Annotated in this window: 52 protein-coding genes (1 of these 52 running past the window's edge); 20 read left to right on the top strand and 32 right to left on the bottom strand. The window is 73.5% G+C overall.

Translation table 11 applies throughout. The features are described from left to right. Positions 1 to 1370, top strand: the 3' portion of a protein-coding gene (locus tag ACFU97_RS10450) for an MFS transporter (protein WP_384253605.1). The gene continues 82 nt to the left of window position 1, outside the view; 1370 of the gene's 1452 nt are visible here — the last part of the coding sequence; its start codon lies off the left edge, out of view; it ends in the stop codon at positions 1368 to 1370. Positions 1371 to 1445: 75 nt separating this feature from the next. Here the strand turns inward: ACFU97_RS10450 and ACFU97_RS10445 are convergent, their stop codons facing one another. Further along, positions 1446 to 1853 (bottom strand): nuclear transport factor 2 family protein, encoded by a 408-nt coding sequence (locus ACFU97_RS10445; RefSeq protein ID WP_384253602.1) that lies wholly within the window; start codon positions 1851 to 1853, stop codon positions 1446 to 1448. Between the two features lie 105 nt (positions 1854 to 1958). Between ACFU97_RS10445 and ACFU97_RS10440 the strand changes: the two genes are divergently transcribed. Continuing rightward, positions 1959 to 2705, top strand: coding sequence for a class I SAM-dependent methyltransferase (locus tag ACFU97_RS10440; RefSeq protein ID WP_384253600.1), 747 nt, complete (start codon positions 1959 to 1961; stop codon positions 2703 to 2705). 64 nt (positions 2706 to 2769) lie between these two features. Here the strand turns inward: ACFU97_RS10440 and ACFU97_RS10435 are convergent, their stop codons facing one another. Continuing rightward, positions 2770 to 4845, bottom strand: coding sequence for an ATP-binding protein (locus ACFU97_RS10435; protein ID WP_384253597.1), 2076 nt, complete (start codon positions 4843 to 4845; stop codon positions 2770 to 2772). Positions 4846 to 4985: 140 nt separating this feature from the next. On the opposite strand from ACFU97_RS10435, the gene ACFU97_RS10430 reads away from it, so the two are divergent. Together ACFU97_RS10430 and ACFU97_RS10425 are read left to right on the top strand one after the other, a co-directional pair. Further along, positions 4986 to 5855 carry an MEDS domain-containing protein gene (locus ACFU97_RS10430; RefSeq protein WP_384253595.1) on the top strand — a complete coding sequence of 290 codons (870 nt, stop codon included), beginning with the start codon at positions 4986 to 4988 and terminating at the stop codon, positions 5853 to 5855. Then, a complete protein-coding gene (locus ACFU97_RS10425; protein ID WP_384253591.1) occupies positions 5852 to 6817 on the top strand; it encodes an anti-sigma factor RsbA family regulatory protein in 966 nt (321 codons plus the stop codon). Before ACFU97_RS10430 ends, ACFU97_RS10425 begins: the two co-directional genes overlap by 4 nt. On the opposite strand, the gene ACFU97_RS10420 is transcribed toward ACFU97_RS10425, so the two are convergent. The 7 genes from ACFU97_RS10420 to ACFU97_RS10390 form a co-directional block, all read right to left on the bottom strand. Next, the gene (locus ACFU97_RS10420) at positions 6787 to 7530 is read right to left on the bottom strand and encodes a GntR family transcriptional regulator (protein WP_384253588.1); all 744 of its coding nucleotides are present in this window, start codon (positions 7528 to 7530) and stop codon (positions 6787 to 6789) included. The two genes, ACFU97_RS10425 and ACFU97_RS10420, sit on opposite strands and share 31 nt — an antisense overlap. Positions 7531 to 7660: 130 nt before the next feature. Beyond that, positions 7661 to 8827, bottom strand: a complete 1167-nt coding sequence (locus ACFU97_RS10415) for a serine hydrolase domain-containing protein (protein WP_384253586.1) — start codon at positions 8825 to 8827, stop codon at positions 7661 to 7663. 91 nt (positions 8828 to 8918) lie between these two features. Further along, positions 8919 to 9323, bottom strand: a complete 405-nt coding sequence (locus ACFU97_RS10410; protein WP_384253584.1) for a nuclear transport factor 2 family protein — start codon at positions 9321 to 9323, stop codon at positions 8919 to 8921. Positions 9324 to 9332: 9 nt separating this feature from the next. Beyond that, the gene (locus ACFU97_RS10405) at positions 9333 to 10301 is read right to left on the bottom strand and encodes an acetylxylan esterase (RefSeq protein ID WP_384253582.1); all 969 of its coding nucleotides are present in this window, start codon (positions 10299 to 10301) and stop codon (positions 9333 to 9335) included. A gap of 104 nt (positions 10302 to 10405) precedes the next feature. Further along, entirely contained in the window at positions 10406 to 10990 is a 585-nt protein-coding gene (locus ACFU97_RS10400; RefSeq protein ID WP_384253580.1) for a hypothetical protein, read from the bottom strand. Positions 10991 to 11154: 164 nt separating this feature from the next. Then, positions 11155 to 11910 carry a ferredoxin reductase gene (locus ACFU97_RS10395; RefSeq protein WP_384254127.1) on the bottom strand — a complete coding sequence of 252 codons (756 nt, stop codon included), beginning with the start codon at positions 11908 to 11910 and terminating at the stop codon, positions 11155 to 11157. Between the two features lie 7 nt (positions 11911 to 11917). Then, positions 11918 to 12523 (bottom strand): sulfite oxidase-like oxidoreductase, encoded by a 606-nt coding sequence (locus ACFU97_RS10390; protein ID WP_384253578.1) that lies wholly within the window; start codon positions 12521 to 12523, stop codon positions 11918 to 11920. A gap of 182 nt (positions 12524 to 12705) precedes the next feature. Here ACFU97_RS10390 and ACFU97_RS10385 point away from each other — a divergent pair, with 182 nt between their 5' ends. Continuing rightward, a complete protein-coding gene (locus tag ACFU97_RS10385; protein WP_384253575.1) occupies positions 12706 to 13626 on the top strand; it encodes an NADP-dependent oxidoreductase in 921 nt (306 codons plus the stop codon). Beyond that, positions 13623 to 14333 (top strand): GNAT family N-acetyltransferase, encoded by a 711-nt coding sequence (locus ACFU97_RS10380; protein WP_384253573.1) that lies wholly within the window; start codon positions 13623 to 13625, stop codon positions 14331 to 14333. Before ACFU97_RS10385 ends, ACFU97_RS10380 begins: the two co-directional genes overlap by 4 nt. Positions 14334 to 14340: 7 nt before the next feature. Here the strand turns inward: ACFU97_RS10380 and ACFU97_RS10375 are convergent, their stop codons facing one another. Beyond that, positions 14341 to 14739 (bottom strand): MarR family winged helix-turn-helix transcriptional regulator, encoded by a 399-nt coding sequence (locus tag ACFU97_RS10375; protein WP_384254125.1) that lies wholly within the window; start codon positions 14737 to 14739, stop codon positions 14341 to 14343. 154 nt (positions 14740 to 14893) lie between these two features. Here ACFU97_RS10375 and ACFU97_RS10370 point away from each other — a divergent pair, with 154 nt between their 5' ends. Both ACFU97_RS10370 and ACFU97_RS10365 read left to right on the top strand, forming a co-directional pair. Continuing rightward, the gene (locus tag ACFU97_RS10370) at positions 14894 to 15952 is read left to right on the top strand and encodes a hypothetical protein (protein ID WP_384253571.1); all 1059 of its coding nucleotides are present in this window, start codon (positions 14894 to 14896) and stop codon (positions 15950 to 15952) included. 175 nt (positions 15953 to 16127) lie between these two features. Then, positions 16128 to 16922, top strand: coding sequence for a putative protein N(5)-glutamine methyltransferase (locus ACFU97_RS10365; protein ID WP_384253568.1), 795 nt, complete (start codon positions 16128 to 16130; stop codon positions 16920 to 16922). Between the two features lie 26 nt (positions 16923 to 16948). Here the strand turns inward: ACFU97_RS10365 and ACFU97_RS10360 are convergent, their stop codons facing one another. Both ACFU97_RS10360 and ACFU97_RS10355 read right to left on the bottom strand, forming a co-directional pair. Continuing rightward, positions 16949 to 17647 (bottom strand): hypothetical protein, encoded by a 699-nt coding sequence (locus ACFU97_RS10360; protein WP_384254123.1) that lies wholly within the window; start codon positions 17645 to 17647, stop codon positions 16949 to 16951. Positions 17648 to 17793: 146 nt separating this feature from the next. Further along, positions 17794 to 19860: a SpoIIE family protein phosphatase gene (locus ACFU97_RS10355; RefSeq protein ID WP_384253566.1), complete on the bottom strand. Its 2067-nt coding sequence runs from the start codon at positions 19858 to 19860 to the stop codon at positions 17794 to 17796. Positions 19861 to 20137: 277 nt separating this feature from the next. Between ACFU97_RS10355 and ACFU97_RS10350 the strand changes: the two genes are divergently transcribed. Both ACFU97_RS10350 and ACFU97_RS10345 read left to right on the top strand, forming a co-directional pair. After that, positions 20138 to 21013 (top strand): hypothetical protein, encoded by an 876-nt coding sequence (locus tag ACFU97_RS10350; protein WP_384253563.1) that lies wholly within the window; start codon positions 20138 to 20140, stop codon positions 21011 to 21013. A 104-nt stretch (positions 21014 to 21117) separates the two neighbouring features. Continuing rightward, positions 21118 to 21486: a hypothetical protein gene (locus ACFU97_RS10345; RefSeq protein ID WP_384253561.1), complete on the top strand. Its 369-nt coding sequence runs from the start codon at positions 21118 to 21120 to the stop codon at positions 21484 to 21486. A gap of 422 nt (positions 21487 to 21908) precedes the next feature. Here ACFU97_RS10345 and ACFU97_RS10340 read toward each other — a convergent pair whose 3' ends face one another. After that, the gene (locus ACFU97_RS10340) at positions 21909 to 23066 is read right to left on the bottom strand and encodes a M20 family metallopeptidase (protein ID WP_384253559.1); all 1158 of its coding nucleotides are present in this window, start codon (positions 23064 to 23066) and stop codon (positions 21909 to 21911) included. A 116-nt stretch (positions 23067 to 23182) separates the two neighbouring features. Here ACFU97_RS10340 and ACFU97_RS10335 point away from each other — a divergent pair, with 116 nt between their 5' ends. After that, positions 23183 to 25198, top strand: coding sequence for an FAD-dependent oxidoreductase (locus ACFU97_RS10335; protein WP_384253557.1), 2016 nt, complete (start codon positions 23183 to 23185; stop codon positions 25196 to 25198). Positions 25199 to 25229: 31 nt separating this feature from the next. Continuing rightward, on the top strand, positions 25230 to 25793 hold the full coding sequence (locus ACFU97_RS10330) for a PadR family transcriptional regulator (protein ID WP_384253555.1): 564 nt from the start codon (positions 25230 to 25232) through the stop codon (positions 25791 to 25793). Between the two features lie 12 nt (positions 25794 to 25805). Here ACFU97_RS10330 and ACFU97_RS10325 read toward each other — a convergent pair whose 3' ends face one another. Both ACFU97_RS10325 and ACFU97_RS10320 read right to left on the bottom strand, forming a co-directional pair. Continuing rightward, on the bottom strand, positions 25806 to 26372 hold the full coding sequence (locus ACFU97_RS10325) for a hypothetical protein (protein WP_384253553.1): 567 nt from the start codon (positions 26370 to 26372) through the stop codon (positions 25806 to 25808). Positions 26373 to 26541: 169 nt separating this feature from the next. Further along, positions 26542 to 27540: a fibronectin type III domain-containing protein gene (locus ACFU97_RS10320; protein WP_384253551.1), complete on the bottom strand. Its 999-nt coding sequence runs from the start codon at positions 27538 to 27540 to the stop codon at positions 26542 to 26544. Between the two features lie 440 nt (positions 27541 to 27980). Between ACFU97_RS10320 and ACFU97_RS10315 the strand changes: the two genes are divergently transcribed. Continuing rightward, on the top strand, positions 27981 to 28676 hold the full coding sequence (locus tag ACFU97_RS10315) for a glycoside hydrolase family 75 protein (RefSeq protein ID WP_384253549.1): 696 nt from the start codon (positions 27981 to 27983) through the stop codon (positions 28674 to 28676). A gap of 132 nt (positions 28677 to 28808) precedes the next feature. On the opposite strand, the gene ACFU97_RS10310 is transcribed toward ACFU97_RS10315, so the two are convergent. The 4 genes from ACFU97_RS10310 to ACFU97_RS10295 all read right to left on the bottom strand — a co-directional run bounded on the left by ACFU97_RS10310 (position 28809) and on the right by ACFU97_RS10295 (position 31603). Next, positions 28809 to 29219 carry a PTS-dependent dihydroxyacetone kinase phosphotransferase subunit DhaM gene (locus ACFU97_RS10310; RefSeq protein ID WP_384253547.1) on the bottom strand — a complete coding sequence of 137 codons (411 nt, stop codon included), beginning with the start codon at positions 29217 to 29219 and terminating at the stop codon, positions 28809 to 28811. Continuing rightward, the gene (gene dhaL / locus ACFU97_RS10305) at positions 29212 to 29814 is read right to left on the bottom strand and encodes a dihydroxyacetone kinase subunit DhaL (protein ID WP_384253545.1); all 603 of its coding nucleotides are present in this window, start codon (positions 29812 to 29814) and stop codon (positions 29212 to 29214) included. The genes ACFU97_RS10310 and dhaL overlap by 8 nt, the downstream gene beginning before the upstream one ends. 46 nt (positions 29815 to 29860) lie before the next feature. Continuing rightward, positions 29861 to 30853 carry a dihydroxyacetone kinase subunit DhaK gene (gene dhaK, locus ACFU97_RS10300; protein WP_384253542.1) on the bottom strand — a complete coding sequence of 331 codons (993 nt, stop codon included), beginning with the start codon at positions 30851 to 30853 and terminating at the stop codon, positions 29861 to 29863. Between the two features lie 177 nt (positions 30854 to 31030). Then, positions 31031 to 31603 (bottom strand): hypothetical protein, encoded by a 573-nt coding sequence (locus ACFU97_RS10295; protein ID WP_384253540.1) that lies wholly within the window; start codon positions 31601 to 31603, stop codon positions 31031 to 31033. A gap of 289 nt (positions 31604 to 31892) precedes the next feature. On the opposite strand from ACFU97_RS10295, the gene ACFU97_RS10290 reads away from it, so the two are divergent. Beyond that, entirely contained in the window at positions 31893 to 32894 is a 1002-nt protein-coding gene (locus ACFU97_RS10290; RefSeq protein ID WP_384253537.1) for an Acg family FMN-binding oxidoreductase, read from the top strand. An 84-nt stretch (positions 32895 to 32978) separates the two neighbouring features. Here the strand turns inward: ACFU97_RS10290 and ACFU97_RS10285 are convergent, their stop codons facing one another. After that, entirely contained in the window at positions 32979 to 33371 is a 393-nt protein-coding gene (locus ACFU97_RS10285) for an STAS domain-containing protein (RefSeq protein ID WP_384253535.1), read from the bottom strand. A gap of 241 nt (positions 33372 to 33612) precedes the next feature. Between ACFU97_RS10285 and ACFU97_RS10280 the strand changes: the two genes are divergently transcribed. The 4 genes from ACFU97_RS10280 to ACFU97_RS10265 all read left to right on the top strand — a co-directional run bounded on the left by ACFU97_RS10280 (position 33613) and on the right by ACFU97_RS10265 (position 36677). Beyond that, the gene (locus tag ACFU97_RS10280; RefSeq protein WP_384253533.1) at positions 33613 to 34458 is read left to right on the top strand and encodes a universal stress protein; all 846 of its coding nucleotides are present in this window, start codon (positions 33613 to 33615) and stop codon (positions 34456 to 34458) included. Positions 34459 to 34599: 141 nt separating this feature from the next. After that, positions 34600 to 35226, top strand: coding sequence for a hypothetical protein (locus ACFU97_RS10275; protein WP_384253530.1), 627 nt, complete (start codon positions 34600 to 34602; stop codon positions 35224 to 35226). Between the two features lie 220 nt (positions 35227 to 35446). Then, positions 35447 to 36121, top strand: a complete 675-nt coding sequence (locus ACFU97_RS10270; protein WP_384253527.1) for a helix-turn-helix domain-containing protein — start codon at positions 35447 to 35449, stop codon at positions 36119 to 36121. Positions 36122 to 36236: 115 nt separating this feature from the next. Then, positions 36237 to 36677, top strand: coding sequence for a pyridoxamine 5'-phosphate oxidase family protein (locus tag ACFU97_RS10265; protein ID WP_384253525.1), 441 nt, complete (start codon positions 36237 to 36239; stop codon positions 36675 to 36677). Between the two features lie 103 nt (positions 36678 to 36780). Here the strand turns inward: ACFU97_RS10265 and ACFU97_RS10260 are convergent, their stop codons facing one another. The 6 genes from ACFU97_RS10260 to ACFU97_RS10235 are packed head-to-tail and all read right to left on the bottom strand — an operon-like array spanning position 36781 to position 44374. After that, positions 36781 to 37116 carry a hypothetical protein gene (locus ACFU97_RS10260; RefSeq protein ID WP_384253522.1) on the bottom strand — a complete coding sequence of 112 codons (336 nt, stop codon included), beginning with the start codon at positions 37114 to 37116 and terminating at the stop codon, positions 36781 to 36783. Positions 37117 to 37120: 4 nt separating this feature from the next. Further along, on the bottom strand, positions 37121 to 37606 hold the full coding sequence (locus tag ACFU97_RS10255; RefSeq protein WP_384253520.1) for a nitroreductase family deazaflavin-dependent oxidoreductase: 486 nt from the start codon (positions 37604 to 37606) through the stop codon (positions 37121 to 37123). Between the two features lie 49 nt (positions 37607 to 37655). Continuing rightward, positions 37656 to 38387 (bottom strand): respiratory nitrate reductase subunit gamma, encoded by a 732-nt coding sequence (gene narI / locus ACFU97_RS10250; RefSeq protein WP_384253518.1) that lies wholly within the window; start codon positions 38385 to 38387, stop codon positions 37656 to 37658. Further along, on the bottom strand, positions 38384 to 39157 hold the full coding sequence (gene narJ, locus ACFU97_RS10245; RefSeq protein ID WP_384253516.1) for a nitrate reductase molybdenum cofactor assembly chaperone: 774 nt from the start codon (positions 39155 to 39157) through the stop codon (positions 38384 to 38386). Before narJ ends, narI begins: the two co-directional genes overlap by 4 nt. Beyond that, positions 39154 to 40677 carry a nitrate reductase subunit beta gene (gene narH, locus ACFU97_RS10240; RefSeq protein WP_384253514.1) on the bottom strand — a complete coding sequence of 508 codons (1524 nt, stop codon included), beginning with the start codon at positions 40675 to 40677 and terminating at the stop codon, positions 39154 to 39156. The genes narJ and narH overlap by 4 nt, the downstream gene beginning before the upstream one ends. Position 40678: 1 nt before the next feature. Next, a complete protein-coding gene (locus tag ACFU97_RS10235) occupies positions 40679 to 44374 on the bottom strand; it encodes a nitrate reductase subunit alpha (RefSeq protein WP_384253511.1) in 3696 nt (1231 codons plus the stop codon). Between the two features lie 263 nt (positions 44375 to 44637). Here ACFU97_RS10235 and ACFU97_RS10230 point away from each other — a divergent pair, with 263 nt between their 5' ends. After that, positions 44638 to 45729: a universal stress protein gene (locus ACFU97_RS10230; protein WP_384253509.1), complete on the top strand. Its 1092-nt coding sequence runs from the start codon at positions 44638 to 44640 to the stop codon at positions 45727 to 45729. A gap of 92 nt (positions 45730 to 45821) precedes the next feature. On the opposite strand, the gene ACFU97_RS10225 is transcribed toward ACFU97_RS10230, so the two are convergent. From ACFU97_RS10225 to ACFU97_RS10205, 5 genes are all read right to left on the bottom strand, one after another. Further along, a complete protein-coding gene (locus ACFU97_RS10225; protein ID WP_384253507.1) occupies positions 45822 to 46805 on the bottom strand; it encodes an Acg family FMN-binding oxidoreductase in 984 nt (327 codons plus the stop codon). Positions 46806 to 46870: 65 nt separating this feature from the next. Next, positions 46871 to 47773 carry a universal stress protein gene (locus ACFU97_RS10220; protein WP_384253505.1) on the bottom strand — a complete coding sequence of 301 codons (903 nt, stop codon included), beginning with the start codon at positions 47771 to 47773 and terminating at the stop codon, positions 46871 to 46873. A gap of 446 nt (positions 47774 to 48219) precedes the next feature. Then, positions 48220 to 49815, bottom strand: a complete 1596-nt coding sequence (locus tag ACFU97_RS10215) for an ABC transporter permease (RefSeq protein ID WP_384253502.1) — start codon at positions 49813 to 49815, stop codon at positions 48220 to 48222. Further along, entirely contained in the window at positions 49812 to 50807 is a 996-nt protein-coding gene (locus tag ACFU97_RS10210) for an ATP-binding cassette domain-containing protein (protein WP_384253500.1), read from the bottom strand. Before ACFU97_RS10210 ends, ACFU97_RS10215 begins: the two co-directional genes overlap by 4 nt. Then, positions 50804 to 51319, bottom strand: a complete 516-nt coding sequence (locus ACFU97_RS10205) for a nitroreductase family deazaflavin-dependent oxidoreductase (RefSeq protein ID WP_384253498.1) — start codon at positions 51317 to 51319, stop codon at positions 50804 to 50806. The genes ACFU97_RS10210 and ACFU97_RS10205 overlap by 4 nt, the downstream gene beginning before the upstream one ends. A gap of 386 nt (positions 51320 to 51705) precedes the next feature. On the opposite strand from ACFU97_RS10205, the gene ACFU97_RS10200 reads away from it, so the two are divergent. Next, on the top strand, positions 51706 to 52953 hold the full coding sequence (locus tag ACFU97_RS10200) for an MFS transporter (RefSeq protein ID WP_384253496.1): 1248 nt from the start codon (positions 51706 to 51708) through the stop codon (positions 52951 to 52953). A 190-nt stretch (positions 52954 to 53143) separates the two neighbouring features. On the opposite strand, the gene ACFU97_RS10195 is transcribed toward ACFU97_RS10200, so the two are convergent. Continuing rightward, positions 53144 to 54715, bottom strand: coding sequence for an oleate hydratase (locus ACFU97_RS10195; RefSeq protein ID WP_384253493.1), 1572 nt, complete (start codon positions 54713 to 54715; stop codon positions 53144 to 53146). Between the last annotated feature and the right edge of the window lie 103 nt (positions 54716 to 54818).

Genomic DNA, 54818 nt, shown 5'->3' with positions numbered 1-54818 from the left:
TCGTCCTGCTCGCCCTGCCCTCCGTCGCGGACGGCCTCGGCCTGTCCGCGGACGGCGCCCAATGGGTCATGAGCGCCTATCTGTTGAGCTTCGGCGGGCTGCTGCTCCTCGGCGGCCGGACGGCCGACCTGCTGGGCCGCCGCCGCGTCTTCATGGCCGGCACGCTGTTGTTCGGGCTGTCCTCGCTGCTGTGCGGACTCGCCTGGACGGCCGGTGTGCTGGTCGCGGCCCGCGCCGTGCAGGGCCTGTCGGCCGCGCTCATGGCGCCGAGCGCGCTCTCGCTGCTGGTGAGCACCTTCGAGGAGGACCACGAACGCAACAAGGCCCTCGCCATCTGGTCCGGCAGCGGCGGCTTCGGCGCCACCGCCGCCCTCCTGATCGGCGGGCCCCTCACCGGCGCGTTCGGCTGGGAGTGGGTCTTCTTCCTCAACGTCCCCGTCGCCGCGGCCCTGCTGGCCCTCACCCCGGTCCTGCTGGGCGAGAGCCGCACCAAGAGCCGGGCCCGCTCCTACGACCCGGCCGGCGCCCTCGCCGTCACGGTCGCACTGGTCGCCTGCGTGTACGGCGTCGTCGACGCGCCCCGCGCGGGCTGGCTGTCGCCGCGCACGACCGGGCTCCTGGTGGCGTCCGTGCTGCTCGCGGCGGTCTTCGTCCGCATCGAGTCCCGCGCCGCGGCCCCTCTCGTGCCGCTGCGGCTGCTGCGCGCGCGGAGCGTGAGCGGCGGCAACCTGGTCGTGTTCCTGCTCGGCGCGAGCGCCTTCGGGATGTCGTACACGCTGTCCCAGTACGGGCAGGGCGTCCTCGGCTACTCGCCGCTGCGCTTCGGCCTCTGCAACGTCGTCATGCCCATGGGCGCCGTCGTCGGCTCCTCCGTCGGCCAGGCCCTGGTGACCCGGCTCGGCGCGCGCCCGGTCGCCGCGGGCGGACTCGCACTGGTCGGCGCGGGCAGCGCGCTGCTGGCCCGGGTCCCGGTCGACGGCGGATTCCTCCGCGACCTCCTGCCCGGTCTGCTGCTCTTCGGCCCGGGCCTGGGCGCCTGCGCCGTCGCCGGTGCCATCGCCGCCCTGACCGGCGTACGCGAGGAGGACTCGGGCGTCGCCTCCGGCATCAACACCGCGGCCTTCCAGATCGGCGGGGCCTTCGGCGTCGCGGTCGTCACCTCCGTCGCGCTCTCCAGGACCCACGGCCCGGACCCCCTGACCGCCCTGACGACGGGCTACCGCGCCGGCTTCACCGCCTGCGTCGCCCTCGCCGTGACGGGTCTGGCCTGCGCGCTGCTCCTGCTGCGCCCGGCCAGGAATCAAGGGCCGGGACACCGGGGGCAGACTCTCGACGACCGTCTGCCGCAGGAGTTCCGCGCCGCCAAGTGAGCTGTCCCCTGGCCGCGGGGTTCGGCGCGGGCGTCGTGGCGTGAGGCGAGGGTGGTGACGTCCGGGCGGTGACGTTCAGGAGGCGGAGGCGGATCGGGCCTCCGCCTCCTTGACGATCTGGTCGAACCGCGCCCCCATCTCGGCGGCCAGCGCCTGCGCGCCCGACAACGGCCGGACCATGACCATGAGTTCGGAGATCAGGCCGTCCTCGTTCAGGCGGATGAAGTCGCAGCCCGTCAGCTCGCGGCCGCCGACCCGTGCGGTGAAGACCAGGGCATGGTCGCGGCCGTCGTTCCCGGCGAGCTCACGGTCGTAGCGGAAGTCCTGGAACACCGTCGAGACCGCGCGCAGGATCGCGGCGGTGATCGCCTTGCCCGGGTACGGCTTGAAGACCACCGGGCTGGTGAAGACGACGTCCTCGGCCAGCAGGGCCTCCACGGCGTCCATGTCCCCGGCCTCGACCGCCTCACGGAACGCTCGCATCGGATCACCTCATTAGTCAATTAGTGGAGTAGGTGTCGATGAGACTAATCAGTGGGCGGCAGGGTGTCCACCGCCCGGGCCGCCTCGCTGGCTAAGCTGACGGCGATGTTCAGTCCCGAGGGCCCCAGCCTGCGCGAGCTCGCCGTCCAGGCGCTGTCGTCCGTCGAGCACGGCTACGACCTGCTCGCGCCGAAGTTCGACCACACCCCCTTCCGGACCCCGGAATCGGTGCTCGACGCGTGCGCCTCGGCACTGGCCAGGACCGGACCCTTCGACGCCGGTCTCGACCTGGCCTGCGGCACCGGCGCGGGGGTCGACGTCCTCGCGCGGGTGTGCCGGCGCAGTGTCACCGGGATCGACTTCAGCGCGGGCATGCTCGACGTGGCGCGGCGGACGGTACGGCCGCCGGAGCCCGCGGTCTCCTGGGTCCGCGGCGACGTCCGCGCGCTGCCGTTCGCGCCCGGCGCGTTCGACCTGGTGGTGAGTTACGGGGCGTTCGGGCACTTCCTGCCCCGCGAACTGCCGGGCCTGTTCGCTCAGGTGCACTCCGTGCTCCGGCCGGGCGGCAGCTTCGCCTTCCCGGTACTGGCCCCGCCCCGGCCCACGTCCCCCGCGTACTGGATGCTGCTGGGCTTCGACCTGGTCATGCGGGTCCGCAACGCGGTGTGGCGCCCCCCGTTCGTCATGTACTACCGCTCCTTCCGCCTCGCCGACGTACGCCGAGAACTGCGACGAGCCGGATTCACCGTCCACCTCCACACACTCCCGGAATTCGGCCACCGCGACGACAACAGCCCACGCGCACGGATGATCGTCGCCGTGAGAGAAGGATCCCGGCCACTTCCTGCCTGACCGGATCCGCCCGAGGCCGGACCTTCTCCAGCCGCACCGCCCTCCCCCCTCACACCTCGAACCCTCACACCTCGAACCCGTCCAGCGCCCCGCCCAGCGCCAGCTCGATCGCCTCCTTGGGTTCCAGGTTTCGGCCGGCGGACACCGCCGCCGTGAAGTGGTCGTCGCCGAGGGCGGCCCGCAGGCGGCGTTCGTATTCGCGGTGGAAGATCGTGCGGTCCGGGCGGCCCAGTTGGGGCAGGCCCGCCGCGTGCCACAGGCGTCTGCTGATGCCCAGCAGCCGCGCGGCCAGTTCGTCCTCGCCCCGCGCCGCCTGCGCGACCACCAGGAGGTCGGCGATCGCTGCGGCGCCGATCCGGTCGTGCACCCGCCACTTCGCGGACAGCGCGTCGCGTGCCGAGCGCACCGCGTCGTCGGGATGGCCGAGACCGATCCCGGCGAGCGCCACGAAGAAGTCGCCCCAGGCCCGCATCCACAGCTCACCGCGCTTGGCGCACTCCGCGCGCAGCCGCTCGGCGACCGCAGCGCACCGCTCGAACGCGGCCTGGCTCGCGAGCAGATACGCCTGCACGGCCAGCGTCAGGAGCTGGAAGAACTCGGCGCCGCCGTCCCCCGCCGGCGCCTGCCGCACGCTGCCGTACAGCACCGCCGACCGCGCCGACTCGCCCCGTACGGCGAGACTCGCACCCGTCAGCGGCAGCGCGGGCACCGGCAGCCGGCGCTCCTCCGCGAGCCACACGTAGGCGGCGCTCACCGACTCGGCCGCCTCCAGGTCGTCCGGGACGACCGTGACCAGCCGGTGCGCCCAGACGGCGAGCGTGTGCTCGGGCCCCCCGTCCTCGGGGGTGCGGCGCAGGGCCCGCTCCAGATAGGTGCGCCCTTCCTCGGCGAAACCGCACGCGAACCAGAAGAACCAGAGTGATCCGGTGAGTTCCAGCGCCGTCTCGGGCTCAGGGGCGGTCAGGCACTCCTCGATCGCCAGCCGCAGATTCGCGTGCTCCACGGTCAGCCGCTCGGACCACATCCACTGGCCGGGCCCGAGCCACTCCGCCTCGCCCTGGCGGGCGATCCACCGGAAGTAGTCACGGTGGCGCGCGCGCACCGCCTCCACCTCGCCGAGCCCGCTCAGCCACTCGGCGCCGAAGGAGCGGACGGTGTCCAGCATCCGGTAGCGCAGCGCCGAGCCCTCGCCGTCCCGGGTGATGATGGACTTCTCGGTGAGCGAGGCGAGCAGGGCGAGGATCTCCTCCGGGTCCAAGGGGCCGCCGTGGCACACGAATTCGGCCGCCTCCACGTCCCAGCCGCCCGCGAACACCGACAGCCGCGCCCACAGCAGCCGCTCCAGCGGGGTGCACAGCTCATGGCTCCAGCCGATCGCGGTACGCAGCGTCTGATGCCGGGCCAGCCGCGGCCGGGCGGGGGAGACCAGCAGGTCGAAGCGGGAGTCCAGCCCCTCCAGCAGTCGGTGCAGCGGAAAGCCGCGCAGCCGTACCGCGGCCAGTTCCAGGGCCAGCGGGATCCCGTCCAGCCGGGCGCAGACGGCGGCGACGTCGGACCGGTTGTCGTCGGTGAGCGTGAACGCCGGCAGCGCCGCCGCGGCCCGTGCCGCGAACAGGGCCACCGCGTCGTCGCGTTCACCCAGCGGCAGCGGCGCCACGGTCAGCAGCTGCTCGCCGGGCACTCCCAGGGGCTGCCGGCTGGTGGCCAGAACACGTAGCTCCGGAACGTTCGCCAGAAGTTCCTGCACGACGCGCGCGCATTCGTCCAGAACGTGCTCACAGGTGTCCAGAACCAGCAGGACGGGCGCGCCCGCGAGGTGTTCGCAGACGGCCTGCAGGAGGGGCCGCAGTGTCTGCTCGGTCAGGCGGGTCGCCTGGGCCACGATGTTCGTCAGCAGCTCCGGGTCCCTCAGCTCCGACAGCTCCACCAGCCAGGCGCCGCCCGGGAACCCGGCCTTCGCGGCGTGCGCGGCCCGCAGCGCCAGCCGGGACTTGCCGACTCCGCCCGGACCCGTCAGTGTCACCAGCCGCTCGTTCCCCAACAGCCCCGCGATCCGGGTGAGTTCGCGCCTGCGGCCGACGAAGACGTTCGCCTCGGCGGGAAGGTTGCCGATCCTGCCGCCCTGCACAGAGGCCGCCATCGTCCCCCCATCACCGGAACCGATGGCGCACACGATAACCCCTCACGGGAGGGCCGCTTCCGGCGTAACTTGGAAGCGGCCCGTCCACCGAGGGAGGTACGGGGATGGCCGTCATACCCACCCAGAAAACTGTGGGACAGATGCGCCAGGGAGACCATTTTCTCCTCGGCTACGACACGGACGAAGAGCGCGAGGCCGTCCTCGCGGTGTTCCTGCTGGACGGTCTGGCCAGCGGTCAGCGCGGGCTCCTGCTGCCGCCCGTGGACGTCCCCGGCGGGGTCGCCCTGTCCTTCCTGGAGGCGCACGGCTGCCCGGTCGAGAAGGAACTCGCCGACGGCCGGCTCTGCGTCGACCCGCACCTGGCCGGCCCCGAGGGCCTGTGGGACCTGGACGAGATGATCCGCCGCGAGGCCCGCCGGGCCGTCGGCGACGGGTTCCTCGGCCTGCGTGTGTGCACGGAGAGCCCGCGCTCGCTGGCCGGCAAGGAGCTCAAGACGCTCCACGACAGCGAGCTGCTGCTCGACCCCGTGTTCTCCTCGCTGCCGGTCCTGGGCATCTGCCAGTACGACCGCCGGATCTTCGGCGACTCCGAGCTCGACCCGATCGCAGGGCTGCACCACGGCCGGGTCGGCGCCGACGACGTGTGGCGCGACGAACTCCTCGTCATCAGCCGCACGTTCGCACCCCCGGGCCTCGCCCTGACCGGTGAGGTCGACGACTCGAACGTCACCGCCGTCGCCCGGGCCCTGCGCGCCGAGACCGACCGCGCCCAGGGCCGCGCCGCCTCCCGCACCCATGTCGACCTGCGCGGCCTGCGCTTCATCGACGTAGGGGCGCTGCGCCTGCTGGTGTTCACGGCGCTCGGCCTGTACTCGGCGGGTCGCACCCTCGAACTGTCGGGTGTCGCGCCGCATGTGCAGCGGGTGATGCGGGTGACCGGCTGGGACCGCGTCCCGGGCCTGTACATCGAACCTGCGGGCGCAAGTGCACCGAACGGAGGGGGACCGTGACCGGCTTCGTCCACCAGGCCCTGCGCTACCGGTCGGAGGACCAGTTCCTCGACACGGTCTCCCGCTTCGTCCGCGACGGGCTCGACGCCGGCGACACACTGCTGGTGGTGGTGAGCGTCCGCAACATCACCCTGCTCGGCGAGGCGCTCGGCAGCCGCTTCCGCGACCTGGAGTCCCACGACGCACTCGACTGGTACGACTACCCCTCGCGCACCCTGGGCCGCTACCACTCCTACTGCGACCGGCACGGCGCCGGCGGCCGCGTCCGCGTCGTCGGCGAGCCGGTCTGGGAGGGCCGTACGGACCTGGAGACCCGGGAGTGGATGCGCTACGAGTCGCTGGTGAACGTCGCCTTCGCCGGCTCGGGCCACTGGATCCTGTGCCCGTACGACATCCGGGCGCTGCCCGAGAGCGTCGTGTGCAGCGCCGCCCGCACCCATCCCGAGCTCGTCCACGAGGGCCACACCGCGGTCGACTACGCCGACCCGGCGGACTTCTCGGCGGAGTGCGACGAGCAGGGCCTCGCCCGGCTGCCCGGGGGAGCGGACGGCATCCGCTTCACCCGCGGCCGGACGGCTGCCGTCCGCCGCGCCCTGAAGGTGTACGCCCGCCGCCTGGGCCTGTCCGAGCAGCGGGCGTACGACCTGGTGGCGGCGGTGCACGAGACGATGGTCAACGCCGTGCGGTACGGCGGTGGGCAGGGTGTGGTACGCCTGCACAGCGACCGTGACCACGTGATCTGCGAGATCTCCGACGTGGGCGCGCACGCGCGGGTCGCCTGGCCGCCCTTCCCCGGCCATCTGCCGCCCGAGCAGGGCGCACCCGCAGGGCACGGCATGTGGCTGGTGCGGCAGTTGAGCGATCTGGTCGACGACTGCCTCGACCCCGACGGCTCCGTCGTACGGCTGTACTTCCGGCGCCCGGGCCGCGGTCAGCCCGCCGCGGGAAGGGTGAACTCGTAGATCAGGGCGTCCGGTTGGGCGTCCACCACCAGGTCGGTGATCTCCAGCGGCCGCGCGTACTGGTCGTGCACGCGCCGGGTGACCCGTACCGAGGGCGTGTCCGCGAGCGGGGTGATCGTGTCCCGGTGGTGCAGGGCCAGGCCCGCCCTGCGCATCCAGTCGTAGGCGCGGCGCAGCTGGGCCGCACAGGCGCCGTCGGCGCGGCCGCGGTAGCGGCCCAGCTCCTCGACCTCGGACAGGGCCACGGCGGAGAACGAGGTCATGGCCGTGCGGCGGCCGCGGCCGTCCGCGCCGGCCGACTCGTAGCGGTGTACGAGGGTCGGCCGGTGCGGGGCGAGCCCCAGGGCCGCGGCGTGCTCCGGCGGGGGCGCCTCCCAGGTGACCCTGGCCCGGTCGAGGGCGCCGGGGTCGGCCGCCCGGGCGCCGACCGGGAAGGCCAGCGAGGAGGGGCTCTCCACCGGCAGCCCGGGCAGGGTGGCATAGCTGCCGCGCCGGTCGGTGGCGACCACGCCGTCCCGGCGCAGCACCTCCAGCGCCTGCCGGATCGTCACACGGCTGACGCCGAAGCGCTCGGCCAGATGCCGTTCGCCCGGCAGGCGTTCGCCGGGCGGGATGCCGCCGTCGCGCAGCTCGCCGAGCAGCCGCGCCGCGACGCGCCAGTACAGCGGCTCCTTCTCGGGCAGGGGAGGGTCGTGCGGGGTGGTGCGGGCCATGCCGCGCCTCCTGTTGGTGACATGCCGTAGCCGTGCGGACTCAGTGCGCCACCAGATCTAGCATTGGTCTAAACCAGGAAGGAAGAGCAGCCTGCCGGTTCGGCCGAAACCGGTCCGCGCGCGGGGCCTCTCACAGGGCGCTGTAGAGGGCGTCGACCAGGGCCGTCTTCCGTGGGTCGTCGGCGATATGAGGCCCCATCCGGTTCATCACGTACCCCAGCGACACCCCTGCCTCCGGGTCGGCGAGACCGCACGAGCCGCCGAAGCCGTCGTGTCCGAAAGCGCGCGGGTTGGGGCCGTAGGAGCCGTTGGTGCCGCTCAGCCACAGTCCGAGTCCGACCTCCGTCTCGCCCTCGAACCCGGCGCCGAGCACCAGGTCGCGACAGCTGCCCTGGCCCTCACGCACCCGCTCGGCCGCCTCGGCCGACAGGACGCGGTGGCCGTCGTGGGATCCGCGGCCGGCGAAGATCCCGTAGAGCGCGGCGACCGCCCGTGCGGTGCCGTGCCCGTTCGCGGCCGGGATCTCGGCGGCCCGCCACCCGGGCGTGTTGGCCTCGGTGGCGCCCACCACCGGGTTGGCCAGTGCGGCCAGCGCCGCCGGCGCCAACTGGCTGAAGATCGCCGCCTGTTCGCTGCTGGAGGCGGTCGGCGGGTGCACCAGCTCGGCGGCCCGCCCGTACTCCTTCTCGGGCAGTCCGATCCGGAAGTCGATCCCGAGCGGCCCGGTCACCTCCCGCTCCAGGAGAGCCCCCGGCCGCAGCCCCGAGACGCGCCGTACGACCTCCCCGACCAGGAAGCCGTAGGTCAGCGCGTGGTACCCGGAGCGTGTGCCGGGCTCCCACCAGGGCTCCGTCGCCGCGAGCCGCCGCGTCGTCAACTCCCAGTCGTAGAGCTGCTCCAGCGAGTGCGGCTCGCGCAGGCCGGACAGGCCGGCGCGGTGCGACAGGAGATGGCGTACGAGGATCTTGTCCTTGCCGGCCGCGGCGAACTCGGGCCAGTACATGGCCACCGGCGCGTCGAAGTCCAGCAGTCCCCGGTCGGCCAGGATGTGCGCGCACAGCGCGACCGGTCCCTTCGTCGTCGACCAGACGTTGACCAGGGTGTCGTGCTCCCAGGGCCGGGTGCGGGCCGCGTCGGCCCAGCCGCCCCACAGGTCCACCACGACCTCGCCGCCGACGCTGACGGCGACCGCGGCGCCGAGCTCCGCGCGGTCCCGGAAATTCTCCTCCAGTGCCGCACGCACTGCCGCGAACCGCTCGTCGCAGTAGCCGTGCACCACCGGCTCGTGCTCCGTCATGGGGCCCTCCGTCGTCCGCCGGAAACCCGGGCCGCGACCCTGCGGCCCGGGTTGCTGGAGAACGTACCGACTGGTCGGATTGGAGGGAAGGTCAGAAGAAGAAGAGCTTCTCCGTGGGCTCGCGATGGCCGTCGGCCGTGTGCCAGTAGTCCCGGGTCTCGACCGCCAGACCCGCCTCGTCGAACCGCGCGAAGACGCAGCCCGCGAGGGCGGACGCGATGCCGTCCTCCTCGGCCAGCACGCGGAACTCGGCCACGGCGACGCCGTCCGGGCCGACGAGCGGTGGCGAGAACCGCACGTCCGTCACCCGCTCGTGGACGAACGACCGGCGCAGATAGGCGGCCAGCTCGTCCCGCCCGCGATGCGGCTCCCGGAACGGCATCGAGCGGTGGACGCACCGCTCGGCGTACAGCTTGAGCAGCGCGTCCACATCGTGCGCGGCCCAGGCACGCTCCCAGACGCGGACGAAGCGCTCGGCGGCCTCACGTGTGTCCATGCCGCGTCCTCAGGCGTACGTCCGCAGCCACCGGAGCTTGGCCGCGTCCTGGAAGGGCCCGCCGCCCTCGTGGTCGTTGAAGTCGTAGACCTCGATCGTCTTGTCCTCGTGCGCCCAGGCGTTGAAGGCCGCGAAGACGGTGGAGGGCGGGCACGTCTGGTCCTCCAGGGCCGCCGAGAACAGGGCGGCGCAGCGGCCGCGGGCGGCGAAGTGCACACCGTCGAAGTACGACAGGGTGCGCAGGGCGTCCTCGGTACGGCCGCGGTGCGTCTTGAGGAACAGACCGATCTCGCGGTAGGGGTGACGATCCGTCAGCGTGGCCGCGCGCGGGTAGTCGCACAGGAACGGCACGTCCGGCGCGATCGCCATCAGGTCCGGGACCAGACCGCCCACCGCGATGGTGATCCCGCCGCCCTGGCTCGCGCCGACGGCGACCGTGCGGGACGCGTCGGCCAGCGGGTGCGAGCGGGCCGCCTCCACGGCACGCACCGCGTCCGTGAACACCCGGCGGTAGTAGTAGTTCCCGGGGTCGTCGATGCCGCGGGTCATGAAACCGGGATAGGCCGGCGCGCCGCCCACCGGGTCCGGGGTGCCGCCGCCCCCGCCCCACGCGCTGCCCTGCCCGCGCGTGTCCATCACGAAGTGCGCGCGGCCCGTGGACGCCCACAGCAGGTGCTCGTGCGGCAGGCCGCGCCCGCCGCCGTAGCCGATGAACTCCACCACCAGCGGCAGCGGTTCCGCGGCCCCGGCGGGCAGCGTCAGCCAGCCCTTGACCGGGTGCCCGCCGAATCCCGCGAAGGTCACGTCGTACACCTGGACCGTCGCAAGGCCCGTGTCGACCGGTTCGAAGCGGGCGTCCAGGTCGTGCTCGCGGGCCTCCTCGAGGGTCTTGGACCAGAACCCGTCGAAGTCCTCGGGCTCGGTGGACACGCTCCGGTACTCGTGGAGCTCGTCGAGGGGGAGGTCGAACAGGGCCATGGGACCGCCTTTGTGAAGGGCCGGTGCGGATGATCACACCGTACGTGGGTGGTCCAACTACCCGCCAGGGCGTTGTGGATGCTCGTGTCACCCCGTCGGGCAGGTCACGCCCGGCGCCGGGTCCAGTCCGGCTCGGTCCGCGCCCACGCCCGCTCCCACTCGGCGAGCCGGTGGCCGGTGGAGACGCGGCGCACGACGGCACGCGCGAGGAGGACCGCCGCGGCGACGGCGCCCGCGGCCATCGCGCCGACGGTCAGGGTGTGCTGCCAGATCGCGGTGCTGCCGGGCGGCGGGGGAACGTTGCGGCCCCGGGCGTCGAACCAGAGCGCGACCTGGTCGCCGTGCCGGGTGCCGGCCGGTACCCGGGCCGTCGTGGTGTGCGTCCCGGTGGCCGTGTCCGTCCAGCGCACCCGCACGCGGTACGAGTGCTCCCGGCCCCCCTGCACGGTGGGCAGCTGGGTGGGCGCCTTGCCGACGACCTCGGCCCGCACCCGGTGGCGTTCGGCGCGCTGCGCCGCGGCGATGCCCCGCGCCTCGTCGTGGGCCCACCAGCCCGCCAGCGCCCCCGCGAGGGGCGCGCCCACCAGCAGCAGAGCGGCGACGACCAGCGCCGTCCACGCCTCGATCACGTCCGACCGGCGCCGCAGCGGATTGCGCCGCCAGCGCCAGCCACGCACCCGGGTCCGCATGTGGACCTCCTCCCCGTCACCGAAGCCGGAGGGGCCGTTTCGTGGCCGGTTCCCATGGTCCCTCCGTATCGCGGCGTGCGCGCGCGAGTGCCCTCGAAACCGGGTACCCCGCGACCACGGGTTCGTTCAGGGAGGGCCGAGCGGACGCAGTGGATCGCGCCACGTCACCCGAAGCGCTCGATACGGATCCGGTCCACCGGCTGGCCGGCCTCGACCAGCAGCCGGGAGGCGTGCTCGGCGAAGGCGTTGGAACCGCACACATAGGCCTCCCACCCACCGGCAGGCTGCTCGGCCAGGAGCGGCGCCACATGTGCGGCGGCCATACGTCCGACCGGCGCGCCCATCGGCGCGCTGCGTGTGAACACGGGCGTCGTCTCCGCGCCGAACTCCCGCGCGTAGATGAGCTCCTCGGGACTGCGCGCGGACACCAGCAGCCGCAGCGGTACGTCCAGGCCGCGTGCCCGGTGGTGCCGCACCATCGACATCAGGGGCACGACCCCGGAGCCGGCCCCGACCAGCAGCGCGGGCCGGTCGCCGGGCCAGGCGAAGAAGCCGCTCAGCGGGCCGCGCATCGCGACCTGGTCGCCGGGCTCGGCCACCGTGTGGAACCAGCCCGAGACCTCGCCGTCCGCCACGTGGTCCAAGGTCAGTTCGACGTGCCCGGTGTCGTCGGGAGGCGACGCGATCGAGTAGTGGCGCTGGGCCGCGTAACCGTCCTCGGCGGTCAGCCGCACCAGCAGGTGCTGACCGGGCAGATGCCCCGTCCAGCCGGGCACCGCGAACCGGAAGGTGGCGGCGCGGGGCGTCTCACGGCGGATCTCCGTGACCGTGGCCGTGTGCCACACCGCGGCGGTCTCCTCGCCGACGCCGATACGGCCGGGCACGGCGAAACGGGTCGGCGGAGCGAAGGCGGGGGACATGGACGTCTCAGTCACCGGAGTACCGCTGCTCCTGCCAGGGGTTGCCGCGCGCGTGGTAGCCGTTCTGCTCCCAGAAGCCCGGCTCGTCGTGGTCGAGGAGGGTGAGGCCCGCGATCCACTTGGCGCTCTTCCAGAAGTACAGGTGGGGCACGAGCAGCCGGGCGGGCCCGCCGTGCTCGGGGGCGAGCGGCTGCCCGTCGTACTCCCAGGCGATCCAGGCCCGCCCGCCGGTCAGGTCCGCGAGCGGCAGGTTCGAGGTGTACCCGGTGTGGGAGTACGCCACGACGTGGGTGGCCGACGCATGTGGCCGCACCACATCGAGGAAGGAGTCCAGGGACACGCCCCCGAACCGCACGCCGAACTTCGACCAGCTCGTCACGCAGTGGATGTCGCCCTCGTACGCCGACGCCGGGAGGGCGTGCGCCTGCTCCCAGTCCCAGCTCTGCGGCCGCTCCACGAGCCCGTCCACGCGGAAGGTCCAGTCCGCGGGCGCCAGGTCGGGGGTGACCTCGGCGGACAGGACGGGCCAGTCGTCGCCGGCGTCGTACTGGCCCGGCGGCAGGCCGGGGTTGTGGACGCGCGGGCGTCCGGTGAAGCCTCGGGTGACGTTCATGCGGTTCCAGCGGGACGGAAGCGATCGATTACCTGTTCAACCGTACGTGCTCGCCACAGGTGCTCCCGCCCCGGGCCCGCGATCATTAAGGCCGTATGAAGCTTCCGGCGCCCCGGGAATAGCAGCCCGCCGATCACTCTTGCTGACTGTTGCCGTCGTCGACAGCGAAGGAGTGGGAGCACATGCCGAAGGCGTACGTCTTCACGCGCAACGGCGGGCCCGAGGTGGAGGCCCTGATCGAGGTGGACCGGCCCGTCCCCGGCGCCGGCCAGGTGCTGGTCGCCGTACGGGCGGCGGGCGTGAACCCCGTGGACTGGAAGCTGCGCACCGGCTTCCGGCGCCCCGGCGACGGCGAGCGCGTCTTCCCCGCCTTCCTGGGCAGCGAGGTCTCGGGCGTCGTCGAGGAGGTCGGCGAGGGGGTCGAGGGGCTCGCCGTCGGGGACGAGGTCTTCGGCCAGCCGGTCGTCGGCGGGTACTCCGAGTACGCGCTGCTGACGACCGCGTTCAGCGCGCGGAAGCCCGCGGCCCTGTCCTTCACCGACGCGGCGACCCTGCCCGTCGCGGCCGCCACGGCGTACGACGGCGTCGACCAGCTCGGCCTGCCGGCCGGTGCCACCCTGCTGGTCACCGGCGCGGGCGGCGGGGTCGGCGTCGCGGCCGTGCAGATCGCCCGCGCGCTCGGACTGCGCGTCGTGGGCGTGGCGAGCGAGGCCAAGAAGGACCTGATCGAATCCCTCGGCGCCGTGCACGTCCCCTCCGGCGAGGGCTGGACCGGGCGCGTGCCGGGCGAGGTCGACGGCGTCTACGACCTCGTCGGCGGCACCGTCCTCACCGAGGCCGCGACCCTGCTCGCCGACCGCACGAAGCTGGTCACGGCCGGGGCCACTCCCGAGGCGGTGCGGGAACTCGGCGGTGCCCGCGTCGCCCGGGTCCGCACCCCGGCCCGGCTGGCCGAGGTGGCGGGCCTCGTCGTCGACGGCAGCCTGGACCCGCACGTGACGCAGACCTTCCCCCTCGACCGCGCCGGGGAGGCGCTGCGTACCGTCGAGGAGGGCCACGCCCGCGGCAAGATCGTGATCGTCCCGACGGAGAACGCCGGATGAGCCACGTCCTCGACCACCCCGCCCTGGCCGCGCTGACCGGCCCGCACGCCCACTTCGCCGAGCGGCGCGGCCGGGTGCTGCGCTATCCCGTCGACGTGACGCCCTGGCAGGCCCTGCCCGCCGAGCCCGACGCCCAGGACTGGGCCGACCTCGCTGCGCTCGCGGGACCCGGCGCCGAGGTCCCGCTGCTCGGCTTCCGCGGCGAGGTCCCGGCCGACTGGGAGATCACGTTCCGGATCGAGGGCGTGCAGTACGTCGACGACGGGCTGGCCGCCGCCCCCGAGCCGGAGGCCGTGCTGCTCGGTCCCGCCGACGTCCCCGAGATGCTCGACCTCGTCGCACGCACCCGGCCAGGGCCCTTCCTGCCGCGCACCATCGAACTCGGCACCTACCTGGGCATCCGCCGCGGCGGCGCCCTCGTCGCGATGGCGGGGGAGCGGCTGCACCCGCCCGGCTGGACCGAGATCAGCGCCGTCTGCACCGACCCGTCCGTGCGTGGCGAGGGCCTGGCGACCCGGCTGATCCTGGCCGTCGCCCACGGCATCCGGGAACGTGGCGAGACGCCGTTCCTGCACACCGGCGCCGGCAACACGAACGCCATCCGGCTCTACGAGTCACTCGGCTTCCGGCTGCGCCGGACCACGGCGTTCATGTCGGCCCGCGCCCCCGAACACCTCGCGGACGAGCGGGTGGTGGCCGTTTCCTGAGGCGTGCTCACGCCTCGTGATCGGGATGGGCCCAGGCGTTGTAGCGCACCAGGTAGGCGGCGAACCGCTCCAGATCCTGCGCGGGCCAGTCCGCGAGCCGCTCCCGGAAGGCCGCCCGGCGGCTGTCGGTGACCTGGGCGAGGATCCGCGTGCCCGCCTCGGTCAGGTGCAGGAGCTGGACGCGATGGTCGTCCGGGTCCACCCGCCGCTCGATGAGACCCGCCCGCTCCAGCGCGGAGACCTGACGGCTCACCGTCGACTTGTCGAGGGCGTAGTGCGCCGCCAGGTCGGTGGCCCGGCAGCCGCCGCTCTCCTCCAGATGCCCGAGCAGCGTGTACGAGACCAGCGACAGCTCGGGGTGCATACGGCCCGCCGACGCACGGGCGCGGCGGGCGAAGGCGGTCATCTCCCGCTGGATGGTCTCCACGGCCTCGTCTGCTTCCACCGGACCTCCCTCACTCGCCGAGGAACCCGCCTCGGAACATCACCCCGCCCCTCTTTGTTGTATAGTACAACTTGCCTGAGAGTTGTATAAGCCAACCATCTGGAGGTGGTGAGCGATGAGGTCGCCGGGCCTGCGTCATGTGATCACGCACCTGATCACCCCGCTGCTGATGTGCATCGGCATGGGACTCGCGTACATGGGGGCGTTCGTGGCGCCGGAGCCCCACCACCTGCCCGTCGCCGTCGTCGGTTCCGGTCCGCAGGTCAAGGTGTTCGCACAGACCGTCAAGGACGCGGCGGGCGACAAGCTCGACGTCCGCACGGTCCCCACCCGCGCCGCGGCCGTCGACCTGCTCACCTCCCGTGACATCACGGGGGCGTTCGTGCCCGGCCGGCAGACGCCGGAGCTCGTCGTCGCCTCCGCCGCCTCCGACATGGACGCGACGGCCGTCGAGAAGGTCTTCACGCCCGTCGCCGCCGAGCAGGGCAGCACGCTGAAGGTCACCGACGTCGCCGCACCGGTCTCCGACGACCCCACCGGACAGGGACTGTTCTTCCTGCTCATCGCACTGAGCATCGGCTCCTACGCCTCGGTCGCCGCGCTCGGAGCCGCCGGCGGTGCCCTGCGGATGCGGGTCCGTGCCCTGCTGGCGCTCGGCGTCTCGGCCGTCGTCAGCGGCATCGGCGCGCTGCTCGCCGGACCCGTCTTCCACCTCGCCCACCACGACCTGGCCACCCTGTGGGGCATGGCCTGGCTCTACTCCGCCGGCATCCTCTTCGTCGGCGTGGGCCTGCACACCTTCCTCAAGCGCTGGACCACGCTCGCCATGATGGTCCTGTTCGTGATGCTCAACTTCACCAGCTCCGGCGGTCTGTTCCGCCCCGACCTCCAGAACGGCTTCTTCGGCACTCTGCACGCCTTCTGGAACGGCGCCGGATTCGTCGAGGGCGCCCGCAGCCTCCTCTACTTCGGCAGCGACGGCCTCTCCCGCAACGTAGGGACGCTGGCGGTCTGGCTGCTGCTCGGCCTCGCCGTCACGGCGATCGCGGCCGTGCACGAGCGCTCGAAGGCGCCGGCGGCCTCCGCGGCGCCGGTCCCCGAGCCCTCGAAGCCGGACGCGAAGGCCCTTGCCGAGGCGGCGGAGGAAGAGGCCGAGGAGAGCGTCGGCGTCTGAGCGTTGGGGTAGTCTGGCCGTCCGGCACGGGAACGCCCCGGCCGCCGGAGACGAAGGAGGTGAGACCCATTTCCGCAGGACGCAGATCGGGCGCTCTCCTCCCGCAGCACACGGGCCGCCGCCGCTAGGCGGTCGCGAGAGCGCCCTTCGACTCACCGAAAGGCTCTCGGCCTCCATGCCCCCACTGTCTCCCTCCTTTCCGCCGTCACCGGCCACCCGTGACTCGGTCGTCGCCGCGCTCCGCGCCGCGGGCTGCGTCTTCGCCGAGGACGAGGCGGAGTTGATCCTCGCCACCGCCGGTACGCCGGACGAACTCGCCGTCCTCGTCGAACGCAGGGTCGCCGGGCTGCCCCTCGAACTCGTCGTCGGCTGGGCGCAGTTCCGCGGCCTGCGGATCGCCGTCGAACCCGGCGTCTTCGTGCCCCGCCGCCGTACCGAGTTCCTCGTCGAGCAGGCCCTCGCCCAGGTCCCCGGCGCGTCCGTCGTGGTCGACCTCTGCTGCGGTTCGGGCGCGGTGGGCGCGGCGCTCGCCTCCTCGCTCGGCCCCGTGGAACTGCACGCCGCGGACCTCGACCCGGCCGCGGTGCGCTGCGCCCGCCGCAACGTCGACGGCCGCGTCCACCAGGGTGACCTGTTCACGGCCCTGCCACGCGGCCTGCGCGGCCGGATCGACATCCTCGCGGCCAACGTCCCCTACGTCCCCACGGACGAGGTGAGCCTGCTGCCCGCGGAGGCCCGCGACCACGAACCCCTCACCGCCCTCGACGGCGGCAGCGACGGCCTCGACGTCCTGCGCCGTGTGGCCGCCGGGGCCCCCGACTGGCTCGCCCCCGGCGGCTGCGTCCTGGTCGAGACGAGCGAACGCCAGGCCGCGGCGGCCCTGGAGGCCTTCACCGCAAGCGGGTTGACGTCACGCCTGGCGGTCTCGGAGGAGCTGTACGCCACCGTGGTCGTCGGCGTCCTGGACTAGACGTGCGCGCCGTGCCGTCGGCGGGGTCAGGTCGTGGCCCCGCCGCCCGACGGGCTCGTCGACGGGGCCGGCATGCGCCAGTTCCGGTGGCCGGGGAACTTGCCGTGGCCGTCGCCGCCGGGGCCCATGTCGTTCCAGTTTCCTTCGACGGCGTGCGTCGCGGTCCTGGTGCCGCCGGAGTCACGGGTGCCGATGAGGAAGACCGTGTCGCCCTTCTTGAGGTCACCGGCACCGGAGCCCTTCGTGCCGTCGCGCAGGACAGCGGTGCCGGAGTTCACGGTCCAGGTCCACGAGGCGCCGTCCTCGCTCTTGACGGTGACCTGGTCGCCGTCGATCTTCTCGACGGTGCCGCGCTGCCAGGTCCGGGTGATCCACTTGCCGGTGTCCTGGTCCTTGACGGTCGCCTCGCCGTGCACGCCCATGCCGCCGGCGCCGAACCAGCGGCCGCCGCCGTGCCGGTCACCGGGGCCGCCGGGACCGTCGGATCCGCCGGGCGACGGCGCCGCGGATCCGGACGCGGAGGGCGTGGCCCCCTGGCCCGAGCCGCCCGACGTCGCCGCGTAGGCGACCGTGCCCCCGAGGGCCAGGAGGACGACCGTGGCCGCCGCCGTCACGGCACGCGCGCGGCGGGATCGCCGGCGCCACGGCCCGGGCCCGCGATCCGGCCCGCCCGGGCCCGTCATCACTTCCATGTCCGCGGTGGGTTCCTGCTCCGGCTCGTGCATCACGGCTCGCTCCCATCGGTCACGGCCCTAGGCAGCTACGTGCCACGCCTCTCTGTGATTGTCGAATGAGGCCGATAAGGAGCGAGTAATCATTACCTGTGAACCTGGCCGACTCTGTGAACCCGGCGGCCCGTGGACCCCGCTGATCAGCACGTCTTCTGCACGCGCGCGATGAGCAGCGCCACGTCGTCGGAGTTGTCGGGCTGGTGCAGCGTGCGCAGCAGCAGGTCCGCGACCTCCTCCAGCGGACGGTCGGGTCCTTCGAGGAGGGCCAGGAGCGCGTCCAGGCGCTCGTCGAGCGGATGCTGCCGCGTCTCGACCAGACCGTCCGTGTAGAACACGAGACGGTCGCCCGGCTCCAGGTCGACGGTGGTCGTGGAGAAGGCGACGCCGCCCACGCCCAGCGGCACCCCGGTGGGCAGTTCGAGCAGCTCGGGCGCGTGCCCGGCGCGCAGCCGGGCCGGCGGCAGATGGCCCGCGTTGGCGATCCGGCACTGCCGCAGCTCGGGGTCGTGGACGGCGTAGACGCAGGTGGCGATGGAGTGGTCGAGGTCCTCGGTGATCCGGTCGAGGTGCTCCAGGACCCGGGCCGGATCGAGATCGAGGGAGGCGAGGGTGTTGGTCGCGGTGCGCAGCCGGCCCATGGTCGCGGCGGCGTTGATGCCGCTGCCCATCACGTCGCCCACCACCAGCGCCGTCTTGCCGCCCTCCAGCGGGATCACGTCGAACCAGTCGCCGCCGACCTCGGTGGTGGCGCCCGCCGGCTGGTAGCGGGAGGCGACCTCGAGGCCGCCGGTCACCGACGGATGGCTGGGCAGCAGGCTGCGCTGCAGGGTGAGGGCGGTGTCGCGGGCGTTCTGGTACCAGCGCGCGTTGTCGATCTGCACGGCCGCGCGGGCGGCCAGTTCGCGGGCGAGCAGCAGATCGTCCTCGCTGAACGGCAGCGGGTTGCTCGTGCGCTTGAGGTCGAGCGCGCCCAGCACCTCGCCGCGTGCGATCAGCGGGACCGCGAGATAGGAGTGGACACCCGCGCGGGCCAGCAGTTCCGCGGCCTCGGGGGAGCGGGCGATACGAGGCAGATGGCCGGGCTCGACCTGCGGCACCATGACCGGCTGACCGGTACGCACGCACTCGGTGACCAGGCGGTCGGGTCCGTACCGCGCCACCTGCCCGGGCTGGTCGGCCGCCCGCAGAGCCTCCGGGGCGTCGTCCGCGTGCACGGCGAGCGCCCGGATCACCGCGGCCTCGGCGGGACCGAGACTGCTGCGCCTGCCCAGCACCACCGCGTCGAGCAGGTCCACGGCCGCTATGTCGGCGAGCTCCGGCACGGCGACGTCGGCCAGTTCGTGCGCGGTGCGCTCCAGCTCCAGCGTGGTGCCGATACGGGCCGAGGCGTCCGCGATGACCTGCAGCCGGCGCCGGGCGGACTCCGCCTCGACGCTCGCCCGGTGCTGCTCGGTGACGTCCACGACCGAACCGGCCAGCCCGAGCACGGTGCCGACCGCGTCGTCCAGCCGGTACAGCGACATCGACCAGGCCCGCTCGTCGTCCGGGTCCGCCGCGGTCCGGCCGGTGGTCTGCCGGTCCACCAGGGGCTGCCCGGTCTCCAGCACCTGCCGCGCCGCCGCCTCGATCATGTCGACGTCGAGATGGGGCAGGACCTCGCGGATCGACCGGCCGACGTGGTCCTTGGCCGGGACGCCGTTGATCTGCTCCAGCGCCGGGTTGACCGAGACGTAGCGCAGGTCGGTGTCCAGGACGGCCAGGCCGATGGGGGACTGGGCGATCATGCGGTTGGACAGCGCCACGTCCCGCTCCAGCCGCCGCACGGTGGTGCGGTCGGCGCACAGGCCCAGTGCGTAGACGTCGCCGTGGTCGTCCAGCAGGCGCATGTTGCGGAACTCCACCAGCCGCGTGGTGCCGTCCTTGCGCCGGATGGGGAAGGCGCCGGCCCAGCTCTGGCCGGTGAGCATCACGTCGGCGAAGAGTTTGATCACCAGGTCGAGATGCTGCTCGTGCACCATGATCCGCGCCGCGTACTCGCCGAGGGCCTCCTGGGCCGGGTAGCCGAACAGCTCCTCGGCCTGCGGGCTCCACAGGACGATGCGTCCCTCGGCATCCAGGACCACCGAGGCCATGCCGAGCACGTCGAGCAGCCCGCTCGGCCGTACCGACTGCTCGCCGTCGGCCATGGGAAACCCAGGTGCACTCATTCCACGCACCGCCTTCGCCCGTTCACGCGGCACGTCGTTCCCCCGTGCCGACTCCCCAAGTTCTACCGCGCCCAACCGTCGCTGTGACGACCCTGTCGCCCACCTCCACCATCCCTCAACACGGCCAGGGCCGTCCCCCGGAGCCCTGACGACACTACCTGGCACGCAGCGTCGCCGAACGGACAACCTCCGTTACCGATGTGGTCTGTACATGACCACCTGGTGGGGCCAGACTGTCCGCCGAGCCAGCCCCCACCCCCCACGGAGGAGCCCTCCCATGCCCCTGCGCGCCCGGCAACGTTGTCACGCCGCGGTGACCGCGGCCCTCGCCCTCGCGGCCGCCGCCGTCCTGTCCGCGGCTCCGCCCGCGTCGGCCGCCGACACCTGGAACGAGGTGGGCTCCGACCGGGCCGACCCGCTGACCGAGAGCCAGGGCCTGGCCTCCGTCGAGGTGCCGGCCGGCAGCCCCAACCACTACACCGGCATCGGCACCATCCCGGCGAGCGTGAGCAGCCGGGGCTGGAACCACGTCGGCGACCCCGACGCCTCCTACGACGGCCACGTCGTCGAGCCGTACCAGGCGGACTCGGGCAACGCGAAGATGTACCGCGTCCAGGCGCCCGACGGCAGCTGGTCGGAGTACGTCCACACGCTCGGCGCCGGCGAGGCGCTCAACAACTCCTGGGTCGCGATCTCGCCGGACGGACAGTGGATGCTGTCCGGAGAGTACGGCACGATGAACCGCTTCCTGGTCTTCCCGACGCCGGGCGTCAACGCGGCCACCTCGCCGTCCGCGAACCTCCCGCAGGTCGCGACGGTCACCCTCGACCATGCGGTACGCGATGTGCAGGGCTGCGACTTCTCCGGTCCTGCGACGCTGCTGTGCTCCTCGGACGACCCGGACGGCTCGCTGTTCGGCATGACGAAGCCGCTGCTCCAGGTCGACCTGTCCGCCGCCCCGAACGGCACGTCGGACGTGTCCGGCCACGTCACGGCGCTGCGCCAGCTGCCGCTGCGCAGCTCCTGCTCGGGCACGTTCGAGGCGGAGGGCATCGACTACGACCGCCGTAGCGGCACCCTGCGGGTGATCGTCGTGTCGCCGGGGTTCTGCGTGCTGACGGACAGCAAGACGTACCGCTTCACACGGAGCTGAGCCGAGCGCTGGTCCGGCCCGGGCAGTGGTGCTTTTCTGGGGATGTGGCGCGGTTCGCGGGGAACTCGCGGTGCCGCGCCACATCCGCGAGAGGAGCGATCACGATGGACCGTGTGCGACCGCACGAGGAGCCCGTATCCCTCGAGATCAGTGGATGCAGCAAGGAGGACGCCCGGATCGTCTTCGACACGCTGTGCGCCTGTTTCGAGTCCGACCGGGGTCCCGACGAGGTACCGCAGCAGCTCCACGAGACCCGCCCGATGGTCTGGCTCGGGACCTTCGAGGTCACCGACGCCCACGAGTGCCCGCCGCCCGCCCGTCTGGCCTCCTCGGTCGAGGTGGACGCACAGGGCGGCTACTGGGCGATCGAACGCCTCCGCTCGACCCTCGACCCCCTGTTCACGGTCCGCGACCTCATGTCGGCCTCGGGCGACCAGGAACGGGAACTGCACGTACGCCTCGAAAGCCGGTGACTGCGCCGGTTCGGCGGGATGGGGTGCGGGGGCGCGGGCGGACGTGACGTGTTCGGGGGCGGGCGAGCTGACGGTTCGCTGCTGCCGTGGTGCGGAAAGATCGGCCGTGGCGAGAGCGGGCCGACGGCGGCCGTGCGTGCCGGCTCCCGACGGGCCGGAGGCTGGAGTTGAGCCCTGCGGGCCGGATCGCGCAGAGGTGGCCCGGCCGGAGCGCGGTGCGCAGATGCGCTGCGGAGGGTGGAGCGGGAGACGGGCGGCTCGGTGACGGCCGTGCGCGCCGGCCCTCCGACTTTCGGGCGCCCGCGTTGGGGCCCTGAGGCCGGAGCGCGCCGCAGTGGGTGGGCTGGACCGTCGCCGGAGCGGGCCTTGGATGCCGGCGTGTGCCTCAGGTGGTGATCGGGTCCTGCCCGGAGGCTCCAGGCTCACGTCAGCAGGTTCAGTACCGCCCGGCGGTACACCGCGTGAACCCTCGGGAGGTCCGGCAGGTAGGCGCGTTCGTTGAGGGCGTGGAGGCCCTCGTGGTGGACGCCGAAGCCTGCTGTGGCCGGGATGCCCTCCGCGGCCAGCAGGTTGCCGATGTTCGACGGGCCCGCGGTCTTCGGGCGGACGCGCAGACCTTCCTGGGTCGCGGCCGTGAGCAGGGCTGCCGCGGGCTGCTCGGTTTCCGTCAGGCGGAACGGCGGCCACTCGGCCACCTGGGTGAGCGTGGTGGGGCGGGGAGGGGGTACGCGCCGGTCGAGTTCCGCGGTCGCCGTGCCGACCAGGGCCTGTGCCGCGCGGGCGTCGAAGGCCGGCGTCGTGCGGATGTCGACGCCCACCTCGCACAGGCCGGGAACCGTCGAGAAGCCCTCGCCGCCGTGGCACGACGTCACCGTCAGCTTCGGCGGCAGCGGGAAGTCCCCCTCCGCGGGCGGGAGTTCCGCCTCCTCCAGCAGCCGGACCAGCAGCGCCGCGCGTGAGACGGCGCCCGGCGTCGTACGCCGCGCCCCCGAGTGGCCCGTGTCCGCGTGCACCGCGATCGTCGCCCGCCACAGGCCCCGCCCGCCGACCACCACCTCCTCCCGGCCGGGGTAGCCGATCATGACCCCGGCCGGCCGCACCGCCGCCGCGTCCGCAAGGTAGGCGCGGGCGCCCCCGAAGCCGCCGGTGTGCTCGTCCGCGTCCAGCAGGACCGCGAGGCCGCCGCGCAGCGCGTCCGCCCGGTCGCGCACCTCCGCCGCGACACGGCAGAACATCGCCGCCGCCAGTTTGGAGTCGGCGGCTCCCCGGCCCCGCAGCCATCCGTCCACGACGTCCCCGCAGTCCGGCGCGAACGTCCAGGCGTCCTCGTCGCCGTAGGGCGCGGTGTCCACGCAGGCGTCGAGCGCCCACCACGGTCCCGGCCGGGCGGCGGCCACCTCCACCAGCAGCGCGACCGGGCGCCCGGCGGCGTCGTGGAGACGGCGGAACGGCAGGTCGCGGGTGCCGAGATGGTCCTCGAGCAGGTCGAGCACGGGCTCGTAGTCGTCGACACCCGCCCGGCTCGGGCGGCGGATCAGCCGCTGGGCGAGGGCGACCACCTCGGCGTCTTCGGGGCTCATGGAGCCTTGCTGCCCCGGGGTGGCCCGGATCACCCCTCTCCGGTTATGCAACTAGTTGCAAAAGGCTCCCGGAGCCTCTACAACAGTGAGCACGACACCGCGCACGGAGGGGCCCGATGAGCCGTTACCCGCACCTGCTGAGCCCGCTGGACCTGGGCTTCACCACGCTGCCCAACCGCGTCCTGATGGGCTCCATGCACGTGGGCCTGGAGGAGGCCGAGCGCGGCTTCGAGCGCATGGCGGAGTTCTACGCCGCCCGGGCCCGCGGCGGAGTGGGCCTGATCGTCACCGGCGGCATCGCGCCCAACGACGAGGGCCGCCCGTACGAGGGCGGCGCCAAGCTCACCACCGACGAGGAGGCCGGTCAGCACCGCGAGATCACCGACGCCGTGCACCGCGAGGGCGGCCGGATCGCGATGCAGATCCTGCACTTCGGCCGGTACGCCTACCACCAGGACCTCGTCGCGCCGAGCCCGCTCCAGGCCCCGATCAGCCCCTTCCCGCCCCGCGAGCTCACCGACGCCGACGTCGAGCGCACGATCGACGACTACGCCCGCGCCGCCCGCCTCGCGAAGCAGGCCGGCTACGACGGCGTGGAGATCATGGGCTCCGAGGGGTACCTCATCAACGAGTTCATCGCCGCGCAGACCAACCACCGCACCGACCGCTGGGGCGGCTCGTACGAGAACCGCATGCGCTTCCCGGTCGAGATCGTCCGGCGGGTCCGTGAGGCCGTCGGCGAGGACTTCATCGTCATCTACCGCCTGTCCATGCTGGACCTGGTCCCCGGCGGCTCGACGCTCGACGAGGTGATCACCCTGGCCAAGGCGGTCGAGGCCGCCGGGGCGACGATCATCAACACCGGCATCGGCTGGCACGAGGCCCGCATCCCCACCATCGCGACCTCCGTGCCGCGCGGCGCCTACACCTGGGTCACCAAGAAGCTCATGGGCGAGGTGTCGGTCCCGCTCGTCACCACCAACCGCATCAACACCCCGGAGCTGGCCGAGGAGTTGCTCGCCACCGGCCGCGCGGACATGGTCTCCATGGCCCGCCCGATGCTCGCCGACCCCGACTTCGTCGCCAAGGCCGCGCAGGGCAGGCCGCAGGCCATCAACACCTGCATCGGCTGCAACCAGGCATGCCTCGACCACACCTTCAGCGGCAAGATCACCTCCTGCCTGGTCAACCCGCGCGCCTGCCACGAGACCGAACTCGTCCTCTCCCCGACCCGGTTGAGGAAGCGCGTCGCCGTCGTCGGCGCCGGACCGGCCGGACTCGCCTGCGCCGTGTCCGCCGCCGAGCGCGGCCACGAGGTCACCCTCTACGACGCCGCGAGCGAGGTCGGCGGCCAGCTCAACGTCGCCCGCAAGGTCCCCGGCAAGCAGGAGTTCGACGAGACCCTGCGCTACTTCCGCCACCAGCTCGACGCCCACGGCGTGGACGTACGCCTCAACACCCCTGTCACCGCAGCTGACTTGGCGGACCACGACGAGGTCGTCGTCGCCACCGGCGTCACCCCGCGCACCCCCGACATCCCGGGCGTGGACCACCCCAGCGTCGTCGGCTACCTCGACGTCCTGCGGGGCGAGGCCGCCGTCGGCGACCGCGTCGCGATCCTCGGTGCGGGCGGCATCGGCTTCGACGTCGCCGAGTTCCTGACGGACGGTGGCGACAAGGCGAGCGAGGACCCGGAGACCTACTTCCGCCAGTGGGGCGTGGACATGGACTACCGCGGCCCCGGCGGACTCGCGGCCCCCGAGCGCTCCGCCCCGCCACGCAGCGTCCACCTGCTCCAGCGCAAGGCGACCAAGGTCGGCGCGGGCCTCGGCAAGACCACCGGCTGGATCCACCGCACCGAGCTCAAGCACCGCGGCGTCACCATGGTCCCGGGCGTCCGCTACGACCGTATCGACGACGCCGGACTGCACGTCACCGTCGGTGAGGAGAGCACGGTCCTCCCCGTCGACACGATCGTGCTGTGCACCGGGCAGGAGCCGCGCCGCGACCTCTACGAGGAACTGCTCGCGGCGGGCGCGGCCGTGCACCTGATCGGCGGTGCCGACGTGGCCGCCGAGCTGGACGCCAAGCGCGCCATCAAGCAGGGCACGGAGCTGGCGGCGGCCCTCTAGGGGGCCGTGGGACCGTCCTTAGGATGACTCCATGTCACTCCCGCACGCGATCCTGACCGCCCTGCTGGAAAAGCCGTCCTCGGGGCTGGAGCTGACCCGCAGGTTCGACAAGTCGATCGGCTACTTCTGGTCGGCGACGCACCAGCAGATCTATCGCGAGCTGGGAAGACTGGAGGCCGACGGGCACATCCGGGCCCTGCCGTCGGATCAGCCGGCCCGTGGGCAGAAGAAGAACTACGAGGTCCTGCCCGCGGGCCGTGCCGAACTGGCCCGCTGGACCGCCGTGTCCCAGGACCCGAGGCCGCACCGCGACCCGCTGCTGCTGCGCCTGCGCGCGGCGGCGGTGGTGGGCACGGCCGGCCTGGAGGCCGACCTGCGCCGCCATCTGGAGCTGCACAGGCACCAGTTGGCCCAGTACGAGAAGATCGAGCAGCGCGACTTCCCGCCCGGCAAGGACGCTCCGCACGACCGGCTCCAGCACCTGGTGCTGCGGGCCGGGATCGACCTGGAGACCTTCTGGACGCAGTGGCTCACGCACGCCCTGGAGGAGTTCGCCGAGCTGCCCGACGAGCTGCCCGGCTCCGAGACGGCGTGAACTCCGTGGCGGTCAGAGGCGGTTGGGCTTGGCGCGCTTGCGCAGGTACCACCCCGTCGCGATGACACCCGTGCCCACCAGGGCCGCGCCCACGCCCAGCGTGACCGGGCCGTAGTCCTTCACGGCACCGCCCAGACCGCCCGCCACACCGAGGGAGGCGGAGGGCGAGGCCGAGGGCCGGGCGGTGGCGGAGATGGTGGGCCGGGAGGCGGGGGAGACGACGATCGACTGGGTGCCCGCGGTGGTGCCGCTGGCCGAGCACTGCACGATCACGGTGTACGTGCCGGGGCTCACGTTCGACCAGGCCGCCGACTGCAGCGCGGTGGTGCCCGACAGCGACACCTGACGTCCCTGGGCGAAGCTCGACTGGCTGCTGCTCAGCAGCGAGGCGGTGCCCCAGCTGCCGCTGCTGCTGGTCCGGGAGCACTGGGTCGTCGTCACCGACACGGTGGACCCGCTGGTGCTCACCGAGATGCCCGAGCCCTGCGCCCCGGCCGGCGTGGCGGCGAGGGCGAGCGGCAGCACGGCGGCGGCCGCGGCGGTCAGGGCCGCGCGGGCGAGTGGCTGGGAGTTGCGCATGGGTCTGCCCTCCGACGGCACGGTCGGCGGTACATCCCTTGCGCCGCCGAGGGTGGGGGAACGCCCGTGCTGCCTCAGAGGCAGCCAAAGCCCCCGCGGCCCCTCCCGCATGCGGAGCGCCCCCGGGCAGGTGACGGGTTCGTTCGTCCGGCCGATGCCGCGGGCGCCGTCAGGGCCGTGAGCCACCCTGCGTCCCGGTCGTGACCGTCCGCTCCGCCGACCAGCCGCCCCAGGTGCCGTCGGGCAGCTTGGCCCGGATCCGCAGGCGGTGGGTGACGCCCGCGTCGCGGCCGGCGTAGAAGGAGTACGAGGCCTTCTCGCGCGGCGCGTCCCCGCCGTACACCAGGGAGGTGGCCGCCTGTCCGTCGAGCCGGATTCGGTATTCCGTGACCATCCCTTCCACGCGGGGCGGAACCCAGGAGAGGTCGAGGTAGTACGCGCCGCCGGCCCGGTGGCTCGCCGCGCGGAAGGCCGTGGGCGCCGTGTTCCGCCCGTCGTCGGAGCCCGGCGTGGTGAGGCGGACGGTGCCGCCGGGCGCCGAGACGTTGTCGGCCGCGTCGCGGGCCCGGACGGTGAACGCGTAGGCCGTGCCCGGCCGCAGCCCGGTGACCACGGTGGCCGTCTGGGCCGCGCCCACGCTGTGGATCTTCGAGGAGCCCTGGTAGACGTCGTACGACACCACGGCGCGGTCGTCCGTCGAGGCGGACCAGGAGAGTTCGACCTCCCGGCTGCCCACCACCCGGCCCCGCGCCCTGCCCGGGCGGGTCGGGGCCGAGCCGTCCGCCGCCACGGCCGCCGGTGTCCGCGCGCGCACGGACTGCCCGGCCGGTCCGAGCCGGCCCGCGGTGTCCCGCGCCCGCACGGTGAAGACGTACGACGTGGAGGGCGCGAGCCTGGTGACGTCCACCATGTGCTCCGAAGCGGGCACTTCGGTGACCTTCCTGGTGCCGCGGTACACCTCGTAGACCTTCACGCGCGGGTTCGCCGCCACGGCGTTCCACATCACGTGCACGCTGGTCGCGCTGCCCGCCGCCGCGGTCATGCCGGTGGGCGCCGCCGGCAGCCGTCCGTCGTCGTCGCCGGTTCCGCCCCGGCCGCAGGACGCGGCGAGGGTCAACGCCGCACACAGGGCGAGGGATCGGTGCACCAGCAGGAGGTGACGACGCATGGCTCTGCCTCCCCGGGCGGCGGAAATGGTCCGGACCAATACTGACGTGCTGGCGTGAGCGCATCAAGAGGGCGGTCGCGGGGCGGAGTCGTGCATGCGGGTGCAGGTGGCGGCCTTCGCGGGTGGGTGTTGGTGACCGCTCGGGGAAGTTACGTATGCTGAACCACCTCACGGCTGAACTCTCCATGAGGGCTGGTGAGTTATGCCGGTGGCGCGGACCGCTGTCGTCGCTGTTCCCGCGCCCGAAGCGGGTGGCCGGGCGGCCGGAGCCGACACAGGCTCGGGCGCCCGGCCCCCGCCGCTCGTCCGAGGACGCGCCACGCCGTGAGTCGCCTGAAGCCTGTGCGCCGGTTCGGCCGCCTACGGTGGCCGCATCATCGCTAACGGGGCAAAACGGGCAAAATGCCCGCCAGTGCCCCTTCAGGAAAGGGCCCTTCATCGTGCGTGTCCAGTCGCTGACCCTGGCCGTGGCCGGCGTCGCCCTGCTCGCCCCGTCGATGGCGGCAGCCGCCGAGACCCGAGTGCCGGCGGAGTCGACCGCCCGGCGCGAGGGCGACGTCCGCGCCTCCGACCTGCTGGCCAGGGTGCGTGACTGCACCCGGATCTCCCACGGCCGCTTCCGCGCCGACCACGGGAAGCGGGCGAACGTGGCCGTGTGCGGCACCCGGCACGCCGTCTTCTGGAAGACCGACATGGACATCGACTGCGACGGGCAGTCCGGCCCGCGCTGCAACCGCCGCACCGATCCGCTGTTCTCGGCCGCCACGGCCTACCAGCAGTCCGACGGACGGCCGTTGAACGCCGAACGCCTTCCCTATGTCGTCGTACCGGCGGCCGGCTCCGTCTGGAACCCCGCCGACGACGGAGTGCGCGGCGGCGCCGTCGCGGCCGTCGTGTACCGCGACCGCGTGCAGTACGCGGTGGTGGGGGACGTCGGCCCGCGCGGCCTCATCGGTGAGGCGTCCTACGCCGCCGCCAAGGGCCTCGGCATCAACCCGGACCCGCGCCGCGGCGGCGTGGCCTCGGGCGTCACCTACATCGTGTTCAAGAACTCCCAGGCCAGGCCGATCGAGAGCCACACCGCCGCCGTCACGGCGGGACGGCGGCTGGCGTGGCGCTTCGTCCAGGGCGAGTAGGCCCCCCGGCGACCGGCGACCGGCGACCGGCGGACGATCCGCGGCGCGACGGCGCGGCGGCGCAGGCCGAGCTCACGGCGGCCATGTGCTCGGACCTCGCCGTCGCGGCGGAAGGGCTCGGGGCAGGGGAGGTCAGACCTTCCGGTAGGTGTACGCCTCCGCGGCCGCCGCCTCGACCGCCGCGAGATCGGCGCCCGCCGCCGCGGTGACCACCGCGGCCACCGCCCCTTCGACGAACGGGGCGTCCACCAGCCGGGTGTTGCCCGGGAGTTCGTCGCCCTCGGCGAGCAGCGCCTTCACCGTGAGGACGGCGCTGCCGAGATCGGTGAGGACGGCGACCCCGGCGCCCCGGTCGACGGACGCGGCCGCGGCGGCGATCAGCTCCGCACTCGTGCCGAGCCCGCCGCCCTCGGTGCCGCCCGCGGCGGCGACGGGCACCGAAGTCCCGCCGCCCGCAAGGCCCTTGGCCAGCTCCGCCACGGACGCGGCCACCTCGGCGCTGTGCGACACCAGCACGATCCCGACCTGCTTCTCGTCACTCACCGCCGGCCTCCTCGAGAGCGGCGATCAGCAGCGACGACGAGGTTGCGCCCGGGTCCTGGTGACCGATGCTGCGCTCGCCGAGATAGCTGGCGCGGCCCTTGCGGGCCTGCAGGGGCACCGTCGCCAGCGCGCCCTGCTCGGCCGCGGTCCGCGCGGCGGCGAAGTCCCCCTCGCCGAGCGCGTCCACGGCCGGCACCAGTGCGTCGATCATGGTCTTGTCGCCCGGCGCGGCCCCGCCGAGCGTCATGACCGCATCCACCCCGGTCCGCAGCGCCTCGGTCAGCTGCGCCTCACCGACCTCGGCGTCGTCGCCGAGCGCCTTGCCCGTACGGCGCAGCAGCGTGCCGTAGAGCGGGCCCGACGCGCCGCCGACGGTCGAGATCAGCTGCCGCCCGGCGAGCACCAGGACCGCACCGGGCGTACCAGGTGCCTCCTTCTCCAGCGCCGCGACCACGGCACGGAACCCGCGCTGCAGATTGCTGCCGTGGTCGGCGTCCCCGATGGGCGAGTCGAGAGCGGTGAGCCGTTCCGCCTCGCGGTCCACGGACGCGGCGGTCGCCTTCATCCAACGGCGGAAGAAATCGGCGTCGAGCACTGGATCTCCTTGCGTGGTAGGTACGTTGACACCCCGGCCCGCCGGGCTACATGCCCCAGCGCAGCCCCGGCGTCTTCACCGGCGCGTCCCACAGGCGCAGCAGGTCCTCGTCGATCTGGCACAGCGTGACGGAGGCGCCGGCCATGTCGAGCGAGGTGACGTAGTTGCCCACCAGGGTGCGGGCGACGGCGACGCCGCGCGCGGTGAGCACCCGCTGCACCTCGGCGTTGAAGCCGTACAGCTCCAGCAGCGGCGTCGCGCCCATGCCGTTGACGAGCACGAGCACGGGGTTGCGCGGGGGCATGTCCTCGACGATCGCGTCCAGCGCGAACTCGGCGATCTCGCCGGAGGTCATCATCGCCCGCCGCTCCCGGCCGGGCTCGCCGTGGATGCCGACGCCCAGCTCCAGCTCGCCGGCCGGCAGGTCGAAGGTGGGTGTGCCCTTGGCCGGCGTGGTGCAGGCGCTGAGCGCCACACCGAAGCTGCGGGAGTTCTCGTTGACCTGCCGGGCGATGGCCGCCACCCGCTCCAGCGGCTGTCCCTCCTCGGCCGCCGCGCCCGCGATCTTCTCCACGAACAGCGTCGCGCCCGTGCCCCGGCGCCCGGCCGTGTAGAGGCTGTCGGTGACCGCCACGTCGTCGTTGACGAGCACCTTGGCGACCTGGACGCCCTCGTCCTCTGCGAGCTCGGCGGCCATGTCGAAATTGAGCACGTCACCGGTGTAGTTCTTCACGATGAACAGCACGCCGGCGCCGCTGTCGACGGCGGCCGCCGCGCGCACCATCTGGTCGGGGACCGGGGAGGTGAACACCTCGCCCGGGCAGGCGCCCGTCAGCATGCCGGGGCCCACGAATCCGCCGTGCAGCGGCTCGTGCCCCGAGCCGCCGCCCGAGATCAGGGCGACCTTTCCGGCCACGGGGGCGTCCCGCCGTACGATCACCCGGTTCTCCACGTCCACGGCCAGCTCCGGGTGGGCGGCCGCCATGCCGCGCAGCGCGTCCGCGACCACGGTTTCCGGAACGTTGATCAACATCTTCACGGGATCCTCCTGGTGAGACGCGTTCGATCCTCTGTCCGTACAGCCATTGTCGGCAGTATCGGTGCTTCGGCGGCGCCGGTCACCTGTACGGCACAACCGGGCGTGCTGCGGGTCGGCACAGCGCGACGCGCGGTGACGGAATCTCCCGTCACCGCGCGGACCGGCCCCCTGCCGCCGTCAGCCGGTCTTGTGCCCCCACTTCGGGCCGACCATGGCCCACTCCGTGCCCCACAGGCGCGAACGCCGCCGGTCCAGCCGCAGGCGGGCCAGGCCGCCCGCGCCGAGCACCAGGCCCGTCGTGCCGATCCCGGCGGCGGTGCCCAGCACGGCCGACTCGAGGTCCGCCGCGGACCGGCTCGGCGGCCGGGTGGACAGCTCGCCCCGCGGGTCCGTGTAGACGACGATGTGCGATCCGGCCTTCAGCCCCGTGTCGACCAGGGTGTTCCCGGTGCGGGTCGAGCCGTCCGGAAGGGTCCAGCGGACCTTGGCCAGCGCCCGGTAGTAGCTCTTCGCCCCTGGTTGCGTCGTGTCCGAGACGAGGACGGCCGCCACCGGGATGCGCTCGGCACGCTGCTGCGCGAAGACGGCGTCGGCGGCATGGGCCGTGATCACGCCGGCGAGCGTGCCGCCCACGGCGACGATCGCCCAGACGGCCAGCACGAGCCAGGCCTCCAGAACGTCCTCGCGACGGCGCAGCGGGTTGGACCGCCACCGCCACAGCCACTTCGTCGTCCGCCCGCCAGCACGCATCGGTCTGCACCTCCTCGTCGTCTCGACGTGTCCAACGTGACAGCGAAGGCGCGGGGCGCGGGATGGGCCGGACAGGGGAAGTCGTGGGGCCGACCGGGACCCTGCGGAGGGCGACGTTGAGCCGTTCGGCCCCGGTGCGCGGGCCGCGCCCCCGCACGGTCGTCGCAGCCGGCGACAGGGCCCTGACGGCCACCCACGAGGGACCAACGGCCTCTGACCCGGGGCCGCCGCCGCGACCACTCTCGAAGGTCTCAGCTGCCGTTCCCGAACCGTGTGGGAGGAGGGCACCATGCGATCAGCGCCTCTCGACGCACAGACCCTGGAAAAGTGCGTCGCCGCGGCCGTGGCCGCGCCCTCGTTCTTCAACACCCAGCCGTGGCGCTTCCGGCTGGACCCCGACAACGTGGCCTTCGAGGTGCGCGCGGACCCTGAGCGGAGCCTGCGCCACGCGGACCCGGTCGGCCGCGCCCTCCACCTGTCCGTGGGCGCCTCCGTCTTCAACCTGCGCGTGGCCGTCTCCCACTTCGGCTGGGCACCCGTCGTACGGCTGCTGCCGCGCCCCGAGGAGCCCGGCCTGCTCGCGACCGTACGGCTCACGGGCAGTGCGGCACGGCACGGCGGGGAGCACCGGGACGACCTCTACGGCGCGATCTGGCGCCGGCACAGCAGCCGCTTCCCGTTCTCCGACCGGCCGGTACCGCCCCAGGCGCGCGCCGAGCTGGCCGAGTCCGCGCACCGGGAGGGCGCCTCGCTGAGCTTCGTCGAGGCGGGTGAGGTGACCCGGCTGCTGCGGGTGACCGCGGAGGCGGAGCTGCGCAACCGCCACGATGCCGAGCGCGGCACGGAGAGCCGCCGATGGGTGCACCGCGACCTGGACGACCCGCACGACACCGGTCTGCCGCAGAACGTCCTGGGCCCGCAGGACGCGCGGGAGGGCGTTCCGATGCGGGACTTCACCGCCGCGCGGCACGCCGAGAGGCTGTCCTCCCAGGACTTCGAGATCTCCCCGGTCATCGCCCTCCTGAGGACGGTCCACGACCGGCGCACGGACTGGCTGCGCGCGGGGGAGGCCCTCGAGCACGTCCTGCTGGTCGCCACGGCCCTCGGCCTGCGCGCCTCGCTGCTGCATCAGCCGATGGAGTGGCCGGACCTGCGCCGCAGCCTCAGCCCGGACCCCGACCACACCGGTCACGCCCAGATGCTGATCCGTCTCGGCTACGGCCCGGAGGGCCCCGCCACCCCGCGGCGCACCCCGCACGCCGTGCTCGACGCGGACACCTCACGCCGATAGCGCCGGCAGGGCGGACGGCCACGACGCCGGCAGACGTAGGGACACGTCACGCTGCCGGCGTCGTGGGGACCGGGATCGGCGGGGTCAGCCCGCCGCGGCGGAGACCTCGTCCTGCGGGACAACGCCGAACAGGGCCGTGGGCAGGTCGGGGTGGATCTCGAAGACGTCGGCCAGGCGGGCGGCGCGCAGGATCCGCAGGAAGCAGCCGTCGCCGGTGACCAGACGGAGCCTGCCCCGCTGGGCCAGCACGCGGTTGCGTGTCCGGCACAGCATCCGCAGCCCGCTGCAGTCGATGAAGATCACGGGACGAAGGTCCAGCACCACGTCGGGCCGGCTGCCCGCCGTCAGGCTGTCGAGGCGCGCCGAGAGCGGCTGCGCGGTGAAGACGTCGATCTCGCCGCGGACTTCCACGACGGTCGTGCCGCCCACGACGCGTTCCGTGTGAAACGGAGCGAGCCTGGCGTGGTTCGTGTCCATATGCAGAGCAAAGCCGCGAGACGGACGAGGCGGAAGGGCCGGTCGGCCCCAGTCGGAGATCACCGCGGGCCGACCTGCCCCCTGCGCGCCGCGCGCCCCGGCGCTCAGGGTCGCTCTCGGGCGGGGCAGGGACCGATGGCCCCGTTCCCCGGGCGGCCGCCCGCCGGACGCTGAGAGGTGGGCCCGTGCCGGGCCGCTCCGTGCGGATCGGCCGTACGGAGGCACAGGAGGGAATCCCGCCATGACATCCCCGCACGTGACCGTCGGAGTGGACGGCTCGCTGACCGCCGTCCGTGCCCTGGACTGGGCGGCGCAGGAGGCGCTGCACCGCGGCGCCGGCCTGCGCGTCGTGCACGCCGTCGCCGATGTGGACGAGGCCGGGCCGGTCCTGGCGTCGGCCGTCTCGCGGATCGAGACCCACCATCCCGGGCTGCCCGTGACGGCGGAGCCGGTGGTGGGCGGCGCGGTGGAGGTCCTGCTCCGGGAGAGCAAGGACGCGGTCCTCACCGTCGTGGGAAACCGCGGGCTGGGCGGGATCACCGGAGCGGTCTTCGGCTCGGTCGGCCAGCGCCTGACCGGGCGCACCTACGGACCCCTGCTGGTGGTGCGCGGTGACCACCGCTGCGACGGCGACCGCGAGGTGCTGCTGGGCCTGGGCGGCGACGCCGACACCGACGCGGCGGCCTACGCCTTCCAGGAGGCGGAGCGGCGCGGCGTCCGGCTTCGCGTCCTGCACTCCTGGTCCCACCGCCACGTAGGCCCCGAACTGCCGTCCGTGATCCCCGCGACGAGCCCCGGACAGCGCGCACTCGCCCGCCGTGACGCCGACGAGGAGGCCGTGCCGCGCTTCAGCATGGCCGAGCTGCGCGAGCGTCACCCGGGCGTCGGCGTCGAGTCGCACACGGTGCGCACGGCACCGGCGCACGCGCTGCTGGAGGCCACCCGGGAGGCCGGCGTCGTCGTCATCGGCGTGCACCCCCACGCCGAACGGCACCTCACGCGCCCGGGCTCGGTCGCCCACACCCTGCTGCACCGCTCGCACTGCCCCGTGGCCGTCGTGCCCGCCGCAACGGCCGCGTCCGGCTGAACAGACCCTCGCAGCAGGGTCGTTCGGCCCTGCACGGCGGGCCGCGTAGCCCCTCCGCGAGCGGTTGCGGAAGCGGGACATTGAAGGCGCAACGAGAGACGTCAACAACCCGCGCGTCACCCCTAGAGAGGGATGAGCACCATGGCAGTCCACGAAACCCCGCACCGGAACGTGCGGTTCCACCTCCCGTCCATGCGCCGGTCCGAGACGACTTCGCGTCCCGCCGGCGAGACGAACACCGTCGTCCTCTCGGCGACCGCCGCGCACGTCCTCGCCGGGCTCCGCGTGCTGACCGGGTTCGTCTTCCTGTGGGCCTTCCTGGACAAGACCTTCGGCTTCGGCTACGCCACCGCGTCCGGCAAGGGCTGGATCGACGGCGGCTCGCCCACCAAGGGCTTCCTCAGCTCGGTCGCCGCCGGCCCGATGGAGTCGACCTTCCACGACTGGGCCGGGGCCGGCTGGGCGGACTGGCTGTTCATGCTCGGCCTGCTGGGCATCGGCGTCGCCCTCATCGTGGGCGTCGGACTGCGGCTCGCGGCCGTCGCCGGCACCGCCATGATGGCGCTGATGTGGCTGGCCGAGTGGCCGCCCGCCAAGCACCTGTCCGACGGCTCGCTGAGCATGTCGACCAACCCCTTCGCCGACTACCACCTCGTCTACGCCGTCGTCCTGATCGCCCTCGCGGCCGCGGGCGCCGGCGCCACCTGGGGGCTCGGCAAGGTCTGGGCGCGACTGCCCTTCGTCAGCCGCAACCGCTGGCTGCTCTGACCTCGGCGGCCGGCGACCGGCCGACGAGTCCTGAGCGTCCCGCACCAGGGCACCGCCGTAGCGCTACGGCGGTGCCCTTTCGTGCGCCCGGTCCCGTCCAGCCGCGCGGGGAGGGACCGACCGGCCCAAGCGCGCACCACCCGAACCCGGACAAGCTGAAGGCACGGGGCGACCCCGGCACCGGGCGCGGGCCCGGTCGGACGAGAGGAAGTGACGGGCCATGGCGGAGCAGGCACCGTCCCGGGCGGTGGAAGACCGGGCGCTGGGCGATCTCGGCCGCCGTCTCGCGGCACGCCGCACGGAACTCGGACTGACCAGGGCGGAGACGGCCGCGAAGGCCCGGATGGCGCCCGGATACCTCCAGTACCTGGAGGAGTACCCCGGCGCCGCACCCGGCTCCGGCGTCCTGCTCAGGCTGGCCGAGGTCCTGGGGACCACCGTGCGCGAGCTCACCGGCGGCGACACCGACGTGCCGCAGGGGCTCGGGCGGCCCGCCCGCGGCGCCGAGCTGGTCGAACTGAGCGTTCCGGAGTGCCGCGCCCTGCTCGGCACCCACGGGGTGGGGCGGATCGCCGTGCCCACCGCCTCCGGGCCCGTCGTGGTGCCCGTCAACTACAGCCTCGTGGACGGCGGCATCGTGTTCCGGACCGAGCCCGGCAGCACGCCCGCCGAGGCGTCCGGCTGCCAGGTGGCCTTCGAGGTCGACCGCATCGACGACGCCTTCAGCAAGGGCTGGAGCGTGCTGGTGCGCGGCCACGCCCGCACCGTGACGGACCCCGACGAGACGCGCACGCTCGCCGAGCGGGCCCGCAGCGCGCCCTGGGCGGGCGGCCGGCGCGACACCTGGGTGCGCATCGACCCGACCGTGATCACGGGCCGCCGCATCACGGTGTGAAGCGGGACGTTTTCCGCCGGGTCCGGGGCCGATGGTCCCTCACCCCGGGCCCCGCTCCCGCGGACGATGGAGGCAACGCTCCATAGTCGAGCTCACCTGAGAGACGGACTGGCCCATGTATCCGAACGACGGTTTCCGCGAACTCGACCGGCAGGAGTGCCTGCGTCTTCTGGCGAAGGTCCCGGTCGGCCGTATCGTCCACACGCGTCAGGCGCTGCCGGCCGTCCTGCCCGTCAACTTCGGTCTCGACGACGACGGCGCGGTGGTCCTGCGCACCTCGGCGGCCTCGGAGCTGGCCCGTGCCGTCGACGGAGTGGTGGTCGCCTTCGAGGCCGACGAGGTCGACGCGGCCACCCAGTCCGGCTGGAGCGTCGTCGTCACCGGGGCGGCCGGCGTGGTGACCGACCCGGTCGAGCACGACCGCCTGCTGCGCACCGGACCGCGCTCCTGGGTGCCGTCGCCCCAGGAGGTCTTCGTCCGCATAGAACCCGAACTGGTCAGCGGCCGCGAACTGGCCCCCGGACGCAGCCTGTACGGCGTGCGGCTGCCGGTGTGAGGGCCGGGCGGGGGCTTCCGCACCGCGCGGGGCCGGGAAAGCGGGCGTGGCGCCGTCGTCGGCGTCCACGCCCGCATCGCTGCCCGGTGGCTGTGCCGGGCGGCTAGGTCGGCTGCCGCCGTGCCGCGGTGGCCTCGATGGTCAGGGTGTCGTGGGCGACGTCCGTGTGGTCGCGGACGGTCACGTGGACGATGAGCTGCTCGCCCGCGCGTGCGAGACGTCCGGTGACGGTCACCTTGTGGCCGTTCACCTCGACCCGTACGGGCGCACCGGCGGACGCGGACGCGCTGACGACGTGCCGCGGCCCGGCCGGCCACACGGTCACGCACGAGCGGAACGCCTCGCCGGCCGCGACCTCGATCCGCGCCGGGATGAGGATCATGAAGTCCTTGAGGTGCCTCGGGCCGTTGCTGCCCTGGGGAATCTGGTTGGTGGTCATGCTGTCAGCGTGCGCCGTCGTCACCGGTGTGAGGAGGTGACGGTCGGCCCGTGCGCGGGTCCGACCGCCGCGCGTCCGGGGCCACTTGGCCCCCTTGGCCGCCCTGCGCGGGACGAGCGGGATGGGCGGGGACGCTGCCGACGACCGACAGCTGCACACAGTCGCGCGTGCGGACCACGTGGCGGAGGACGAGGCCGACGACGCGCGGCATGTGCCGCGTTCCCCGCGCGACCGGGACCAGCTCGGGCCGGGCGAGCTCCAGTACTTCGTCGCCCAGTCGCATCCGGCACCCCTGGGCGGCCAGGATGTTCTTCAACCAGTCCGACTCACGCCCGAAGTTGACGCCGATCACCACCAGGTCGTCGCTGCGGTAGGCGCGTACGGGGGTGTGGTGTGTCCGGCCGGTCCGCCGGCCGACGTGCTCCAGGTCGGCGACGGCCGCCACACCGGCGAGGCGGAGCGCGACCTTGTTGATGACGCGGGTGTGCACCGGCGCCAAGCTTCGGGGGAACGGCATCCTTCACGACCTCCCGGGTCCGCTAGGGCCGGCCCGAACTCGCCCTGCGGGCCGGCAGAGGGGCCGGCACGGGGCGCCGGCGGTAGACCAGACAGGGCCGGAACAGATAGCCGACCGGGACGCTCCACACATGGACTAGCCGGGTGAAGGGCCAGGCGGCGAAGAGGAGGCACGCGGTCAGGGCGTGCAACTGGAACAGCAGCGGGGCGCCGCTGATGGCGTCGGGCTGCGGCTGGAGGGTGAACACGCTCTGGAACCACACGGAGACCGTCTCGCGGTAGTCGTAGCCCCCGCCGAAGACGTTGTGCGCGGCGGTCGCGGTGATGCCGAGCAGGACGGTGGCCGCCAGCAGCGGGAACAGCACCTTGTCGCTGCGGTCGGTGGTGAGCCTGATCCGGCGCGTCAGCAGCCGCCTGGCGCACAGCAGGCCGAGGCCGGTGACCATGGCGACGCCCGCCACCGAGCCCAGCCAGACGGCCACGGTGTGGTACGCGTGCTCGGAGACGCCGGCGGCCTCGGTCCAGGAAGCCGGTACGGCGAGACCGACCACGTGCCCGGCGATCACCGCGAACGCGCCGAGGTGGAACAACGGGCTGCCCCAGCGCAGCCAGCGGCGCTCCAGGAGCTGGCTGGTGTGGGTGGTCCAGCCGAACTGGTCGTGCCGGTAGCGCCAGACGTGGCCGACGGCGAACACGGCGAGGCAGACGTAGGGGAAGGCGACCCACAGCAGCAGATCGGCGGTCGAGACGGTCATCCGGCATCGTCCTGACGGGGCGGCGCGGCCTGCGTCGGCGCGGCCTGCGCGGGCGGGGTGAAGGTGCCCGGCGGGGCGAACTCGCCGTGGCCGTACGGGTCCAGGCCCACCTCCTCGGCAGGCGGCCCCTCGGCGGCGAGCCGTGCGACCGCGGCCAGGTCGGCCTCCGTGGGCGGCGGCAGCAGACCGCACAGGGCGGTCAGCAGATGCCGGTAGGGCGAGCCGGCGTCCGTCAGGGCGTGCTGGATCAGCTCCAGGCCGCGCCGGTGCCGGCGCAGCGGGGCCTCGCCCCGGCCGGGTCCGCCCAGCGCGGCGAACTCCAGTACCACCGGCAGGTGGTCGGGCAGTTCGCCGCCGTCGATCTCCCAGCCGGCCGCCCGGTAGCGCTGGGCCAGCGCGAGCAGCGCCATGCCCCGGCGGCGGGTGTCGCCGTGCAGGTAGTAGGTGAGGTAGAGGCTGCTCCTGCGGCGCAGGTCGAACATCTCGACGTAGTGCCGGGCCAGTGCGTCGGGGTCCTGGCCGCCGAACCAGTCGGTGAACGCGGTCAGTTCGGCGGCCGCCGGGGAGGGCGGCAACGCGGCCACGGCGGCCGCCAACGCGGGCCGTGCGCCGGTGAGTTCGGCGTCCGGATACTGCAGGAGCAGCGACAGCAGGCGCAGCAGCAGGGCCCGGTCGGCGGCCTCCGAGGCCGTCATCGACGAGCGGCGCCGGACGGCCGCGCGGACGCGGGCGCGGGCGATGGCCGGCAAGGTGGCGGGGAGCGGGCTCACGCGTGGCCTCCGGGGGTGTTGCGGCGCAGGGTGGGCAGGCCGAGCATGACCCGGCGGCCGGACGGCTCGTCGGAGGACTCCACCGGGCAGCGGTTCTCCATCGCGCTCAGCGCGGCGGCGTCCTCGTTGTGGGCGGCCGGGACGACATAGCGGTCGGCGTACTTGGCGACGGCGAGCAGCCGGTGCAGGTCCTCCGCCTCGCGCCCGGTCAGGCCGACGGCCTTCACAGCCGCCTCGTTCCCGTCCTCGCCGAGGGTGCGGGCGCGCATGTACGAGCGCAGCGCGGTGAGTTTCATCAGCACCCCCGCGACGACGTCCGTGTCGCCCGCCGTGAACAGGCTCGCCAGGTAGTCCAGCGGAATGCGCAGCCGGGTGACGGCGGCGAAGACGTGGTCGGGGTCGTCCTGATTGCCGCCCGCCTCGGTGACGGCGTCGAGGACGGGGGAGAGGGGCGGCACGTACCAGACCATCGGGAGCGTCCGGTACTCCGGGTGCAGCGGGAGGGCGACCTTGTACCGCATGACCAGGTCGTACACCGGGGAGCGGCCGGCCGCGGCCAGCCAGTCCTCGGGGATGCCCGACTCCCGTGCCGCCGCGATCACTTCGGGGTCGGCGGGGTCGAGGAAGACGGCGCGCTGGGCGTCCAGCAGGTCGTGCTCGTCCGGGGTCGACGCGGCCTCGCCGACGCGGTCGGCGTCGTACAGCAGCAGGCCGAGGTAGCGCAGCCGGCCCACGCAGGTCTCCGAGCAGACCGTGGGCTGGCCGGCCTCGATGCGCGGGAAGCAGAAGGTGCACTTCTCGGCCTTGCCGGTGGCGTGGTTGACGTACACCTTCTTGTACGGGCACGCCGTCACGCACATCCGCCAGCCGCGGCAGCGGTTCTGGTCGACCAGCACGATGCCGTCCTCGACACGCTTGTACAGCGCGCCCGACGGACAGGCCGACACACAGGCCGGGTTGAGGCAGTGCTCGCACAGGCGGGGCAGGTGGAAGAGGAAGGTCTGCTCGAACTCGAACCGGACCTTCTCCGCCCACTCCCCGGTGAGGTTGGGGTCGGCGCCGGCGTGCTCGGGCGCGCCGCCGAGGCCGTCCTCCCAGTTGGCGCCCCAGGTGATGGTGGTGGGTCTGCCGGTGAGGACGGAGCGCGGACGGGCGACCGGGATGTCCTGGCCGGCCGGGGCGCTGACGAGGTTGTCGTAGTCGTAGGTGATCGGCTCGTAGTAGTCCTCGATGGACGGCAGGTCCGGGTTGGAGAACAGCGAGAGCAGGCGCTTGACGCGGCCGCCCGACCGCAGGACCAGTCGGCCCCGCCCGTCGAGCATCCAGCCGCCCTTCCACTGCTCCTGGTCCTCGTAGCGGCGCGGATAGCCGACGCCGGGCTTGGTCTCGACGTTGTTGAACCAGGCGTACTCGACGCCGGTGCGGTTGGTCCACGTCTGCTTGCAGGTGACCGAGCAGGTGTGGCAGCCGATGCACTTGTCGAGGTTCATCACCATCGCCACCTGGGCCATGACGCGCATGTCAGTACTCCACGTCCTGTGAGCGACGGCGGATGACGGTGACCTCGTCGCGCTGGTTGCCGGTCGGGCCGTAGTAGTTGAAGGCGTACGTGAACTGCGCGTAGCCGCCCGCGAGATGGGTGGGCTTGAGCAGCAGCCGCGTGAGCGAGTTGTGGATACCGCCGCGCCGGCCGCTGACCTCGGTCTTCGGCACGTTCACCGTGCGGTCCTTGGCGTGGTACATGTACACCGTGCCCTCCGGCATCCGGTGGGTGACCACGGCCCGCGCGGCGACGACGCCGTTGCGGTTGTACGCCTCGATCCACTCGTTGTCCTTGACACCGATCCTCTCGGCGTCGGCGGTGGACATCCAGATCACCGGGCCGCCGCGGGACAGCGCCAGCATGAAGGCGTTGTCCTGGTACTCGGAGTGGATGGACCACTTGGAGTGGGGCGTGAGGTAACGGACCGTCACCTCTGCCCCGCCATCGTGCAGTTCCTCGTCGCCGTAGTGGCGGCGTGCGTCCAACGGTGGCCGGTAGACGGGCAGTTGCTCGCCCAGTTCGGCGATCCAGTCGTGGTCGACGAAGAAGTGCTGCCGGCCGGTGAGCGTGTGCCAGGGCTTCTTGTGCTCGGTGTTGATGACGAACGGCGAGTAGCGGCGCCCGCCGGTCTCGCTTCCCGACCACTCGTACGAGGTGATGACCGCGCGGGGCTGGGTGCGGGTGTCGGCGAAGGTGATCCGCTCGGCCTCGCGCTCGGCGGACAGCTCCACCAGCCCCTCGCTGCCCGTCTGCCGCTCCAGCGCGCGGAAGCCCTCGGTGGCCAGGCGGCCGTTGGTGGTGCCGGACAGGGCGAGGATCGCCTCGCACATGTCGGAGGCGGTGGCCAGCGACGGGCGGCCGGCGGCCACGCCCTCGCGGACGGTGCCGCATCGGCGGCGCAGTTCGGCCAGCTCCCGGTCCGGCTTGACGGTGACGCCCTTGGTCGTCGTACCCAGCTTGTCGAGCAGCGGGCCGATGGCGCGCATCTTCTCGGCGACGGCGGCGTAGTCGCGCTCGATCGTGGCCAGCTTGGGCATCGTGCGGCCGGGGACCGGCTCGCACTCGCCCGTCTTCCAGTCCCGAACCACCCCACCGGGCTGGGCGAGTTCGTCCGGGGTGTCGTGCTGGAGGGGCACCGCCAGGACGTCGGTGCGGGTGCCGAGGTGCTCCGCCGCCAGCTCGCTGAACCGGTCGGCGATCGTCAGGAACGCGTCGTAGTCCGTACGGGCCTGCCACGGCGGGGCGATGGCCGGGGTGAAGGCATGCACGAAGGGGTGCATGTCCGTGCTGGACAGGTCGTCCTTCTCGTACCAGGTCGCGGCCGGCAGGACCACGTCGGCGAGCAGGCCGGTCGAGGTCATCCGGAAGTCCATCGCGACCAGCAGGTCGAGCTTGCCCTCGGGGGCCTCGTCCTGCCAGACCACGTCCTTCGGGCGGGCCTCGGGCGGCGCCTCCTGGCTGCGCACCGCGCTGTCCGTGCCCAGCAGATGGCGCAGGAAGTACTCGTTGCCCTTGCCGGAGGAGCCGAGCAGGTTGGCCCGCCAGACGGTGAGCACGCGCGGGAAGTTGGCCGGGTCGTCGGGGTCCTCGGCGGCGAACCGCAGCCGACCCGAGGTGAGTTGATCGACGACGTGCTCCGCCACGGGCCGCCCGGCCGCCGCCGCCTCGTCGGCGAGGTCGAGCGGGTTGCGGTTGAAGCCGGGATGGCCGGGTGTCCAGCCGAGGCGGACGGCCTGGGCGAGACAGTCGGCGAACGCCTGCCCCTTGAAGCGGCCTTCGCCCAGAGGCGAGGACAACTCCTCCGGCCCGAACGCCTCGTAGCGCCACTGGTCGGTGTTGAGGTACCAGTACGAGGTGCCCGCCATGTGCCGGGTCGGGCGCTGCCAGTCGAAGGCGAAGGCCAGGTGCTGCAGGCCGGTGACGGGGCGGATCTTCTCCTGGCCGACGTAGTGGGCCCAGCCGCCGCCGTTGACGCCCTGGCAGCCGGTCATCGTGGTCAGCGCGAGGAAGGCGCGGTAGATGGTGTCGGAGTGGAACCAGTGGTTGGTGCCCGCTCCCATCGCGATCATCGAACGGCCGCGGGTGCGTTCGGCGTTGCGCGCGAACTCCCGGGCGATCCGGGCCGCCTGCTCGGCCGGCACGGAGGTGATCGTCTCCTGCCAGGCCGGGGTGCAGGGCTCTCCGGCGTCCTCGTACGACGCCGGCCAGCTGCCCGGCAGGCCGGGGCGCCCGACCCCGTACTGGGCGAGCATCAGATCGAAGACCGTGGTGACCAGCCGGCCGCCGATCCGCCGGACCGGCACCCCGCGCACCATGACCGAGCCGCCCTCGGTGGTGCCCTCGTCGAACCGGGGCAGGGCGATCTCGACCGTCTCCTCGGCCCGCTCCAGCAGGCTCAACTCCGGGACCACATCGCCCAGGTCGAGATTCCAGCGGCCCCGCTCGGCTTCCCCCCACCGGAAGCCGAGCGAGCCGCCCGGGACCACCGGCTCGCCGGTGGCCCGATCCAGGAGGACCGTCTTGAACTCGGCGTGCTCCTCGTCACGGCCGAGGTCCTCGGCGGTCAGGAACCCGTCCGGCACGAGACCCTTCTCGTGCTCGCGCAGCGCGACCAGGAACGGGGCGTCGGTGAAGGTCCTCAGGTACTCCTGGAAGTACGGCACTTCGCGGTCGACCAGGAACTCGCGAAGGATCACGTGGCCCATGGCCATCGCCAGCGCCCCGTCCGTACCGGGGTGCGGGGCCAGCCACTCGTCGGCGTGCTTGACGTTGTCCGCGTAGTCGGGGCTGACCGCGACGACCTTGGTGCCGTTGTAGCGGGTCTCGGTGAGGAAGTGCGCGTCGGGCGTGCGGGTGACGGGGATGTTGGAGCCCCACATCACCAGGTAGCCGGCGTTCCACCAGTCCGCCGCCTCCGGCACGTCCGTCTGGTCGCCGAAGACCTGCGGCGAGGCGATCGGCAGGTCGGCGTACCAGTCGTAGAAGGAGAGCAGGGTGCCGCCGATCAGCGACATGAAGCGAGCGCCGGCCGCGAAGGAGGCCATGGACATCGCCGGGATCGGCGAGAAGCCGGCGACGCGGTCGGGTCCGTACGCCTTGACGGTGTGGACGTGCGCGGCGGCGACGAGTTCGCTCACCTCGTCCCAGTCGGCGCGGACCAGTCCGCCCTTGCCGCGGGCGCGCTTGTAGGCGCGGGCCTTCGCCGGGTCGGAGGTGATCTCCGCCCAGGCCGCCACCGGATCGCCCAGGCGCCGGCGCGCCTCGCGCCACACCTTGAGCAACTCACCCCGCACATACGGGTAGCGGACCCGGCTGGGGGAGTAGGTGTACCAGGAGAACGACGCCCCGCGCGGGCAGCCGCGCGGCTCGTACTCGGGGCAGTCGGCGCCGATGGACGGGTAGTCCGTGGCCTGGTGCTCCCAGGTGATGATGCCGTCCTTGACGTACACCATCCAGGAGCAGGAACCGGTGCAGTTGACGCCGTGGGTGGAGCGCACCACCTTGTCGTGCGCCCAGCGCTCCCGGTAGAAGCCCTCCCACTCGCCGCCGGCCTCGCCGAACACGGCCCGGCCGTCGGCGGACACCTCGCGCCGGGTGAGCAGTCGCCGGGCCGACAGGGGCCAGCCCTCGTCGGCGCGCAGGCCGGAGCGCCGCGCCGTGTCTCCGTTCTCCATGGCTCGGACAGTAGGGGTCTGCCGGCGGCGGCACCCGAGGCCGGGTGACCTGCGAGCAGGGCCGTCCGGCCCGTTGCCCGGGACGCGAGAGGGAACCGATCGGCACGGCCTGGGGGCCGAACGGCCCTACCGGCGCCGGGCCGCGTGAGAAGACTCGGTCGCAGCAGCACCCGCGATGCGCGTGCCCAGGGGAGACGGCACCGGCCCGAGGCGAAAGGGGCGGACCTCTTACGGACGGCGCGCCCAGACGTACGGAGCGGACGATGGTGACACCGGCGCGTGCACCGATCGTGGTCGGCATCGATCCCGGCCCGTCCCACCGCCTCGTCCTCGCCTGGGGCGCCGACGAGGCGGACCGGCGCCGGGTACCGCTCCAACTGGTCCACGCCCAGGGAAGATCGCCCTACGGGGACGGCCCCGGGCATCGCTTCGGGGACGGACCGGCCCGTGACCGGCGCAGCCTCGCGGAGCACACCCTGCTCGACGCGGCCGCCTTCGTCGCCGACCGCCATCCCTGCCTGGAGGTCTCGACGCTGCTCGCCGCGGACGACCCCGTGCCGCTCCTGCGCAGGCACGCACGCACCGCCGGTGCCGTGGTGCTCGGCTCGCACCGGCTGCGCACCCGGGAGGGGCTGTTCACCTCGGCGTCCGTCGCGCTGCCGGTCATCGCGCACGCCGGGTGCCCCGTGGTGGTCGTACGGGACTGCGATCAAGTCGCCGGATCGTCGCCGTACTTCGTCGCCGGGGTGGACGTCGGGGCGGACGGCCGCCGCCACTCCGCGGCCGCCGTCGATCACGCCTTCGCGGAAGCGGCCCTGCACCGCGCAGTGCTGCGCGTGTTGTACGTGTGGCATCCGCCGCTGCTCGGCGTGCTGGACGAGCACGCCGCCCTGCGCGAGTGCCGCGACCTGCTGTCGGAGCTGGTGGAGAAGCGCCGGGCGGCCCACCCCGACGTGGAGGTGCACCACGAGGTGATCCGCGGCCGGCCGGCGCAGGTCCTGGCCCGGGAGTCCGCGCACGCGCTCGGGCTCGTCGTGGGCGTCCGCGGCGCCGGCCCCACCGGGGTGCTGCTCGGCTCGGTCGTGCAGGGTGTGCTCGACCGGGCCCGCTGTCCGGTCGTGGCGGTGCCGCGGGACGAGGGTCGCCGGTCCGCGCGCGGTGGTGGGCACGTCGGCCGCGCCGTGCGCCGCGCCCAGCGCGTGGCGATCCGCCGCATGCGCCGGCTCGCAGGCTTCGCGCGCTCCTGGCCGGGGCTGGCGCGCAGGGGCCGCCGGTCGTGGATCCGGCACGGCGGACAGGCACGACGGGGTCTGGGGATGCGGCGTTGGCGGCGGTGGGCGGGGTTGCGGTGGTGAGCGGGTCGCTGCCGTGGCGTATTGCGGGAGCCGAGCGGCGTCACTCGGCGGTGGTGACCGCGTCCGTCACTCGGCGGTGAGGACCGCGTCCGTCACTCGGCGGTGAGGACCGCGTCCGGCGGTCGTCTCGGGGTCGCGTGGCCGCGGGGGACGTGGCCGAGGCGCAGGATCATCTGGGGGAACTCGCCGCGCGCGAGCTTCGTACGCAACTGCTCGCGCAGCCAGGGGACTTCGAGCGGCTGTGTGTGGAAGGCCGCCACGGTCCAGCGGACGGTCGCGTGCAGCAGGACGCGTTGCAGGGCCTGTCCGGCACGCAGCCAGTCCTCGCGCGTGTCGTGCGGGGTGGTGAGGAGGACGACCAGCCCCGTGCCGGCGGGCCAGACCGGCGGCACGGCGGGCAGGGCGCCCGCGACGTGGCGGAAGTCCCGTCCGACGAGACCGGTGCGGTCGGCAGGTCCGTAGCACGAGGTGAGCGGAACACCGTCCGCGAAGCCGTCCCGGCCGGGGTGTGTCCAGTGAGCGAGCTCGGCGCGCTGGGCGGGATCGTCGCGCTGGACCGCTTCGGCGGTGCGGACCAGCTCCGCCAGGTGTCGCCGTGCGTGCGGGGCCTGCACCGTGTACAGCTCCGCGCCCTCCGCGCGTGCGTGCGCGCGGAGTTCCGCGATCAGCCGGCGCGGCAGCGGGGTGGGCCGGAACGGGCCGCGGTACGTGTGGCGCTGCCACAGGGCCCGGTACATCAGGTTCTCGCCGGCGCCGGGCGGGGCGTACGCGCCCCAGCCGGCCCGGGCGAGACGGGCCGGGTCCCGTGGATCGGGGAGCAGCCGGACGACCGGCCGGTGGCCCAGGTGCCGCATGGCCACACGGGCGTTGAACAGGGCCGCGCCGCAGCTGATCAACTGCTCGCGCCCGTCCGGGTCGCAGAGCGGCAGCCGGCGCCGGTCGTCGGCGTACAGGTCCAGCCCGTCGTCCCCGTGGGTGAACAGCCAGGGCTGGGTGTTGTGGACCGAGGGCGCGGCGACGGCCGCGCGCACCACGTGACGGGCCGCGTGGTCGACCTGCGGGTTCGCCGCCTCCATGACGGGCCGCCCTTCTTCGCCGCCCGGTTGGTCGCCCGGCTCGTCGTCCGGTCTCTCGCGGGCGTTCACGCGTGCGGTACGACGGCGACGGGGCAGCGCGCGTGGTGGATCACCGTGCGGGTGACCGGGCCGGTGTGCGGTCCGACGCGGCTCTCGTGGACACGCCGGCCGACGACGAGCAGTCCGGCGCTCGAGCCGGCGCGGACCAGATGGGTTCCGGCCGCGCCCTTGACGACCGTCTCGACGACGTCGACGTCCGGGTACTTGTCGCGCCAGTTCTGCAGCACCATGCCGAGGAACCCGCGCCAGTCCTCCTCGCGCTCCGGGCCCTCGCCGACGGCGGGTTCACCGGGGGCGAGCGCGACGCTGTCCGCGTCGCTCCACGCGTACAGGGCGTGCAGCCGCGCGCCACGGAGGCGGGCCGCCTCGAACGCGAAGTCGATGACCTCGTCGCAGGCCGTACGCACGTCGATGCCGACGACGACGTCGCGGTACTGCGTGCGGAGCGAGGGGGTGCCGTCCTCGTCCGGCAGATGCTCGTCCTCGGGCTGCTCGCCGGCCTCGATCAGGACGACCGGCCGGACCGTTCGCGCCGTGAGGGCCTGCGCCACGGACCCGACGAGGAATCCGGTGAAGCCGCTCAGCCCGCGCGAGCCCACGACCAGCAACTCGGCCCGGCGCGCCGCGTCGTTGAGGGCCGTAAGGGCCAGCGCCTCGACGTTTTCGAGGGTGACCCACATGTCCGGGCAGATCCGTGCGACGCGGTCCTCGGCCCGGTGCAGGATGCCCTGGCCCACATGGTCGCGCACCACGCTCGCCGCGTCGGAGGACTCCCGCTCCGGGGTCCACTCGGAGGCATGCACCAGATGCAGGGGGCGATCGCGGCGCAGCGCCTCCCGTGCCGCCCACTCGGCGGCGGCCAGGCTCTCGGGGGATCCGTCGACCCCGACGACGATCGGTCGTGACATGGCAGACACCTCCGCGGTCTCCTCCGCCCGGCAGTCCCGGTCCAGTTCCCATCGTGGTCCGGGAGTCCGGCCCGCCGGAGGGGCCGGCGGTCCCGGCCATGGGTCCTTATGGCCCCTGCGCGGAGACGTGTCTGTGTGCGGCGGAGGCCGGCGGTCCCGGCGGCGCCGGTCGCGTGTGCTGCGTCGCGGCGGCGGACGGCCACGTAAGCGACATCCCGACGGCGCAAGTCCTCGGGCCGGTCGTGACCCGGGCCACCGCGATCGCCGTGACGGCGGCGGGTCGCGGTGTTCCCGCGTGCGGCGGCCGTCGACCGTCCGGCGCCGGCCGCGTGTCCCGCGTCCCGTGGGCGGAAACCGTGACCCGACGTCCCGACGGCGGCCGTTGTCCGACGTCGCCCCTCGGTGGACCTGCCGTTGCTGCACCTCGCCCCGTCGGCGGACAGCCCTCACCCGACGTCCCGATGCCGCAAAGTCCCCAGGCCCGTAGCCACCAGGGCCACCGCGATCGCCGTGACGGCCGTGGGGGCGCCGGTCGTCCAGTTGCCGGCGGGGAGTTGGGGGAGGTGCTGGAACGGGGACAGGTCGAGCAGCCAGCCGGGGAGGCCGAGGACGTCGCCGAGCACGCCGGCGACCAGGCACAGGCCGAGGACGGCCCACGCGGCGCCCACGGCACGCGGCACCAGTCCGGTCAGGGCGGTCGCCACCCCCGCGAGGACCCAGAGGGCCGGCGCGTAGACGAGGGCGGCGCCGAGCAGGCGGAGGATCTGCCCGGCGTCGTGGCTGACGAGGGCGTAGGTGAGGCCGGTGCCCAGGCCCGCCGCGCCGAGGACCACCACACTGCCCACGACGGCGACGGCGAGATGGCTGCCGGCCCAGCGCAGCCGGGAGACGGGCGTGGCCAGCACCGGGTCGGCGCGCAGCGCGGTCTCCTCGCCGCGCGGGCGCAGGGCGGACTGGACGGCGAAGCCCGCGCCCACCAGGGCGACGGTGAGCAGCGAGCGCGTGAGGTAGGCGTCGGTGATGCTCGTTCCGCCGAAACTGGCGATCACCTTGCGCATGGTGTCGTTGTCGCCGACGAGGTCCTGGACGTCGTCCGCGACCCAGCCGTAGGCGATTCCGGCCAGGAACACGGCGGAGCTCCAGCCGATGAGGCTGCCGCGCTGCAGGCGCAGGGCGAGTCCGAGCGGCCGGCCGAGGCGCGGCGTGGCGCGCGAGGGCCCCGGGCGCGGCGGCACGAGCCCGGCGCCGAGGTCGCGGCGGGTCGCGAGGGCCGACGCGAGCGCGAGTGCGGCGGCCGCGCCACCGGCCGCCAGGACCAGCGGCCACCAGCGCTCGCCGGCGAAGGGCCGGGTCTTCTGCACCCAGCCGATGGGGGAGAACCAGGACGCGGCGCCGTCGCCGATGTCCCCGACGGCGCGCAGCACGAAGGCGAGACCCAGCACCGCGCCGGTGCAGCCGTGCACCACCCGCGTGTTCTCGCTGACTTGGGCGGCCACGGTGGTGAACGCGGCGAAGACCAGTCCGAGGGCGAGGAAGGACACGCCGAAGAAGAGCGAGCCCGTCGCCGGCAGGCCGAGCGCGAGCAGACCGAGTGTCACCGCGGCGGCGACGGCCGTGTTCATGCCGGCGACCACGATGAGCGCGGCGGCGACGCCCGCGTGCCGCCCGGTCGGCAGGGCGCGCACCAGCTCGGCGCGCCCGGCCTCCTCCTCGCCGCGGGTCTGCCGCCCCACCATGAAGATGCTCATCAGGGCGACCACGACGAGCCCGATCGTGCCCGTCTGGAAGGCCACCTCACCGCCCATCGTGTCGAGGGCGAGGGCCGGCCCGTTGAAGGCGATGGCCGCGGCGTTGCCCTCGCTGCCGCGGGCCGCCACGTCGAGATCGTGCTGGGTGGGGTAGAGCCCTTTGACGCTCGCCGCGGTGAGCAGCACCAGCAGCGGGACCGCCACGACCCACAGGGCGATACGGACCCGCTCGCGGCGCAGCAGGAAACGGGTGAGCGTGCCGGTGCCCGTCAGCTCCACCGCCCTGGCGTTCACGGCCGGCCGCCGTTGCGCCCGGCCTCGCCCAGGCGGCCGTCCGACATCCGGCGTTCCCCGGCCAGTTCGTCGCCGTAGTGGCGCAGGAACAGCTCCTCCAGGGTGGGCGGTTGGCTGGTGAGCGTCCGGATGCCGAAGCCGCTGAGCCGGCGTACGGCCTCGTCGAGGTGGTCGGTGTCGACGTCGAAGCGGGCGCGGCGCCCGTCGGTGCGCAGGTCGTGCACGCCGGGCAGGGCGTCGAGACCGGTCGCCGGGCGGGCGGTGTGGACGTCGACGGACGTGCGGGTCAGATGGCGCAGTTCGGTCAGCGTGCCGCTCTCCACGGTCCGCCCGGCCCGGATGATGTCGACCCGGTCGCACAGGGCCTCCACCTCGGCCAGGATGTGGCTGGAGAGCAGCACGGTGCGGCCCTCGGCCTTGACCTCGCGGATGCAGTCCTGGAAGACGGTCTCCATCAGCGGGTCGAGTCCGGACGTCGGCTCGTCGAGGATCAGCAGCTCCGCGCGGGAGGCAAGGGCGGCGACCAGGCCGACCTTCTGCCGGTTGCCCTTGGAGTAGGTGCGGGCCTTCTTGGTCGGATCCAGTTCGAACCGCTCCAGCAGCTCGTCCCGCCGGGCCGCGTCCAGGTCACCGCGCAGCCGCCCGAAGACGTCGATGATCTCTCCGCCGCTCAGCTTCGGCCACAGGGAGACGTCGCCGGGTACGTACGCCAGCCGCCGGTGCAGGGCGACCGCGCTCCGCCATGGATCACCGCCGAGCACAACGGCCGTCCCGGCGTCCGGGCGCAGCAGGCCGAGCAGCGCCCGGATCGTGGTGGTCTTCCCCGCGCCGTTGGGCCCGAGGAAGCCGTGCACCTCACCGGTGGTCACGGTCAAGTCCAGCCCGTCCAGCGCCCTGGTGGCGCCGAACGTCTTCACCAGGCCCGCGACCGAGATCGCGACGTCGGGCCCGCCGGCGGCGGGGGTCTCGGCGGCGGTGGACGGAGCGGTCACGGCGCGCTCCCCTCCCGCGGTTCGGGCCGGTCGGGCCGGATGCGGAAGACGGGGACCTGCCCGGCGATCCGCTCGAACTCCTCCAGGGGAGCGTGCGGGTCCACGGGCAGATGCGGCCGCGCCCCAGGAGCCAGCGCGAGATAGCGGCGCAGGACCGGCGCGCGGTCGGCGGCGTCGACCTCCTCCAGTCGTACGGCGGTACGGCGGCCGTGCCGCAGCACCGCCCGCCCGCCGGCCGCGCGGACGTTGCGCACCCAGTTCGTGTCCCGGCCGAGCATCGCCACCAGGTAGCGCTCGCCCTCCAGGTCCGCGACCACCAGCGGCAGCGAACGGCGGCGTCCCGTCCGGCGCCCGGTCACCTCCAGGGTGACCAGACGCCTCGGTCCCAGCCCGGCCGAAGCCGTGAGCACCGTCTGCCGGTTCATCACCCGGGCCAGCCGGTTGGGGCGGCCCCGGCGGTACATCCACCGGTCGAACCGGTGCAGCAGCCGTGCCGAATCGTCATGTCCCATGCCTTCACACCCGCCTCGGCCTGCGATCGGGCCCCGGGGGGGCGCTGTCGCCGCCCACCCGTGGCAACGTTCCGAGCCGCGCCTGCCCGGCGTCGGCGAACCCCTCGCGGCGGCAGGGCAGTTCGCACCCGCCGCGCGCCGGGCTCACCATCCAGCATCGACGCACGCGTCCTCGCCCCGCAGAGGCCGAACGGCTCTGTCCCGGTGCCATGAGGCCGTGGAGCGGGGACTGCCGGACCCCCTGGGGAGGACGGTCGGCCCAGCGAGGCGGCGGGTGCCTTGCGCCGACAGTGATGGTGGACCACCGGGGCGCGGCGCGCGCACCCGGAGCCTGTGACCCCGTGCCCACGTCGGGGGCGCACCACCGCGAGCGGAAGGAAGGCGGCATGTTCGAGCCGTCGACGAGGAGAAGCGGCACCGGGGCCGAGCAGGCCGCCGTGCCCGGCAGGGCCTGGCTGATGCTGGCTCTCGCCACCATCGGATTCGCCGTCAACTTCTGGGCGTGGGCGCTGCTCAGCCCGCTGGGCCCCCGCTTCAAGGACACCCTGGAGCTCAGCTCCTTCCAGCAGTCGCTGCTGGTGGCCGTACCGGTCGTGGTCGGCTCCCTGGGCCGCATCCCGGTCGGCGCGCTGACCGACCGCTACGGCGGGCGCACGATGTTCCCGCTGGTCTCCGTCGCGACCGTGGTTCCGGTGCTCTACCTGGGACTCGCCGGGCACTCCTCGCTCGGCGCGCTGCTGGCCGGCGGGTTCTTCCTCGGCATCGGCGGCACCGCCTTCGCCGTGGGCGTGCCCTTCGTCAACGCCTGGTTCCCGCCCGAGCGGCGCGGGCTGGCCATCGGCATCTTCGGGATGGGCATGGGCGGCACCGCGATCAGCGCGCTGACCACCGTGCGGCTGGTGAAGGCCCACGGCATGGCCGACCCCTTCCTGATCACCGCCGCCGTGCTCGCCGCGTACGCGCTCGTCGCGGCCCTCTTCCTGCGCGACGCCCCGGGCCGCACGGTGCCCGATGGGCCGCTGTCGCGCCGGCTGGCGGACACGCTGCGCCTCGGCATCACCTGGCAGGCGTCCGCCCTGTACGCGGTGGCCTTCGGCGGTTACGTCGCCTTCTCGGTCTACCTGCCGACCTATCTCAAGACCGGCTACGGCCTCACACAGGCCGACGCCGCGAACCGGATGGCCGGGTTCGTGCTGCTCGCGGTGGCGATGCGCCCGGTGGGCGGCTGGCTGGCGGACCGGATCGGTCCCGTACGGGTGCTGAGCGTCGCCCTGTCGACCGTCGTCGCCGGTGCGGTGCTGCAGTCCTTCACCCCGCAGCTCGCACCCCTGGGCACCGTCGCCTGCCTGCTCATGGCCGCCGCGCTCGGCGCGGCCAGCGGAGCGGTGTTCGCGCTCGTCGCGCTCCTCGCTCCCGAGGGCAAGGTCGGCTCCGTCACCGGCGTCGTCGGCGCCGCGGGCGGCCTGGGCGGCTTCGTGCCGCCACTGGTGATGGGTTCGGTCTACGGCGCCCTGGGCTCGTACGGACTGGGCCTGGTCCTTCTCGCGATCGTGGCAGCGGCGGCGCTGGCCTTCACCGGCACCGGCGTCCGCAGGACGGTCGCGCGGCGCAGCCCGGCGGCGCAGGCCGGCTGAACCGCGGGACGCACGCCGGCCCGGGACCTTCTCCTCCGGTTCCGGGGCCGGACTTCTGCGACCGCGTGCCGCCGTTGGCTTTTTCACCGGTACCGGTTGTCCGTAAGACGGTCGCGCGTCGCAGCCCGGCTGAACACCCGGACGCACGACGGCCCGGGACCTTCTCCTCGGTCCCGGGCCGTCGTGCGTGTCAGCGACGGTGCATGGTTTCCAGCGCCGCCGCCAGCACGTGCGGGTCGTGGTGGCCCTTGTGGACGGTGGGCGGCTGCTTCTCCAGGCGCAGGAGCCGGGCCACCGCCGTCCAGGCGGTGCGCACCGAGTACTCGACGGTGAAGACGACGTCGTCGGGCACCTCGGCGAACTGCCCGATGAAGGCGAGGTTCCTCGAGCCGGCGGGCACCACGGCGGGACGGTCCTCGCGCCGGCGGACCAGGAACTGGCTGGTGATGTACGGCATCACGCACGGCACGACGGTGGAGGTCTCCAGGACACGGGCGGTGAGCGCCTCGTCGAGGCGCAGGTGGTGCAGGACCTCTTCGAGGATCTCGCGGCCCGAGCACATCGTCATCGGCTTGCCCGTGCGGTTGCCCGGGCGGCCGGGGTGGAGGCCGTAGCCCCACCACACCGAGACGCCCTCGGGCTGATCGCGGTAGACCGGCTGGCGGTTGGCGACGATGGTGAGCAGCCAGTTGGAGGCGGTGAAGGTCATCAGCCCGCCCCGGCCCGTCTCGCGACCGCCGAACTCGGCCAGCGCGTCCAGGAAGGCGGGATCCTTGGCGGTGACCGTGAACGACTCCCAGCGGGACTCCTTGACGTGCTTGTCGAAGGCGGCCGGGTTGCCGAACTCCTCGCGCCCGCGGGCGATGCGGTGCCACAGCAGCCAGGCATCCGAGCGGGAGCCGGCCGGGGGCGGCGCCGAGGTGTGCGTGCCGAGGCTGGAGGCGTCGGTCATGGAGCCGTTGGTGACCAGGACCAGGTCCTCGGGAGCGACGGCGATCTTCTCGCCCCGGCCGCCCCGGTAGAGGTGCAGCGTCTCGACCGTGCCGCTGTGCTGCCCCGGCGCGAACCCGAGGTCGGTGACACGGGTGCCGGTGTGCACGGTGACGCCGCGCTCGCGCAGCCAGGCCGTCAGGGGCCGCACGATCGAGTCGTACTGGTTGTAGCGCGTGCGGTGGATGCCCGACATCGACGCGAACTCGGGGAAGAGATGGATGAACCTGCGCAGATAGCGGCGGAACTCGATCGCGCTGTGCCAGGGCTGGAAGGCGAACGTGGTGCACCACATGAACCAGAAGTTCGTGGTGAAGAAGTGCTCGCCGAAGCAGTCCGTGATGCGCATCCCGTCCAGGTGCCCCTCGGGGGTCAGCAGACGGCGCACCAGGTCCAGGCGGTCGCGCTCGGAGAACCCCATCGAGGCGGTGTCGACGATCTTCCCGTCGCCGTCCACCAGCCGCGCGATGTCGTCCCAGGCGAACTCCTCGTGCCCGGCGAGGATCTCCTCGGTCACGGACACCGAGGGGTCGTCGAGCGTGGGGATGCCGGAGAGCAGGTCGTAGGTGCAGCGGAACTCGGCCTCGAACATCCGCCCGCCGCGCATGGTGTACCCGGCGTCCGGGGTGCCGCCCGCGTCCAGGCTGCCTCCGACGGTGCGCTGTTCCTCGAAGAGATGGATGTCGGCTCCCTCGAACCCGCCGTCGCGGATCAGGAAGGTGGCCGCGGCGAGCGCCGCGATGCCACTGCCCACCAGATATGCCTTCGCCATCGCACAACTCCTCGTGCGTCCGCCGCCCGGGCACCACCCCTTCACGGTGGTGTACGCGAACGGGACCGGTCAGTGGGTCGTCGGCCGTCCGCGGGGCCCGGCC

Source organism: Streptomyces sp. NPDC057616 (assembly GCF_042800575.1).
Taxonomy (GTDB): domain Bacteria; phylum Actinomycetota; class Actinomycetes; order Streptomycetales; family Streptomycetaceae; genus Streptomyces.
Note: the sequence above shows the minus strand (reverse complement) of the source record. Positions and strands in the feature narration are given on the sequence as shown.

What these genes read in the sequence shown, in the direction of transcription:
- ACFU97_RS10445 (WP_384253602.1), bottom strand. Translation starts at nt 1,853, where the DNA reads ATGCGAGCGTTCCGTGAGGCGGTCGAGGCCGGGGACATGGACGCCGTG.
- ACFU97_RS10440 (WP_384253600.1), top strand. Translation starts at nt 1,959, where the DNA reads ATGTTCAGTCCCGAGGGCCCCAGCCTGCGCGAGCTCGCCGTCCAGGCG.
- ACFU97_RS10435 (WP_384253597.1), bottom strand. Translation starts at nt 4,845, where the DNA reads ATGGCGGCCTCTGTGCAGGGCGGCAGGATCGGCAACCTTCCCGCCGAG.
- ACFU97_RS10430 (WP_384253595.1), top strand. Translation starts at nt 4,986, where the DNA reads ATGCGCCAGGGAGACCATTTTCTCCTCGGCTACGACACGGACGAAGAG.
- ACFU97_RS10420 (WP_384253588.1), bottom strand. Translation starts at nt 7,530, where the DNA reads ATGGCCCGCACCACCCCGCACGACCCTCCCCTGCCCGAGAAGGAGCCG.
- ACFU97_RS10415 (WP_384253586.1), bottom strand. Translation starts at nt 8,827, where the DNA reads ATGACGGAGCACGAGCCGGTGGTGCACGGCTACTGCGACGAGCGGTTC.
- ACFU97_RS10410 (WP_384253584.1), bottom strand. Translation starts at nt 9,323, where the DNA reads ATGGACACACGTGAGGCCGCCGAGCGCTTCGTCCGCGTCTGGGAGCGT.
- ACFU97_RS10405 (WP_384253582.1), bottom strand. Translation starts at nt 10,301, where the DNA reads ATGGCCCTGTTCGACCTCCCCCTCGACGAGCTCCACGAGTACCGGAGC.
- ACFU97_RS10400 (WP_384253580.1), bottom strand. Translation starts at nt 10,990, where the DNA reads ATGCGGACCCGGGTGCGTGGCTGGCGCTGGCGGCGCAATCCGCTGCGG.
- ACFU97_RS10395 (WP_384254127.1), bottom strand. Translation starts at nt 11,910, where the DNA reads ATGTCCCCCGCCTTCGCTCCGCCGACCCGTTTCGCCGTGCCCGGCCGT.
- ACFU97_RS10390 (WP_384253578.1), bottom strand. Translation starts at nt 12,523, where the DNA reads ATGAACGTCACCCGAGGCTTCACCGGACGCCCGCGCGTCCACAACCCC.
- ACFU97_RS10385 (WP_384253575.1), top strand. Translation starts at nt 12,706, where the DNA reads ATGCCGAAGGCGTACGTCTTCACGCGCAACGGCGGGCCCGAGGTGGAG.
- ACFU97_RS10380 (WP_384253573.1), top strand. Translation starts at nt 13,623, where the DNA reads ATGAGCCACGTCCTCGACCACCCCGCCCTGGCCGCGCTGACCGGCCCG.
- ACFU97_RS10375 (WP_384254125.1), bottom strand. Translation starts at nt 14,739, where the DNA reads ATGACCGCCTTCGCCCGCCGCGCCCGTGCGTCGGCGGGCCGTATGCAC.
- ACFU97_RS10370 (WP_384253571.1), top strand. Translation starts at nt 14,894, where the DNA reads ATGAGGTCGCCGGGCCTGCGTCATGTGATCACGCACCTGATCACCCCG.
- ACFU97_RS10365 (WP_384253568.1), top strand. Translation starts at nt 16,128, where the DNA reads ATGCCCCCACTGTCTCCCTCCTTTCCGCCGTCACCGGCCACCCGTGAC.
- ACFU97_RS10360 (WP_384254123.1), bottom strand. Translation starts at nt 17,647, where the DNA reads ATGCACGAGCCGGAGCAGGAACCCACCGCGGACATGGAAGTGATGACG.
- ACFU97_RS10355 (WP_384253566.1), bottom strand. Translation starts at nt 19,860, where the DNA reads ATGAGTGCACCTGGGTTTCCCATGGCCGACGGCGAGCAGTCGGTACGG.
- ACFU97_RS10350 (WP_384253563.1), top strand. Translation starts at nt 20,138, where the DNA reads ATGCCCCTGCGCGCCCGGCAACGTTGTCACGCCGCGGTGACCGCGGCC.
- ACFU97_RS10345 (WP_384253561.1), top strand. Translation starts at nt 21,118, where the DNA reads ATGGACCGTGTGCGACCGCACGAGGAGCCCGTATCCCTCGAGATCAGT.
- ACFU97_RS10340 (WP_384253559.1), bottom strand. Translation starts at nt 23,066, where the DNA reads ATGAGCCCCGAAGACGCCGAGGTGGTCGCCCTCGCCCAGCGGCTGATC.
- ACFU97_RS10335 (WP_384253557.1), top strand. Translation starts at nt 23,183, where the DNA reads ATGAGCCGTTACCCGCACCTGCTGAGCCCGCTGGACCTGGGCTTCACC.
- ACFU97_RS10330 (WP_384253555.1), top strand. Translation starts at nt 25,230, where the DNA reads ATGTCACTCCCGCACGCGATCCTGACCGCCCTGCTGGAAAAGCCGTCC.
- ACFU97_RS10325 (WP_384253553.1), bottom strand. Translation starts at nt 26,372, where the DNA reads ATGCGCAACTCCCAGCCACTCGCCCGCGCGGCCCTGACCGCCGCGGCC.
- ACFU97_RS10320 (WP_384253551.1), bottom strand. Translation starts at nt 27,540, where the DNA reads ATGCGTCGTCACCTCCTGCTGGTGCACCGATCCCTCGCCCTGTGTGCG.
- ACFU97_RS10295 (WP_384253540.1), bottom strand. Translation starts at nt 31,603, where the DNA reads ATGCGTGCTGGCGGGCGGACGACGAAGTGGCTGTGGCGGTGGCGGTCC.
- ACFU97_RS10290 (WP_384253537.1), top strand. Translation starts at nt 31,893, where the DNA reads ATGCGATCAGCGCCTCTCGACGCACAGACCCTGGAAAAGTGCGTCGCC.
- ACFU97_RS10285 (WP_384253535.1), bottom strand. Translation starts at nt 33,371, where the DNA reads ATGGACACGAACCACGCCAGGCTCGCTCCGTTTCACACGGAACGCGTC.
- ACFU97_RS10280 (WP_384253533.1), top strand. Translation starts at nt 33,613, where the DNA reads ATGACATCCCCGCACGTGACCGTCGGAGTGGACGGCTCGCTGACCGCC.
- ACFU97_RS10275 (WP_384253530.1), top strand. Translation starts at nt 34,600, where the DNA reads ATGGCAGTCCACGAAACCCCGCACCGGAACGTGCGGTTCCACCTCCCG.
- ACFU97_RS10270 (WP_384253527.1), top strand. Translation starts at nt 35,447, where the DNA reads ATGGCGGAGCAGGCACCGTCCCGGGCGGTGGAAGACCGGGCGCTGGGC.
- ACFU97_RS10265 (WP_384253525.1), top strand. Translation starts at nt 36,237, where the DNA reads ATGTATCCGAACGACGGTTTCCGCGAACTCGACCGGCAGGAGTGCCTG.
- ACFU97_RS10260 (WP_384253522.1), bottom strand. Translation starts at nt 37,116, where the DNA reads ATGACCACCAACCAGATTCCCCAGGGCAGCAACGGCCCGAGGCACCTC.
- narI (WP_384253518.1), bottom strand. Translation starts at nt 38,387, where the DNA reads ATGACCGTCTCGACCGCCGATCTGCTGCTGTGGGTCGCCTTCCCCTAC.
- narH (WP_384253514.1), bottom strand. Translation starts at nt 40,677, where the DNA reads ATGCGCGTCATGGCCCAGGTGGCGATGGTGATGAACCTCGACAAGTGC.
- ACFU97_RS10235 (WP_384253511.1), bottom strand. Translation starts at nt 44,374, where the DNA reads ATGGAGAACGGAGACACGGCGCGGCGCTCCGGCCTGCGCGCCGACGAG.
- ACFU97_RS10230 (WP_384253509.1), top strand. Translation starts at nt 44,638, where the DNA reads ATGGTGACACCGGCGCGTGCACCGATCGTGGTCGGCATCGATCCCGGC.
- ACFU97_RS10225 (WP_384253507.1), bottom strand. Translation starts at nt 46,805, where the DNA reads ATGGAGGCGGCGAACCCGCAGGTCGACCACGCGGCCCGTCACGTGGTG.
- ACFU97_RS10220 (WP_384253505.1), bottom strand. Translation starts at nt 47,773, where the DNA reads ATGTCACGACCGATCGTCGTCGGGGTCGACGGATCCCCCGAGAGCCTG.
- ACFU97_RS10205 (WP_384253498.1), bottom strand. Translation starts at nt 51,319, where the DNA reads ATGGGACATGACGATTCGGCACGGCTGCTGCACCGGTTCGACCGGTGG.
- ACFU97_RS10200 (WP_384253496.1), top strand. Translation starts at nt 51,706, where the DNA reads ATGTTCGAGCCGTCGACGAGGAGAAGCGGCACCGGGGCCGAGCAGGCC.
- ACFU97_RS10195 (WP_384253493.1), bottom strand. Translation starts at nt 54,715, where the DNA reads ATGGCGAAGGCATATCTGGTGGGCAGTGGCATCGCGGCGCTCGCCGCG.